The 57671-nt window shown below is 57.9% G+C and carries 54 protein-coding genes and 1 pseudogene (2 of these 55 cut by a window edge); 40 read left to right on the top strand and 15 right to left on the bottom strand.

What is annotated here, in order from left to right; translation table 11 throughout:
• The 10 genes from AACY25_RS18715 to AACY25_RS18670 all read left to right on the top strand — a co-directional run.
• Window positions 1-175, top strand: the 3' end of a protein-coding gene (locus AACY25_RS18715) for an aldehyde dehydrogenase family protein (RefSeq protein ID WP_339526640.1). Its footprint begins 1214 nt before the window's first position; only the last 175 of its 1389 coding nucleotides appear in the window; its start codon lies off the left edge, out of view; its stop codon occupies window positions 173-175.
• A 7-nt stretch (window positions 176-182) separates the two neighbouring features.
• The gene (locus AACY25_RS18710; RefSeq protein WP_339526639.1) at window positions 183-1352 is read left to right on the top strand and encodes an iron-containing alcohol dehydrogenase; all 1170 of its coding nucleotides are present in this window, start codon (window positions 183-185) and stop codon (window positions 1350-1352) included.
• Window positions 1353-1744: 392 nt separating this feature from the next.
• Window positions 1745-2668 (top strand): ABC transporter ATP-binding protein, encoded by a 924-nt coding sequence (locus AACY25_RS18705; RefSeq protein WP_339526638.1) that lies wholly within the window; start codon window positions 1745-1747, stop codon window positions 2666-2668.
• Complete coding sequence (locus AACY25_RS18700; protein WP_339526636.1) at window positions 2665-3399, top strand: ABC transporter permease subunit; 735 nt, start codon at window positions 2665-2667, stop codon at window positions 3397-3399. Before AACY25_RS18705 ends, AACY25_RS18700 begins: the two co-directional genes overlap by 4 nt.
• Before the next feature lie 8 nt (window positions 3400-3407).
• Complete coding sequence (locus AACY25_RS18695) at window positions 3408-5243, top strand: GldG family protein (protein ID WP_339526635.1); 1836 nt, start codon at window positions 3408-3410, stop codon at window positions 5241-5243.
• A gap of 147 nt (window positions 5244-5390) precedes the next feature.
• Entirely contained in the window at window positions 5391-5579 is a 189-nt protein-coding gene (locus tag AACY25_RS18690) for a 4-oxalocrotonate tautomerase (RefSeq protein WP_339526633.1), read from the top strand.
• Window positions 5580-5869: 290 nt separating this feature from the next.
• Window positions 5870-6079, top strand: coding sequence for a cold-shock protein (locus AACY25_RS18685; protein WP_090251540.1), 210 nt, complete (start codon window positions 5870-5872; stop codon window positions 6077-6079).
• A 135-nt stretch (window positions 6080-6214) separates the two neighbouring features.
• Window positions 6215-10297: an ATP-dependent RNA helicase HrpA gene (gene hrpA, locus AACY25_RS18680; RefSeq protein WP_339526737.1), complete on the top strand. Its 4083-nt coding sequence runs from the start codon at window positions 6215-6217 to the stop codon at window positions 10295-10297.
• An 83-nt stretch (window positions 10298-10380) separates the two neighbouring features.
• Window positions 10381-11187, top strand: coding sequence for a substrate-binding periplasmic protein (locus AACY25_RS18675; RefSeq protein WP_339526631.1), 807 nt, complete (start codon window positions 10381-10383; stop codon window positions 11185-11187).
• A gap of 255 nt (window positions 11188-11442) precedes the next feature.
• Window positions 11443-12411, top strand: a complete 969-nt coding sequence (locus AACY25_RS18670; protein WP_339526629.1) for a hypothetical protein — start codon at window positions 11443-11445, stop codon at window positions 12409-12411.
• A 154-nt stretch (window positions 12412-12565) separates the two neighbouring features.
• On the opposite strand, the gene AACY25_RS18665 is transcribed toward AACY25_RS18670, so the two are convergent.
• A complete protein-coding gene (locus AACY25_RS18665) occupies window positions 12566-13771 on the bottom strand; it encodes an NAD(P)/FAD-dependent oxidoreductase (protein WP_339526627.1) in 1206 nt (401 codons plus the stop codon).
• A gap of 123 nt (window positions 13772-13894) precedes the next feature.
• Between AACY25_RS18665 and pdxR the strand changes: the two genes are divergently transcribed.
• On the top strand, window positions 13895-15394 hold the full coding sequence (gene pdxR, locus AACY25_RS18660) for a MocR-like pyridoxine biosynthesis transcription factor PdxR (protein ID WP_339526626.1): 1500 nt from the start codon (window positions 13895-13897) through the stop codon (window positions 15392-15394).
• Window positions 15395-15499: 105 nt separating this feature from the next.
• On the opposite strand, the gene AACY25_RS18655 is transcribed toward pdxR, so the two are convergent.
• Window positions 15500-15826 carry a hypothetical protein gene (locus tag AACY25_RS18655; protein ID WP_339526625.1) on the bottom strand — a complete coding sequence of 109 codons (327 nt, stop codon included), beginning with the start codon at window positions 15824-15826 and terminating at the stop codon, window positions 15500-15502.
• A 399-nt stretch (window positions 15827-16225) separates the two neighbouring features.
• On the opposite strand from AACY25_RS18655, the gene AACY25_RS18650 reads away from it, so the two are divergent.
• The 3 genes from AACY25_RS18650 (at window position 16226) to AACY25_RS18640 (ending at window position 19874) form a co-directional block, all read left to right on the top strand.
• Window positions 16226-18331: a GNAT family N-acetyltransferase gene (locus AACY25_RS18650; RefSeq protein WP_339526624.1), complete on the top strand. Its 2106-nt coding sequence runs from the start codon at window positions 16226-16228 to the stop codon at window positions 18329-18331.
• Complete coding sequence (locus tag AACY25_RS18645; protein WP_339526623.1) at window positions 18324-18749, top strand: ASCH domain-containing protein; 426 nt, start codon at window positions 18324-18326, stop codon at window positions 18747-18749. Before AACY25_RS18650 ends, AACY25_RS18645 begins: the two co-directional genes overlap by 8 nt.
• Before the next feature lie 429 nt (window positions 18750-19178).
• Window positions 19179-19874, top strand: coding sequence for a tRNA (adenine(22)-N(1))-methyltransferase (locus AACY25_RS18640; protein WP_339526622.1), 696 nt, complete (start codon window positions 19179-19181; stop codon window positions 19872-19874).
• Between the two features lie 28 nt (window positions 19875-19902).
• Here the strand turns inward: AACY25_RS18640 and AACY25_RS18635 are convergent, their stop codons facing one another.
• Both AACY25_RS18635 and AACY25_RS18630 read right to left on the bottom strand, forming a co-directional pair.
• Window positions 19903-20676 carry an SDR family oxidoreductase gene (locus AACY25_RS18635; RefSeq protein ID WP_339526621.1) on the bottom strand — a complete coding sequence of 258 codons (774 nt, stop codon included), beginning with the start codon at window positions 20674-20676 and terminating at the stop codon, window positions 19903-19905.
• A complete protein-coding gene (locus AACY25_RS18630; protein ID WP_339526619.1) occupies window positions 20673-21002 on the bottom strand; it encodes a nuclear transport factor 2 family protein in 330 nt (109 codons plus the stop codon). Before AACY25_RS18630 ends, AACY25_RS18635 begins: the two co-directional genes overlap by 4 nt.
• A 117-nt stretch (window positions 21003-21119) precedes the next feature.
• Here AACY25_RS18630 and AACY25_RS18625 point away from each other — a divergent pair, with 117 nt between their 5' ends.
• Entirely contained in the window at window positions 21120-22037 is a 918-nt protein-coding gene (locus AACY25_RS18625) for a LysR family transcriptional regulator (RefSeq protein WP_339526618.1), read from the top strand.
• 29 nt (window positions 22038-22066) lie between these two features.
• Here the strand turns inward: AACY25_RS18625 and AACY25_RS18620 are convergent, their stop codons facing one another.
• Window positions 22067-23506 (bottom strand): HD domain-containing phosphohydrolase, encoded by a 1440-nt coding sequence (locus tag AACY25_RS18620; protein ID WP_339526616.1) that lies wholly within the window; start codon window positions 23504-23506, stop codon window positions 22067-22069.
• A gap of 89 nt (window positions 23507-23595) precedes the next feature.
• On the opposite strand from AACY25_RS18620, the gene AACY25_RS18615 reads away from it, so the two are divergent.
• From AACY25_RS18615 to AACY25_RS18590, 6 genes are all read left to right on the top strand, one after another.
• A complete protein-coding gene (locus AACY25_RS18615; RefSeq protein ID WP_311090921.1) occupies window positions 23596-24369 on the top strand; it encodes an alpha/beta hydrolase in 774 nt (257 codons plus the stop codon).
• Between the two features lie 191 nt (window positions 24370-24560).
• Window positions 24561-25457: a LysR family transcriptional regulator gene (locus AACY25_RS18610; RefSeq protein ID WP_311090922.1), complete on the top strand. Its 897-nt coding sequence runs from the start codon at window positions 24561-24563 to the stop codon at window positions 25455-25457.
• Between the two features lie 3 nt (window positions 25458-25460).
• Entirely contained in the window at window positions 25461-26363 is a 903-nt protein-coding gene (locus tag AACY25_RS18605) for a LysR family transcriptional regulator (RefSeq protein WP_339526613.1), read from the top strand.
• Between the two features lie 178 nt (window positions 26364-26541).
• Window positions 26542-27171 (top strand): glutathione S-transferase family protein, encoded by a 630-nt coding sequence (locus tag AACY25_RS18600; RefSeq protein ID WP_339526611.1) that lies wholly within the window; start codon window positions 26542-26544, stop codon window positions 27169-27171.
• 51 nt (window positions 27172-27222) lie between these two features.
• Complete coding sequence (locus AACY25_RS18595; protein WP_339526609.1) at window positions 27223-29280, top strand: pyridoxamine 5'-phosphate oxidase family protein; 2058 nt, start codon at window positions 27223-27225, stop codon at window positions 29278-29280.
• 245 nt (window positions 29281-29525) lie between these two features.
• Window positions 29526-30002, top strand: coding sequence for a nuclear transport factor 2 family protein (locus AACY25_RS18590; RefSeq protein WP_339526607.1), 477 nt, complete (start codon window positions 29526-29528; stop codon window positions 30000-30002).
• 485 nt (window positions 30003-30487) lie between these two features.
• Here the strand turns inward: AACY25_RS18590 and AACY25_RS18585 are convergent, their stop codons facing one another.
• Window positions 30488-30961: an AtaL-like protein gene (locus AACY25_RS18585; protein ID WP_339526605.1), complete on the bottom strand. Its 474-nt coding sequence runs from the start codon at window positions 30959-30961 to the stop codon at window positions 30488-30490.
• A 35-nt stretch (window positions 30962-30996) separates the two neighbouring features.
• A complete protein-coding gene (locus tag AACY25_RS18580; protein WP_339526603.1) occupies window positions 30997-31866 on the bottom strand; it encodes an SDR family oxidoreductase in 870 nt (289 codons plus the stop codon).
• A gap of 123 nt (window positions 31867-31989) precedes the next feature.
• Here AACY25_RS18580 and AACY25_RS18575 point away from each other — a divergent pair, with 123 nt between their 5' ends.
• Window positions 31990-32874, top strand: a complete 885-nt coding sequence (locus AACY25_RS18575; protein WP_339526601.1) for a LysR family transcriptional regulator — start codon at window positions 31990-31992, stop codon at window positions 32872-32874.
• Window positions 32875-33034: 160 nt separating this feature from the next.
• On the opposite strand, the gene AACY25_RS18570 is transcribed toward AACY25_RS18575, so the two are convergent.
• Window positions 33035-33370 carry a carboxymuconolactone decarboxylase family protein gene (locus tag AACY25_RS18570; RefSeq protein WP_339526599.1) on the bottom strand — a complete coding sequence of 112 codons (336 nt, stop codon included), beginning with the start codon at window positions 33368-33370 and terminating at the stop codon, window positions 33035-33037.
• Between the two features lie 13 nt (window positions 33371-33383).
• Window positions 33384-34157, bottom strand: a complete 774-nt coding sequence (locus AACY25_RS18565; protein ID WP_339526598.1) for an SDR family NAD(P)-dependent oxidoreductase — start codon at window positions 34155-34157, stop codon at window positions 33384-33386.
• A gap of 177 nt (window positions 34158-34334) precedes the next feature.
• On the opposite strand from AACY25_RS18565, the gene gcvA reads away from it, so the two are divergent.
• Window positions 34335-35264, top strand: coding sequence for a transcriptional regulator GcvA (gene gcvA, locus AACY25_RS18560; RefSeq protein WP_339526597.1), 930 nt, complete (start codon window positions 34335-34337; stop codon window positions 35262-35264).
• Between the two features lie 119 nt (window positions 35265-35383).
• On the opposite strand, the gene AACY25_RS18555 is transcribed toward gcvA, so the two are convergent.
• Genes AACY25_RS18555 through AACY25_RS18545 form a run of 3 tightly spaced genes read right to left on the bottom strand, consistent with a single transcriptional unit; the run spans window position 35384 to window position 38149 of the window.
• Window positions 35384-36745 (bottom strand): sensor histidine kinase, encoded by a 1362-nt coding sequence (locus tag AACY25_RS18555; protein WP_339526596.1) that lies wholly within the window; start codon window positions 36743-36745, stop codon window positions 35384-35386.
• A complete protein-coding gene (locus AACY25_RS18550; protein WP_339526594.1) occupies window positions 36714-37400 on the bottom strand; it encodes a response regulator transcription factor in 687 nt (228 codons plus the stop codon). Before AACY25_RS18550 ends, AACY25_RS18555 begins: the two co-directional genes overlap by 32 nt.
• The gene (locus AACY25_RS18545; RefSeq protein ID WP_445262168.1) at window positions 37400-38149 is read right to left on the bottom strand and encodes a MipA/OmpV family protein; all 750 of its coding nucleotides are present in this window, start codon (window positions 38147-38149) and stop codon (window positions 37400-37402) included. Before AACY25_RS18545 ends, AACY25_RS18550 begins: the two co-directional genes overlap by 1 nt.
• Before the next feature lie 283 nt (window positions 38150-38432).
• Here AACY25_RS18545 and AACY25_RS18540 point away from each other — a divergent pair, with 283 nt between their 5' ends.
• From AACY25_RS18540 to AACY25_RS18515, 6 genes are all read left to right on the top strand, one after another.
• Window positions 38433-39857: an efflux transporter outer membrane subunit gene (locus AACY25_RS18540; protein WP_339526590.1), complete on the top strand. Its 1425-nt coding sequence runs from the start codon at window positions 38433-38435 to the stop codon at window positions 39855-39857.
• A gap of 68 nt (window positions 39858-39925) precedes the next feature.
• Entirely contained in the window at window positions 39926-41119 is a 1194-nt protein-coding gene (locus AACY25_RS18535; protein WP_339526589.1) for an efflux RND transporter periplasmic adaptor subunit, read from the top strand.
• The gene (locus AACY25_RS18530; RefSeq protein WP_339526587.1) at window positions 41116-44232 is read left to right on the top strand and encodes an efflux RND transporter permease subunit; all 3117 of its coding nucleotides are present in this window, start codon (window positions 41116-41118) and stop codon (window positions 44230-44232) included. The genes AACY25_RS18535 and AACY25_RS18530 overlap by 4 nt, the downstream gene beginning before the upstream one ends.
• 439 nt (window positions 44233-44671) lie before the next feature.
• Window positions 44672-45268 carry a hypothetical protein gene (locus AACY25_RS18525; protein WP_339526586.1) on the top strand — a complete coding sequence of 199 codons (597 nt, stop codon included), beginning with the start codon at window positions 44672-44674 and terminating at the stop codon, window positions 45266-45268.
• Between the two features lie 81 nt (window positions 45269-45349).
• Complete coding sequence (locus AACY25_RS18520) at window positions 45350-46006, top strand: hypothetical protein (protein WP_339526585.1); 657 nt, start codon at window positions 45350-45352, stop codon at window positions 46004-46006.
• Between the two features lie 876 nt (window positions 46007-46882).
• The gene (locus tag AACY25_RS18515; protein ID WP_339526583.1) at window positions 46883-47308 is read left to right on the top strand and encodes a hypothetical protein; all 426 of its coding nucleotides are present in this window, start codon (window positions 46883-46885) and stop codon (window positions 47306-47308) included.
• Between the two features lie 138 nt (window positions 47309-47446).
• Here the strand turns inward: AACY25_RS18515 and AACY25_RS18510 are convergent, their stop codons facing one another.
• Window positions 47447-48022, bottom strand: coding sequence for a hypothetical protein (locus tag AACY25_RS18510; protein WP_339409633.1), 576 nt, complete (start codon window positions 48020-48022; stop codon window positions 47447-47449).
• Window positions 48023-48167: 145 nt separating this feature from the next.
• Here AACY25_RS18510 and AACY25_RS18505 point away from each other — a divergent pair, with 145 nt between their 5' ends.
• The 9 genes from AACY25_RS18505 (at window position 48168) to AACY25_RS18465 (ending at window position 54501) form a co-directional block, all read left to right on the top strand.
• Entirely contained in the window at window positions 48168-48809 is a 642-nt protein-coding gene (locus tag AACY25_RS18505; RefSeq protein WP_339526581.1) for a DUF4272 domain-containing protein, read from the top strand.
• A gap of 503 nt (window positions 48810-49312) precedes the next feature.
• Window positions 49313-49897, top strand: coding sequence for a DUF6151 family protein (locus AACY25_RS18500; protein WP_339526579.1), 585 nt, complete (start codon window positions 49313-49315; stop codon window positions 49895-49897).
• A 374-nt stretch (window positions 49898-50271) separates the two neighbouring features.
• Entirely contained in the window at window positions 50272-50835 is a 564-nt protein-coding gene (locus AACY25_RS18495; protein WP_339526578.1) for an AbiU2 domain-containing protein, read from the top strand.
• A 77-nt stretch (window positions 50836-50912) separates the two neighbouring features.
• Window positions 50913-51548: a hypothetical protein gene (locus AACY25_RS18490; RefSeq protein ID WP_339526576.1), complete on the top strand. Its 636-nt coding sequence runs from the start codon at window positions 50913-50915 to the stop codon at window positions 51546-51548.
• 79 nt (window positions 51549-51627) lie between these two features.
• Window positions 51628-52314 carry a hypothetical protein gene (locus AACY25_RS18485; RefSeq protein WP_339526575.1) on the top strand — a complete coding sequence of 229 codons (687 nt, stop codon included), beginning with the start codon at window positions 51628-51630 and terminating at the stop codon, window positions 52312-52314.
• A gap of 29 nt (window positions 52315-52343) precedes the next feature.
• The gene (locus AACY25_RS18480) at window positions 52344-52856 is read left to right on the top strand and encodes a hypothetical protein (RefSeq protein WP_339526573.1); all 513 of its coding nucleotides are present in this window, start codon (window positions 52344-52346) and stop codon (window positions 52854-52856) included.
• 90 nt (window positions 52857-52946) lie between these two features.
• Window positions 52947-53513 carry a hypothetical protein gene (locus AACY25_RS18475; RefSeq protein ID WP_339526571.1) on the top strand — a complete coding sequence of 189 codons (567 nt, stop codon included), beginning with the start codon at window positions 52947-52949 and terminating at the stop codon, window positions 53511-53513.
• A gap of 78 nt (window positions 53514-53591) precedes the next feature.
• Window positions 53592-53948 (top strand): hypothetical protein, encoded by a 357-nt coding sequence (locus tag AACY25_RS18470; RefSeq protein ID WP_339526569.1) that lies wholly within the window; start codon window positions 53592-53594, stop codon window positions 53946-53948.
• A 94-nt stretch (window positions 53949-54042) separates the two neighbouring features.
• A complete protein-coding gene (locus AACY25_RS18465; RefSeq protein WP_339526567.1) occupies window positions 54043-54501 on the top strand; it encodes a hypothetical protein in 459 nt (152 codons plus the stop codon).
• 304 nt (window positions 54502-54805) lie between these two features.
• On the opposite strand, the pseudogene AACY25_RS18460 reads toward AACY25_RS18465, so the two are convergent.
• Window positions 54806-55044: pseudogene (locus AACY25_RS18460) on the bottom strand (amidase); the annotation flags it as partial.
• 116 nt (window positions 55045-55160) lie between these two features.
• Here AACY25_RS18460 and AACY25_RS18455 point away from each other — a divergent pair.
• Entirely contained in the window at window positions 55161-55997 is an 837-nt protein-coding gene (locus AACY25_RS18455) for an AraC family transcriptional regulator (RefSeq protein WP_339526566.1), read from the top strand.
• Window positions 55998-56107: 110 nt separating this feature from the next.
• On the top strand, window positions 56108-56704 hold the full coding sequence (locus tag AACY25_RS18450) for a LysE family translocator (RefSeq protein ID WP_339526564.1): 597 nt from the start codon (window positions 56108-56110) through the stop codon (window positions 56702-56704).
• Between the two features lie 75 nt (window positions 56705-56779).
• Here the strand turns inward: AACY25_RS18450 and AACY25_RS18445 are convergent, their stop codons facing one another.
• Window positions 56780-57671 carry the 3' portion of an amidase gene (locus AACY25_RS18445; protein WP_339526562.1) on the bottom strand. Its footprint extends 818 nt past the window's final position, so only the last 892 of its 1710 coding nucleotides appear in the window; its start codon lies off the right edge, out of view; it ends in the stop codon at window positions 56780-56782.

The following is a 57671-nucleotide window of genomic DNA, read 5'->3' as shown; positions in this document are numbered from 1 at the left end:
GGCCCTGGCCGAGCGGGTGGAGGCGGGCACGGTGTTTCTCAACCGCTGTGACTACCTCGACCCGGCGCTGGCCTGGACCGGGGTGAAGAACTCCGGGCGCGGTTGCACCCTGTCCAGCGTCGGATTCGAGCACGTCACTCGGCCGAAATCCTTTCACTTCAAGACTCAGTTATGAGGCGCCCATGGACCTGAATCACTACCGCATGAACTGGAATTACCCGACCTCGGTGCGTGTCGGCGTTGGCCGTGTCAGCGAATTGCCTGCGGCCTGCCGGCAATTGGGCATGAGTGCACCGCTGCTGGTCACCGACCCTGGCCTGGCGGCTTTGCCAATGATTGACCGCGCGTTGCTGCATTGTCGCGATGATGGCCTCAAGGCTGGGTTGTTCCATGGCATCAAGGGCAATCCCACCGGGCAGAACGTGATGGACGGGGTTGCCGCATTCAAGGCCGGCAAACATGATGGGGTGATCGCCTTTGGCGGCGGCTCGGCGTTGGATGCCGGCAAGGCGATTGCCCTAATGGTCGGCCAGGACCGGCCATTGTGGGATTTCGAGGACATCGGCGATAACTGCAACCGTGTCAACGTCGCCGGCATGGCCCCGGTGGTGGCGGTGCCGACTACGGCCGGCACCGGATCGGAAGTTGGCCGCGCCTCGGTGATCACCGATGATGAAGTGCATATCAAGCGCATCATCTTCCATGCGCGCATGCTGCCGGCGCTGGTGATCCTCGACCCTGAACTGACCCTCGGCCTGCCGGCCAAGATCACCGCAGCGACCGGTATGGATGCACTGTCGCACAACCTGGAGGCGTTCTGTTCGCCGCTGTTTCACCCTATGGCCGAGGGCATTGCCCTGGAAGGCATGCGCCTGGTGCAGCAGTATCTGCCGCGCGCAGTGGCGCAGGGCGCGGATGTTGAAGCGCGGTTGCAGATGCTGGTGGCGTCGAGCATGGGCGCGACCGCATTCCAGCGCGGCCTCGGTGCCATGCATGCCCTGGCCCATCCGCTGGGCGCGCTGTACGACGCTCACCACGGCCTGCTCAATGCGGTGCTGATGCCCTATGTGCTCGTGGCCAACCGCGAGCGCATCGAACCGCAAATGGAGAAAATGGCGCGTTACCTGAACCTGGCCAAACCCGGTTTTAGCGGCGTACTGGAGTGGGTGATGGCGCTGCGTGAACAGGTCGGCATCCCGCACAGCCTGGGCGAGATCGGCATCGATGACACCCGCATCGAACAGGTCGGACAGATGGCCGAGGTCGATCCCTCTGCCGGCACCAACCCGATTGCCTTTACCGCTGCGCAGTACAGTCAGCTGTTCGAGAAGGCCCTGCGCGGCACTCTGTAGAGCCAGCCCAAGATCTGCTGCGCGTCGGCCCTGCTGCGTTGAAAACAGGCTCGGCAGGCCGCGCGCGGCTAACGCGCTTCAGCGCGACCCGAAGGGCGAGTGAAACGAGTAATGCTCATGTACAACAGTACACTCCGCTTCCTCGCCTGTTTGACCAGCCGAAGGCTGTTACTAACGTAGCGCCTTGCATGGCTCTAGCTCGCGAGATCTTGAGCAGACTCTAAATCTCTCTATTAATTGTTCTGTTGCGCTGTAGCGAACAGATACATGACTCGCCGGTTCTTCGCTTGCGCTGGCCGCGCGTGACTCCTTATAGTCCGCCGGCACATAAGCGCCCGGCTTGCGTCATTACCGGCTGCAAGCAGGGCCTGTTACCGCAATGGTGAGAGGCCATGATCGAAATAAAAAACCTAACCAAGCGTTTTGCGCAGCACACTGCGGTGGACAACCTGTCCTTCAGCGTTCAGCCCGGTGAAGTGCTGGGCTTTCTCGGCCCTAATGGCGCCGGCAAATCCACCACCATGAAGATGCTCACTGGTTTTCTTGCGCCGACGTCGGGCAGTGCCAGCATCCTCGGGTTTGATATCCAGAAAGACACCCTTAAGGCCCAGCGGCAGATCGGTTATCTGCCCGAAGGCGCGCCGTGCTACGGCGATATGACGGTGCGCAGCTTCCTCGAGTTTATTGCCGAGGTGCGTGGCTTCAAGGGTGCCGAGAAGCGCGAGCGGGTGGCCAAGGCGGTGGCTCAGGTGGAGCTGCAGGCTGTACTTGAGCAGTCGATCGAGACCCTCTCGAAAGGCTTTAAGCGCCGCGTTGGCCTTGCCCAGGCGATACTGCATGATCCCAAGGTGCTGATCCTCGACGAGCCAACCGACGGCCTCGATCCGAATCAGAAGCACCAGGTGCGCAAGCTGATCCAGAGCCTGGCCCACGACAAGATCGTGATTATTTCCACCCACATCCTCGAAGAAGTCTCAGCGGTGTGCACCCGCGCCGTGGTGATCGCCGACGGCAAACTGCTAGCCGATGGCACGCCCTTGGAGCTGGAAAGCCGCTCGCGTTACCACCAGGCCGTCACCCTGGTTGCCGCCGAGCCGCTGGATCAGGCCGCGCTGGCTGCCTTGCCGGGCGTTGCCGAGGTGGAAGAAAACGCTCTGGAACACGGGCTGAGCATCCTCGCCAAACCGGGTGAGGTGATCTTTCCGCAGGTCAATGCGCTGATCGCCGAGCGTGGTTGGCAGGTCAAGGAGTTGAATGTCGAACGCGGGCGGTTGGACGAAGTGTTCCGCAGCCTGACCCGGGGGGAGAGCGTATGACCAAGCTGTCGGTGATTTTCAAACGCGAGCTGGCGAGCTATTTCGCGACGCCGTTGGCGTACGTATTTATCCTGATCTTTCTGGTGTTGTCCGGAGTGTTCACCTTCTACCTCGGCGGCTTCTTCGAGAGCGCCCAGGCCAACCTCGCGCCGTTCTTCAACTTCCATCCCTGGCTGTATCTGTTTCTGGTGCCGGCGATTGCCATGCGCCTGTGGGCCGAGGAGCGCAAGAGCGGCACCATCGAACTACTGATGACCCTGCCGATCACCCGTTTTGATGCGGTTACCGGCAAGTTTCTCGCCGCCTGGGTGTTTGCCGGTTTGGCGCTGCTGCTGACCTTCCCGATGATCATCACCGTCAACTACCTCGGTGAGCCTGATAACGGCGCGATCATCACTGGCTATATCGGCAGTTGGCTGCTGGCGGGGGCTTATCTAGCGATTGGTTCGTGCATGTCGGCCTTGGCGAAGAACCAGGTGATCGCCTTCATTCTGTCGGTCAGCGTGTGCTTCTTGTTTATCGTCAGCGGCTTCCCCATGGTGCTCGACGGTTTTAGCGCCTGGGCACCGCAGTGGGTGATTGATGCAGTGGCGTCCTTGAGCTTCCTGACCCGTTTCGATGCGATCAGCAAGGGCGTGATCGATCTGCGCGACCTGCTGTATTTCCTCACCCTGATCGCCGCCTGGTTGGCTGCGACGGCGGTGGTTATCGACCTGAAGAAAGCTGACTGAGGCCGCCCATGAAAAAGCTGATGGTTTCCAGCGCCGGGCTTGCACTCATTGCCCTGGCGTTTCTCGCCTTCAACCTGTTCTCCAGCGTCAGCCTTAGTGGCGTGCGGCTGGATCTGACCGAGCAGAAGCTCTACACCCTCTCAAGCGGCACCGAGCAGATTCTTGCCGAGCTGGATGAGCCGGTGGAGCTGAACTTTTTCTACTCCGATACCGCGACCAAGGACCTGCCGGCGCTGCGTACCTACGCCAAGCGCGTTGAGGAAATGCTCAAGGCCTACCAGCGTGAGGCTGATGGCAAACTCAAGCTGACGATCATCGACCCGGCGCCGTTCTCCGAGGACGAAGACAAGGCCGCCGAATTCGGCCTGCAGGGCATTCCGCTGCAGCAGGGTGGCGACTCGATCTACTTCGGCCTGGCCGGCAAGAATGCCGAAGGCCAGACCCAGGTGATTCCGTTCTTCGCCCTGGATCAGGAAGAGTTTCTTGAATACGAGCTCAGCCGTCTGGTGCAGAGCCTGGCCAAGCCCGAGCGGCCGGTGGTCGGCGTGCTCGCCGGCTTGCAGGTCAATGGCGGCTTCGACATGGCGGCGCGTCAGCCGACACCTGCCTGGATGTTGATCGAGGAAATTCGCCAGCTGTTCCAGATCGAAAGCCTCAAGCGCGATGTCGATCTGATTCCCGAGAACGTCTCGGTACTGCTGCTGATTCACCCCAAGCAGCTGCCCGAGCAGACGCTGTATGCGATTGACCAATTCGTCCTGCGCGGCGGCAAGTTGCTGACCTTTGTCGACCCGTTCAGCGAGGCCGATACCCAGGCCGAAATGCCTGGCGAAATGGTGGTCGACAAAGCCTCCGACCTGCCGGAGCTGTTCAAGGCCTGGGGCCTGCGTATGGTGCCGGACCAGGTGCTCGGCGACGGCTCCTACGCTATGTCGGTCAGCATGGGCGAGGGCCAGCGCCCGGTACGCCATGCCGCCTGGTTAAGCCTGCCGAAAAACGCCCTGGATAAGGACGACATCAGTACCGCCTCGCTGGAGAACATGACGGTCGCCACCGCCGGTATGCTGGAACAGCTGGAAGGCGCGAAAACCCAGTTCACTCCGCTGATTCGCAGCTCGCAGTACGCCATGCCGTATGATGCAAAACGCTTCGGCATGCTGGCCAACCCGGAAGAGCTGATCCGCGAGCTGGAACCCACTGGCGAGCGCTATACCCTGGCGGCGCGTATCAGTGGCCCGGCGCAAACGGCCTTCCCGGACGGCATCGAAGGGCAGAAGGATGGCCTCAAGCAGGCGGATAATATCAACGTGATCGTCGTGGCCGACACCGACATGCTTACCGACCGCATGTGGGTGCAGGTGCAGGACTTCTTCGGCCAGCGTATTCCGCAGCCGTGGGCAGACAACGCCGGTTTCGCGATCAACGCCCTGGACAACCTGGCCGGTTCCGAAGCGCTGATCAGCGTGCGTTCGCGCGGTCGCTTTACCCGTCCGTTCGAGGTGGTGGACGCCATCCAGCGTGAGGCCGAGGTCAAGTTCCGCGAGAAGGAGCAGGCTCTGCAAACCCAGCTGGCCGATACCGAGCAGAAGCTTGCGGCCCTGCAGCGCAGTGATGATCCGAGCAAGGCCCTGGAGCTGACGCCGGAGCAACAGGCCGCAGTGCAGCAGTTTGTGCAGCAGAAACTGGCGATCCGCAAGGAACTGCGCGACGTGCGCTATCAGCTGAATGCCGATATCGAGGCCCTGGGCAGTAAGCTTAAGTTCCTCAATATCGCCCTGGTGCCGTTGCTGCTGACCCTCGGCGTGCTGGCGCTGTGGTTGTGGCGCAGGCGCCGTCACGGCTGATCCCGTCTGCACCTGCAAAGGGCCGCTTTATGCGGCCCTTTGTTTTTCTGTCGTCCCGGTCAGATAATGCCCCCGCGCAGATGCGCCAAGCGGATCGCCGTGACCGATCTAACCAGTCCTGTTTCACCTGTTATGAGGATTAATTAGATGCCCACCCTCTTGGTCAAAATATTCGAAGGCCGCTCCGATGAGATCAAACGCGAGTACGCCAAAGCCCTGACCGACGCCTCGACCACCGTGCTCGGCTGCGACGCCAGCGCGGTTGATGTGATCTTCGAGGAAGTGAAAAAGGGCGACTGGGCCACCGGTGGCGTGATGTGGTCTGAGCGCGATTAAACAAGCTGTCGCCATCGACGTAGGATGGGTTGAGCTTTGCGATACCCATGCTGTTCTGGCTTTTGCGATGGGGTACGCCGCTGCGCGGCTAACCCATCCTACGTCTGCAATCTTGCACAATCCCAGCCCGTAAATATCGCTGCATAGCTTGTCCTGTATGGCCTGCAGCCTGCCGGCAAAAAGTCCTTTTCAGCCATAAACGCTGTTTTATACTCGGCCTTCGGTGATGGCCGGGCACTCGCCTGCAGGCTGCGCCAAACAATAAAAACTGCATGCTGGAGACACAGATAATGGCTGAGCGCGAGACAGGCACCGTCAAGTGGTTCAATGATTCCAAGGGCTATGGCTTTATTCAGCGCGAGAGCGGCGCGGATGTATTCGTACACTTCCGCGCCATCCGTGGCGAAGGCCATCGGACCCTGCTCGAAGGGCAGAAGGTCGAGTTCGCCGTGACCCAGGGGCAGAAGGGCTTGCAGGCTGACGACGTGTCCGCCGTTTAAGCCCATTCCCTCAGTAGAAAAGCCCATCGCCGATGGGCTTTTTGCTTTCTGTCCTTTGGTCGTTTTCCCCCAGGCAAAAATGCGACAATCGCCGCCTTCCTGCTCTTACCCTTGACCCCACCCCGCGATTACCCGATGACCGAAGCCACGCCCGCCGTTGACCAACTGCTGAAAAACCTCGACCAGACCCTGCTGGGCGACCGCCATCGCCTGCGCCGCCAGTTGCATGAGTTGCGCAAGCAGACGCCGGTAGACGAAGCCAAACTGGCGCAGTGGCTGCAGCGTTTTGAGGCCTCTCGCGCCAAGGTCGAGGCGCGCCGCCTCAGTGTGCCGGCGATGCGATACGACGATGCGCTGCCGATTGCCGCCAAGCGCGACGAGATCAAGGCCGCCATCGCGGCGCATCAGGTGGTGGTGATCGCCGGGGAAACCGGTTCGGGCAAGACCACGCAGCTGCCGAAGATCTGCCTGGAGCTGGGCCGCGGTGTGCATGGTTTGATCGGCCACACCCAGCCACGGCGCCTGGCGGCGCGCAGCGTGGCCACCCGAGTAGCGGAAGAGATCGGCACGCCGCTGGGCGAGCTGGTCGGCTATCAGGTGCGCTTCGAGGACCAGAGCAACGAGCGCAGCCTGATCAAATTAATGACAGATGGCATCCTGCTGGCCGAAACCCAGCACGACCGCTACCTGGAAAAGTACGACACGATCATCGTCGACGAAGCCCACGAGCGCAGCCTGAATATCGACTTTCTGCTGGGCTTTCTGAAGACCCTGCTGGTGCGCCGCCCTGATCTCAAGCTGATCATCACCTCGGCGACCATCGACCTGCAGCGCTTCTCCGCGCATTTCGGCGGTGCACCTATTGTCGAAGTGTCCGGGCGCACCTTCCCGGTGGACACCTGGTACCGGCCGCTGACCGCCGAGCAGGACGAGGACGGCAACCGCGTCGAGGAAGACCTCTCCGTCGACCAGGCGCTTCTCGCCACCCTGGATGAAATCAGCGCCTTCGAGAAGGCCGAGGGCAAGCGCCCCGGCGATGTGTTGGTATTCCTGCCCGGTGAGCGCGAGATTCGCGACGCCGCTGAGGTGCTGCGCAAGGCCAACCTGCGTATGACCGAGGTGCTGCCGCTGTATGCACGGCTGACGCCGGCCGAGCAGCAGAAGATTTTCGCGCCCATGGGCGCACGCAAGATCGTGCTGGCCACCAACGTCGCCGAGACCTCGCTGACGGTGCCAGGTATTCGCTATGTGATTGATAGCGGTACGGCACGTATCAGCCGCTACAGCTACCGCGCCAAGGTACAGCGCCTGCCCATCGAGGCCATTAGCCAGGCCAGCGCCAACCAGCGCAAAGGCCGTTGCGGGCGGGTTGAGCCGGGCATCTGTATTCGTCTGTACAGCGAGGAGGACTTCCTCGGCCGACCGGCCTTTACCGATCCGGAAATTCTGCGCACCAACCTGGCGGCGGTGATTTTGCAGATGCTCCATCTGCGCCTTGGTGAGATCGACGCCTTTCCCTTTATCGAGCCGCCAGACGGCAAAGCCATCAGTGACGGCTTCAACCTGCTGCAGGAGCTCTCGGCGGTTAATCGCGAAGGGCAACTGACGCCGCTGGGCCGCCAGTTGGCGCGCCTGCCGGTGGATCCGCGCCTAGGCCGCATGGTGCTGGAAGGGGCCAAGCAGGGCAGTCTGGAAGAAATCCTGATCATCGCCAGTGCGCTGTCGGTGCAGGATGTGCGCGAGCGCCCGTCCGACCGTCAGCAGGCTGCCGACCAGGCCCATGCGCAATGGAAGGATGTGGATTCCGACTTCGCCGCACTGATCAACCTGTGGCGCGGCTTTGAAGAACAGCGCCAGGCCCTGGGTTCAAGCGCGCTGCGCAGCTGGTGCCGAAAGAATTTTCTGAACTACCTGCGCCTGCGCGAATGGCGCGATGCGCACCGTCAGTTGGTGCTGATTACCCGTGATTTGCAGCTCGGCGCTGGCAAGAAGGTGGATGGCTCCGGCCATCCACCCTACGGCGCTGATCGTAGGGTGGACAACGCCGCAGGCTTGTCCACCACGGCTAATCCCCAGGACCGCCGGAATGCCGGAGCACAGCTCTCAGCCGTGCAGAAAGAAAAGGAACTGGCGGAGAAAGAACAGGCCGCTCAGCGCAGCAAGGGTTATGCCGCGGTACACAAAGCGATTCTTGCCGGCCTGCTCAGTCAGATTGGCCAGAAAACCGAAGACGGTGACTATCTCGGTGCGCGTCAGCGGCGCTTCTGGGTGCACCCGTCCTCGGTGATCGGTCGCAAGAAACCCAGCTGGCTGATGGCCGCCGAGCTGGTGGAAACCACCAAGCTGTTTGCGCGCATGGTGGCCAAGATCGAGCCGGACTGGATCGAGCCGCTGGCCAGCCACCTGATCAAGAAAAACCACCTCGAACCGCACTGGGAGAAGAAGCGCGGCCAAGTGGTGGCCTATGAGCAAATCAGCCTGTACGGTCTGATCGTAGTCGGTCGCCGTGCCGTGCATTTCGGCCCGATTGAACCGGTGATTTCGCGCGAGCTGTTTATTCGCGAAGGGCTGGTGGGCGGTGAAATGCACAGCCGCGCCAAGTGCCTGACCGCTAACCGCCAGCTATTGGAAAAGCTCGACGAGCTGGAGGCCAAGGCGCGTCGGCGCGACATTCTGGCCGACGAAGAAACCTTGTACGCCTACTACGAGGCGCGCCTGCCGGCGAACATCTACCAGAGCGCCACCTTCGACAGTTGGTACAAAACTGAAAGCGCGAAGAACCCGCAGCTGCTGATCATGCGTGAAGAGGACGTGCTCGCCCGCGACGCCAAGGAGATCACCGCCGCACAGTACCCGGACACCCTGCGTCTGGGCGAGCTGACCCTGCCGCTGAGTTATCACTTCGAACCCAACCATCCGCGTGACGGGGTAACCCTGCGCGTGCCTGCGCCGCTGTTGCCGCAGCTGCCGCCTGAGCGCCTGGAGTGGCTGGTGCCGGGCCTGCTGGAAGCCAAGTGCATGGCCCTGGTTCGCGGCTTGCCCAAGGCGCTGCGCAAGAACTTTGTGCCTGTCCCGGATTTCGTCGGCGCGGCGCTGAGTAAAGTGCAATTTGCCGAGGGCAGTTTGCCGTTGTCGCTCGGGCGCGAACTGACGCGCATGACCGGTGCGCGGGTTAGCGACGAGGCGTGGGCTGAGTCCGAGGCGCAGTTGGACGGCCATCTGCGGATGAATATCGAGGTGGTCGACAATCAAGGCAAATTGCTCGGTGAAGGCCGCGACCTGGCCGAGCTGACGGCGCGCTTCAGTGAAGCAACCCAGGCCGGCCTGGCTCTGCCGAAAACCGCCAAGAGCCAGCAGCCGGTGGAGGCCAAGGCCTTTAGTGAAGTGGCGGCAAAGACCCAGCAACAGGTCGCTGGCCTGTCCATGACCGTCTACCCGGCGCTGGTGGAGGAGGCTGGCGTGGTCAAGGAAGGGCGCTTCCCGACTCTTGCCGAAGCCGAGTTCCAGCATCGTCGCGCCTTGCAGCGCTTGCTCTTGCAGCAGTTGAGTGAGCAAGCCAAGTTTCTGCGCGGCAAGCTGCCGGGGCTGACCGAGTTGGCGCTGCTCTACCGCGATATGGGTCGTGTTGATGCGCTGGTGGAAGATATTCTGCTGGCCAGCCTCGACAGCTGCATTCTTGAAGGCAGCGAGCCTTTGCCGCGCGATGGTGCAGGCTTAGCCGCGCTGGCCGAGCGCAAGCGCGGCGACTGGACCGGTGAAGCAGAGCGCCAGGCCAAGCTGATCCTGGAAATTCTCAAGCTCTGGCACGGTCTGCAGAAGCGTTTCAAAGGCAAAATCGACCTGGCCCAGGCCATGGCGCTGAATGACATCAAGCTGCAGCTGAGCAATCTGGTGTATCCCGGCTTTGTCCGCGAAACCCCGGCGCAGTGGCTCAAGGAACTACCGCGCTACCTCAAGGCCATCGAGCAGCGGCTGGACAAGATCGCCGGCCAGGTACAACGCGACCGCGTCTGGAGTGGCGAGCTGGCCGGTTATTGGGAGCAGTACCAGGCACGCTTGGGTAAGCACCGCCAGGAAGGCAAACGCGATGCGCAGTTGCTGATGTATCGCTGGCTGCTGGAGGAATATCGCGTGTCGCTGTTCGCCCAACAGCTCGGCACCAGACTGCCGGTCTCGGACAAGCGCCTGAGCAAGCAGTGGAGCAGTGTCGAGGCCTGAATCTCTTTGAGTGGTTTGCGGGCGTTGAGTGAGAGAAAGGGCTGCTAGACTCCACTCAACATCCCATCGAGCCCGCGTGAGTGATGATCTTGATTGCAGTCGATATACGCCGCTCGCTTTTACCGCGTCACTGTTTATTGCTTGCCTTGTTGCTGCTGGCCTGCGTCCCTGGCCTGGTGTTGGCTGCATGCGAGAAAACCCTGCGTTGGGATGATGATCCGCCGTTCAGCATGCAAACGGCGGATGGTGCGGTGGTCGGTATTTCGATCGAGGTCAATCGCGCGGCGTTAGCGCGCCTGGGGTGTCAGACCAAACTGCGCAAGTTGCCTTGGGCGCGGGCACTCAAAGAGCTGGAGCTGGGCCGCCTGGATATTTTGCCAGGCGCATTCCCCCGGCCGGAGCGCGAGGCGTATGCGCGCTTTTCCGGCCCGGTGCTGCCGCCCTCGCGCAATATCCTGTTTATGCATACCCAGGCATTGCAACGCTGGCCCGTCACGCGGCTGCTAGCGCTGCAGCACAGCGAGTTCCGCCTGGGCGCGCAGGTCAACGTCGCCTATGGCGCGGACTACGAGCAACTGATGAACGATCCGGCGTTTGCCGCACGGGTGGTGATGGTGGTCAATCGCGGCAACCTCTGGCGCATGCTCGGCAAGGGCCGAATCGATGGGGTAATTGCTGACGAGCACAGTGGGGCCTATGAGATTCAGCAGCTTGGCCTGGGTGAGCAGATCAAAGCCACGGCGGTGGTGGTGTCCAGCGAGTCGGCGGAAGTTGCGATCAGCAAGCGCTCGACTCAGGCCGATTTTGTTCAGGCCTATTCCGATGCGCTGCGCGAGTTGGTGGTGGATGGCAGTTATGAGCGGATTGTGCAGCGCTATATAGCGCCCTAAGCCCAGCCGTTGTCCCTCATAAGTGCGGCGATGGCCGCGCTACGGATCTGTTACATATGCCGCTGATTGGGTTGGCCGGCGCAATGCCCGGCTTATCCGCACCGCTGTGATAGTGCGCCGGACCGCGATGTAACGGCGATGTGCTAGCAAAATGCCTATGCGCGTTAGCGCACTGACACTCTGGTTTGCCAATGAGATGGTCTTGATACCGGCTCGCTGCAATCTCGCGCGACGTTGGATTCAATCGAGATCGCCATGAATACAACAAGTGAACAGAACGCGGTATTCGGGTCCGTGAGAACGGCCCTCGACAGTCCTCAGTTATGCGCCAGTGCGGTTTCTTGGGGCGCTATCTTGGCCGGTGCAGCCGCCGCGGCAGCACTCTCCCTGATTCTGCTGATATTGGGCACAGGCTTAGGTCTGTCGTCGGTATCGCCGTGGGTCAATGATGGCATTAGCGCCACAACCTTCGGTGTCAGCACGATTCTCTGGGTCACCTTTACCCAACTGGCTGCTGCGGGTATGGGCGGCTACCTGGCTGGCCGTCTCAGAACCAAATGGCTTGACGTGCACACCGATGAGGTGTTCTTCCGCGACACCGCGCATGGCTTTCTGGCCTGGGCTATCGCAACGCTGGCAACGGCTGCCTTGCTCACCTCGGTGACGGCTTCCATCGTTAATGGCGGTGTTCAGGCCGGCGCTTCTATGGCCGGTGGGGTTGCCACGACCGCCGTGGCGGCGACTGCCGGTGGCGCCGCCGCAGGTTCGGACATGCCGTCTGAGGATGCTGACAGCGGCGCCGTTGGCTATTTCCTCGATAGCCTGTTTCGTCGTGATCTCAATCGGGGCGTCAATGTGCCAGGCAGTACGCCCCGCGCACTGACGCCGCAGCAAGAAACTGCGGTTTCCATGGCCGAGGTTACGCGCATCTATATGAACGCGATCCGCACGGGTGCTTTGCCCGCAGACGACGCGAGCTATGTCGGCCAGGTTGTCGCGCAACGTACGGGGTTGACTCAGCAGGAGGCTGAGCAGCGTGTGAACGATACGTTTAGTCGGCTACAAACCTCGCTTAACGAGGCAGAAACCGCCACGCGTGAGGCGGCCGATAGCGCACGTAAGGCATCTGCTTATACGGCGCTCTGGTTGTTTATCTCGTTGCTGATCGGTGCCTTCGTTGCCAGCTTTGCCGCGCCTTATGGCGGCCGCCAGCGCGATGCCTGATACACCTTCCACCTATTAACCGGAGGCTGCTATGCGCTCAATATTGCTGTTCTTTCTCGGGGTTCCGATCCCTGTAATCATTCTCTTGGCCATCTTCGTGTTCTAGAGGCCTGACGATCGGACTGCCTCTCGCGAGGCAGTCTTCATTTGAGCTCTACGCCACCACCGGGATCAACGGATCGGCCGCCGCGAGGGCGATAGCCCGATCCGCTGCCGGCGGGTAAATCCACTGGGTGTTGATCTGGGTTTTCAGCGCCTTGCCTTCCTGGCCGGTCAGCAGCACCTTACGTTCCCAGCCCTCGGTAAATACCGCGCCCCAGGCGCCCAGGTCCAGGCAGGTGACGTACTTGTGCTGGCTATAGGCAATCGGCGCGACACCGAGCAGGTCCGCGGCGGCGTTGTTGCCGGCCGAGCGGCCCAGAGCAATCGCATGTTGGCAGGTCATCAGGGCGTGATTGCCCTGTTCATCCACGGCGGCGTAGGCGGTGTCGCCAGTGGCGTAGATGGCATCCTGGCCAAGTACCTTGAGGTTGCGATCTACGTGCAGACGGCCATGCGCATCGCGCTCGCCGTTGATCTGTTGGGTCAGCGGCGAGGCTTTCACACCTACGGCAAAGATCACCGTGCTGGCGGCAATGCGTTCACCGTTACCCAGTTGTACGCCGTGCTCAGTGACCTTGGACACCGGGCTGCCAAGCCGCCAGGTCACGCCCAGGCTGTCGCTGGCTTCGGCGACGATCCCGGCAATTGCTTCGCCCATGGCCGCGCCAACTTGCTTGGCCATATCCACCACAATCACGCGGATGTCGGTCTGCTCACCAAGGATGGCGCGAAGGCGTGCCGGCATTTCGGTGGCAGTTTCGATCCCGGTGAAGCCGCCGCCGACCACCACCACGGTGTTGCGAGCGGCGCTCTCTGGCTGCTGCGCCAGGCTTTGCAGGTGAGCTTCGAGTTTCTGCGCCGACTCCAGGCTGTCGACATCGAAGGTAAAGCGCTCGATACCTTCCAGCGGCGGGCGCGCCACCTGGCTGCCGGACGCGAGGATCAGACGGTCATAGTTCAACTCGGCCTCGGCACCCGAGGCATCGCGGTAGCTGACGCGCTTGCTCGCGGCATCAATTTGCGTGGCACTGCCCTGGACGAAGCGCACACCCACGGCCTCGAACAGCGGGCCGAGCGGGGCGACGGTGCTGGCCAGGTCGGGCTCATAAAAACGTGGACGCACGCGCAGTTCCGCCTGGGGCGCAAGCAGGGTGACATCGATGTCCAGGCGCTGCTGTTGATCGAGCAGGCGCATGGCGCTGAGTGCACTCCACATGCCGGCAAAGCCGGCACCGATGATCAGGATTTGCTGTTTCATGGTGTGAGTTCCCGTGGTGAAGAGAAAGGCTGTTGGCTGACGACGGGAGCGATTCTGCCTCTAGCTTGGATCAGTGTATTGATCCATTCTTGGCTGAACTCATTGATCCACTTTGGAGCGGCCATGCCCGCCGAAAAATCGCCCCCGCAGGTGGTCTTCCTGCCATTGGGCACGCCCGAGCCGGGCGTTAGCCTGCAGCGCTGGTTGTATGAGGCGCTGCGCGGCGCCATTCTCGGTGGTCGCCTGCCGGCGGGCAGCAAGCTGCCCAGCACGCGCGCGCTGGCCGAGCACTACCAGCTGGCGCGGGGCACCGCGCAGGCGGCCTATCAGCAGTTGTTGTCCGAGGGCTATCTGGAGGCGCAGACCGGCAGCGGCACGCGGGTTTGCCAGGTGCTGCCGGACGCCACGCTGAACGCCGGCTACGTGCGGCGCAAGGTCGTGGCCACGCAAGAGGCGCCGCGCACGCCGCCAGCCACGCCGTGGGTCGAACGCCTTGAAGCGATCACCCCAATATTTGCGCGGCGCTCGGTGACGCCGGGGTTGCGGCCGTTCTTCCCGCATCGGGGCGATGTTCAGGCGTTCCCCGTCGACCTGTGGCGCAAGCTGCATATCCAGCAGCTGCGCGCCTCGCGGCTGTCCATCCTGCTCGATTCGGACCCCGGCGGCTTGCCGGCGCTGCGTGAAGCCATCGCCGGCTACCTGGCCATCGCCCGTGGTGTGCAGGTGCCGGCCGAACGCATCCTGGTGCTCAACAGCGTGCAGCAGGGGCTCGACCTGTGCCTGCGCCTGTTGGCACCGGGCAACTCCAAGGTATGGATGGAAGACCCCGGCTACCCCGGCGCACGTCAGCTGATCGATGTATCGGGCGTGCAGCGCGTGGATGTGCCGGTCGACGCCTTCGGCATGCAAGTGGAGGAGGGCGTGCGTCTGGCCGCCGATGCCCGGCTGGCTTATGTCACGCCGTCACGGCAGGCGCCGCTGGGCAGTGAGTTGTCCCCAGCGCGGCGTCTGGCCCTGTTGCAGTGGGCGGCGCAGCACGGCAGCTACATCTTCGAGGACGACTACGACAGCGAATACCGCTTTATCGCCAAACCGATTCCCGCGCTGCGCTCGATGCCGGCGGCAGAGCAGTCGGTGATCCTCGCTGGCACCTTCAGCAAGCTGCTGTTTCCCTCCATCCGTCTGGCCTACCTGGTGTTGCCGGCGCACCTGCTGGAGAGTTTCACCCGCGCCGCCGCGCTGATGTCCCGCCACGCCAACAGCCTGTCGCAAGCGGTACTGGCCGACTTTATCCATGAAGGGCATTTCGACCGCCATGTACGGCGCATGCGCAAAATCTACGCCGCACGCGCCGAGGCCTTCGCCGAGTCGGCGCAGCGGCATTGGCAGGGGTTGATTGATGTGCCGGAGATTCGTGCGGGGCTGGATATCACCTGCAACCTGCAGGTGAACGACGAACAGGCGGCCTTCGCCCGCCTGCAGGCCGCCGGTATCGACACCATGCCGCTGGCGCGCTACTGCGTGCAGCCCCGAGAACCGGGGCTGGTGCTGGGTTTTGCGCCCTACGATGAGCGCGCGATTGAGGATGCAGCCAAGGCGGTTGCTGTGGCCTTGGTGCAATAGCGTCGTGCGACTCTGACGCCAACTGGGCTTCAACCGACCTGGCGGGCGCTACTGGTTGCTGGTGAGGCAGCGCGACCGTTGGCGATCGCTCGAGGTTTGTCGCGTTTAAACAAATACCTGCCGAGCCATCCCGCGCGGGATGCGGTTTCTACCCGGCAATTGCTCAAGGCGTTGCTGCCATTCGGCGCGAGGTTTCAGGGTAGCGCTTGGTTTTACCGGCTCAGCCGCTGCGGCAGCAGCCTTCGCCGCTTTTGCGGCAGCTCTAAGTTCAGCAAGACTTGGGGTTTTACGGACAGGTTCGGCAGTGCCCTTTTCTACGCTGCGCAGGCACAGCTTGCATGAAACCTGAGTGACATCCTGGGTGCTGCTCAGGTTCGAGCCGGTGCGTCCACATGCGACATTTTCAGCGGACGCGGTGTAGTGAATAGCCAACGTGTTGTCTCCTGCATTTTTGGGGCGCGGGATTCTACACGCTTCGCTTAGCACGCCAACTGCTTATCGTTGTGTCGAGGCAGAATTGTGGGGGGAGGGCCGAATGGTGACGCTATGCCTAAGCCTGCGCAGTTGCGCGTGACAACCCTTTTGTCCTGGGTTTCAGCTGTACTGTGACAGTTTTAGGGCGGAAGGGAGAGCGGCGGGATGAAGCTATCACACCGATTCGGTTCAGCATCCGAGTGGGGCTATCTAATTGTCGTCGACGGTATGAGGCGACGGCCCTAGGTAAATATTAATACACGCAAGGAAAAAACATGGTTTTTGATATGCGTGTTCTGCCAAAATCCACGCAAATTCTAGCTTTGCAAAGAAAAATAAATATCGGTTGAGGTAGTAATGGAATACACCATTCTTAAAAAATTTGACGAGGTTTCAAGTTATGTTAGTCAAATCTCGGCTATTGCAGATAAGCACAAAAATTCTTTCGGGTTTTTATCATCGACAGCCTATGAGCAAATGGCATCAAAAGGTCAGTTGTGGGTTGCCATTAATGACGCTAAAGAACTTAAAGGGTACTTGATGTTTGGTGGGACGATGCCAACTCTGAAAGTTTTCCAGGTATATGCCTGTAAGTCTGCAAGGGGGCATGGTGTTGGGCGGAGATTGATTTGCTCATTAAAAGATTATGCGCGGGATAAGTATTATCATTCTATAGTTGCAAAAGTTGCGTCGGACTTGCCGGCTAATAGTTTTTGGGAGAATGTTGGGTTTTCAATATATAGGCAGGTCAAGGGGGGTGAGACAACAAAGCGAACAATAAATATAAGGGGTTATTCATTAGGTGATAATGATCTTTTGGGGTGTTTGGTTAAAGACTCAGCTGGCATTCAACCAATAGGGCCGGTGCTAGATCGTCCAATTTATGCCTTGGATTTAAATTTATTGCTTGATGTGTTTAAGGCTAGGGCTGGTTATAAGAAAGTCATAAAGATTATGCAAGTTGGCTTTCAGGGAGGGTTTTCAATTTGCGTAACCCCTGAGTTTAAGAAAGAGCTTGAGCGTCAATCGGAAAATTATTCTGATGACCCGGTTTTGAGACTCGCAGAAGTTTTTCCTGAGCTGAAATCAGGTGGCGATATTTCTTCTATTGCTGAGTCGTTAAGAGGAATTGTTTTTCCAGCAAGAGGGATGGTTAGAAAATCAGCGCAAAATGATGAGTCTGATCTCATGCACTTGGCTTACTGTATATCTGCGGGTATAGGCGGATTTATTACCCGGGAAAAAGCTTTGTTAAGAGCATGCGGTGAAATTAAAGATAAGCATAATGTGGTAATACTTTCTCCAGACGAGTTGGTTTTAGAAGATGGTGAATTGTCGGATGTCTCAACTCCACTGAATGCAGATTTTTCATTTTCTGCGTCGGTTGTAACTAGTGAAATTAAAGAATTTCTGGATAGTTTTTCTGTGTCAGATGTTGTTGAAAGCATGTTGGTTGATGCATCTCCAATTAAAGATGCGGCAAGTGTTTATGAGGCAAGGTTAGATGGTCGATTATTCGGTGTTTATTTTTCACAAAAGCCAGTAAGGGCGACGAATAGTGCTTTGGCTGCCTTGTATATAGACGAAACTTGTCCCAAGTCGATTGCTGCAATAGATCATTTTCTAGAGACTGCTTTGAGGTCTAGAAGTGGGTTTTCTTATAGGTTGGATCTATATATAGGGAAGGGGCAGGATTTAACAGGAGATACGCTTCTTAAAAAAGGTTTCTTTAAATCGGCGGATCACTTTGTAAAAATAATTAGTGCGCAGTTCTTGGACTCAAAGAGCTGGGCTCGCTTTGCAAGAGATGTAAAGTCTTTCTGTGGGTTTTCCATTCCGGAGAAGCTTCCGTCAAATAAAGAGTTGCAAAATACAGGAGTTTGCTTCACTGATTCCAGTGGTAGGGTTGAGGCATTTTCTTGGTTTGATTTTGAAACAGTTATTGGTCCAAGGTTTATATTGAATCCGGATAGGGATTGTATTTTGGTTCCTATTAAGGAGAATTTTGCTAATGGTTTGATCGGTAATGTGAAAAACCAGCTTTCTCTTTTGTCTAGTCACGAAAAAACTCTTTTGCTTGAAAAAGCATATTTTCGTTCGCCGGCGAAAGCATCACTGTTTAAGAAAGGTGGGATTATTGCGTTTTACGTTTCTGGAAGTAAGAGTATTCAGCAAATTATCGGTTTTGCACGAATTACATATTCTGGTGTTGTTGACGTTGATGAGGCGGCCGTTAAGGTTGATAGGCAAGGAGTTTTGTCTAGAAGTGAGTTGATCGAGATTTCTGGCGTTTCGGAGAAAATCCATGTTTTCACATTTGATAATTTTCTTGAATTTGATCTGAGGGTTTCTTTCTTCAGGGCAAAAAAACTTGGGCTGATTAGTAACGCTAATCTCGTTGCCCCAGAAAGAATAGGGTTTGAGAAGTTAAAGGTTTTGGTTGGGGAGGCTTTCAATGGTTGATGCGATAATATCCATTAAGCCAAGGCATGTTGATAATATTCTTGCTGGGAAAAAGACAGTAGAACTTAGGGTTAGGAAAATTAACTTGCCCATAGGTTCTCGTTTATGGATTTATACAACGCTTCCTATTGGTAAGGTAAGGTTGTCGGCTGAAGTTGCTTTTATCGAGTCTTTGTCGCCGAAGGATATGTGGATAAAGTATGGTAAGGATATATGTATACCGAAAGATGAGTTTGACGAGTATACGAGGTTGCGTGATGTTGTAGTTGCAGTCGGTTTACAGAATGTGAGGGCTTTAGATAAGGAGGTTTGTTTGGAAACAATGCGGAGGCATGAGTCGGGCTTTCAGCCGCCTCAGTTTTTTTTAAAGCTTAATCCTGATAGGGCGTTGTATTCGGTTTTCTATAAGAATTTTTAAATTTTAGTGGTGTTTGTGTTCAGTGCTCTTGTTGGAAGTAAGTTAAAGGTTTTTTATAATTCAGGACTGGCCTAGCTTTCGGCCTTGTTGGCAGGTCGTTTCCTTAAATATGTGTGGATGAAAATATCTGGTCGACCCTGTTTTCTACTTCGCTCATAAAACAGATCCATCTTGGCTTTGACTTAGCAATGCTAAGGTTGAACGGTTTTTCAGTTGCTATAGCTGCTTTTCCTAGAGACAACAGTTTTTAGTGGCTTCGACCGAAGTTGTCCCTCCCACTATTTTTTTGCTGTCTGTACTTCCTCGTCCTAGGCTCGGGTCGAGCAAATATCGCTGGTCACCACGATTTGCCATACACGGCGTGGCCCGACAGAATCGCGCCCCGATTCGGCCCTTTGGCCGGATGCCGAGGCGGAGAAGGGGCGGGAGTTGAACGAGCAGACATTGTCTATGCGCCTGGAGCGTGTGGCGGCGCATGTGCCGGCAGGGGCGCGGCTGGCGGATATTGGCTCGGATCACGCCTATCTGCCGGTGGCGTTGATGCGCCGTGGGGTCATCGAGGCCGCAGTGGCGGGGGAGGTGGCGTTGACGCCGTTCCACGCGGCTGAACGTAGCGTGCGTGAAAACGACCTGAACCAACGCATCAGTGTGCGTCTGGCAGATGGTTTGGCGGCGATTGAGGCGGGCGATGCCATCACTGCGATCAGCATCTGCGGCATGGGCGGCGAGCGGATTCGCGACATCCTCGACAGCGGTAAGGCGCGCCTGAGTGGTCAGGAGCGCTTGATCCTGCAACCCAACGGCGGCGAGCAGCCACTGCGCCAATGGCTGATGGACAATGGCTACCGCATCCTCTGTGAGGAGGTGCTGCGAGAAAATCGCTTTGCCTACGAAATCATCGTGGCCGAGCGCTCTGGCCCGGTGACTTACAGCGCCGAGGAACTGTACTTTGGCCCGCTGCAAATGCAGGCGCGCAGCCCGGCGTTCCTGGCCAAGTGGCAGCGCCTACTGCGCCTGAAGCAGCAGACCCTGGCCAACTTCGCGCAGGCGCGGCAAGCGGTGCCGGAAGAGAAGGTGCAGAAAGTCGCCCAACAGACGCAGTGGATTACTGAGCTGCTGGCGTAAGCCGGGCTCCGGCGATCAGCATGCAGTGCTAGGCGGTTGGCACGGTTCCGCCATCAATCACAAACTCGCTTCCGGTGATCGATGCCGCACGAGGCGAGGCCAGAAAGGCAATCAGCTCCGCAACCTCTGCCGGTTTGGCCGGGCGGCCCAGCGGAATCCCGCCGAGGGCATCCATGATGATGCGTTTGCCGCTGGCATAGTCGGTGCCGGCTTCCTGCGCCAGTCGCTCGGCCAAGGCCACCGACGCTTCGGTCTCGATCCAGCCCGGCGACACCCGCACTACCCGCACGCCTTGCGGCGAGACTTCTTTCGACAGGCTTTTGCTGTAGGTCGACAGCGCCGCCTTGGCGGCTGCGTAAGCTGTGGTGGCTTCGGGCAACGGCAAGCGGTTCTGAATCGAGGTCACATGGATGATCACGCCGCTCTTGCGCTGCAGCATCGCCGGGAGCAGGGCGCGATCCAGGCGCACGGCCGGTAGCAGGTTCAGGTCGAGTTCGCGTTGCCACTGCGCGTCGTCCAATACCGCAAAGCCGCCGCTGGGGGCCGACGAGCCGCCCAGGACGTGGACGATGATGTCCACATCCCCTAGCCGTTGCTGGGCTGCGGCTACCAGTGTTGCGCAGCCTTCCGGGGTCGCGAGGTCAGCCTGTACGAACAGCTCAGCCGGCAGATCGCTGCTGGCCTGCCGGGCGGAAGTCAGCACCTTGGCGCCCTCGGTAAGGAACAGCTCGACCACCGCGCGGCCGACGCCTTTGGTGCCGCCGGTGACCAGTACTCGCTTACCCCTCAGATCGAGGTTCATGGCGCGATCTCCAGCGAGCGAATCTGGCCGTCCTGCAGCAGGAACAGATGATTCAGCTGCAGCGGGCTGCCCGGGAAGTTACCGACCAGCCGCGCCGTGACGTTCAGCGAGTCACCTTGTTGCGTCACCGCCAGCGGCTCGACGCTGTAGGTGAATGCCCGGCGGGCTTCCTGTTGCCAGGCTGCGATGGCGGCAATGCCCTGGTGCGTGCGGTTTTCGTCGGTCACGCTGGCGTGCGCGCAGAAACAGGCGGCAAGGCGCGAGATGTCGCCGCCATTGCTGACAGCAAAGTAGGTCTGTACGGCGTCAGGTAGGTGCAGGTTCATGGCCTGATCTCCTCTCACAGTGGGGTGGGGTTTACGACTGTGATCTTGCCGCTCGCTTGATAGTTTGCTCAACTGGGATAGATGTTAACGACCTATCCCGAATATCAGGACAATTGCATGGCAGATTCGCGCCTTGGTCTCAATGAGCTTGAAGCTGTGCTGGCCGTGGCACGCCGGGCGTCGTTTCGCCAGGCAGCCATTGATCTGGATGTTTCGACCACGGCATTGAGCAACACCATTGCCAAGCTGGAGGCGAGTCTCGAAACGCGTCTGTTCAATCGCACCACCCGCAGCGTGTCGCTGACCGAGGCGGGGGCGATGTACCTGGAGCAAGTCGGCCCGGCTCTGCAGGAAGTGCGTGCGGCGCTGGAAGCGGTGCGTTCGCACAATGCCGGGCCGTCAGGCGTGTTGCGCATCAATGCCTTCGCCAGTGCTGCCCGCGCCGCGTTGCTGCCGCTGGTGTTGGCGTTTCTGCAGCGTTACCCGAAGGTGCATATCGACCTGGTGACCGAAGGCCGCCTGGTGGATATCGTCGCGGACGGTTTCGATCTCGGCGTGCGTTCTGCGAATCTTGTGCCCAGCGATATGATCGTGATTCCGCTCGGCCAGCCGCAGCGTTATGCCGTAGTCGGCTCGCCCGCCTACTTCGCCCAGTACGGTCGGCCGCGTAGCCCAGCGGACTTGCTCACGCATCAGTGCATCCGCATCCGTCTACCCAATGGGGCGATCTACCCCTGGCATTTTGAGCGCGCGGGGGAGGTGAGCCGGCTTGATGTGACTGGCCAACTCACCCTGGACGAGCCGAGTGTCGCCAAGGCGGTGGTGCAGGAAGGCGTGGGGCTGGGCTTTTTTATGCAGCAGGACGTGCAGGCTGAACTCGACGCCGGACAGTTCGAGCGGGTGCTGGAAGAGTGGACGCCGCCCCGTGACAACCTGTGCCTGTACTACCCGAGCCGGCGTAACCCCTCCGCCGCGCTCAAGGCATTCACTGCGTTGGCGCGCGCCAGTCTGCCGAGCAAAGGCCTGCCGGGGTAATTCCCTCGGCTGTCCCCAAGCGCCTGCTATCAGGCAATCAAACCCAGGGTCAGCCCCTTCAAGGTGGCGGCCGCGCGGGTGGAGCAATCCAGCTTGCGGAAAATGCTTTCCATGTGGGTACGCACGGTGCTTGGGCTGATCTCCAGCCGCCGCGCCACTTCCTTGTTGCTGGCGCCGCGGCTGATTTCCAGCAGGATGGAGCATTCGCGGGTAGTGAGTAGCGCGCTTTTCGGCTGAGGCAGTCGGCGTTCGCCACGTGCGGCTGCGATCACCGCTGCGCAGATGTCAGCGTCAAACAGACCACGGCTGGCGTCCTGTTTGAGTAACCGCGCCGCCTCCGATTCGCTATGGGCGGGCCGCCAGGGTCTGGCGCTCCTTAACGCGACCCAGGCGACTGCGCTGGCGAGTAAGCGATACGCGGCGCATTGGGCATCGGCCGGCGCGCCGCGAAAGTAGCCGCTGCCGTCGAGCCGTTCGTAGGCATGGGCGGCAATCTCGCCAGGGATGGTCAGCTCAGTGATCTGCCGTGATGCCTTGTGCGTCCAGTAAGGAACGAGGTGGATACGTTCTGTGGCGCCGTAGGGTAGCGGCCCGGCGGTATTCCACAGCTGATTGGAGACGGCTGCGCGGCCTAGACCATGGATCAGCGCCGCTTTGCCAATCGCCGTCTGGTCGGGCTCTGGCAGCCCCCACAAGCGGGCGGCCTCAACGGCAATCAGCGCCACCTGCCGGGAATAACCTGCCAACCAGGGCAGCTTCAGATCGATCACATCACCCACCAGCGTCAGTGACACGGGGCGTTCGAGTCGGGCGTCGTTCTGCGCGTCGGGCGTTTTTTCCAGCTCCGCCAACCACCCCTTGGCATTGCACACCAGCGTTGAGGCATGAGCAGCAGGATAGCGGCGGTCGGCCTGTTCGCTGATCCAGCTCAGCGCCGCGTCCAGGCCATGAGCGCGGCTGAGGATATCCAGGTCTCCGGCCAGTACCACTTGATACGCCACGTCCGGGATGTGCTCGTGGCTCACGCCTAAAGGGCGGCCGGTTCCGTTATAGGTTTCAAATATCCGGCACAAACCGGCTTCGACCGCTGCGCCGAGTTCGAGGGTTTTCGCGATCTGGCCAGACACCTCGCAATGCACCACGGCGAGCGGAGCCGCCTGGTGCACGGCGTTCATCTGCTCGGCGCCGAGAGTCTGGTCGAGCATCGCGCGGCGGCCATCGACATCATTGCCCAGCAGATGGGCGAAGCCATCGGCATTGGCGGTGCAGCCAGACCAGCGCAGCAAGGCGACCTGCTGCGCCGTCATCAGGTGCTCGCCTTCGCCGTGCATGGCGCGGGCCAGCATCTGCGCCAGGCGGGCAACACGTTGGGAGTGACCGAGGGGCTGGCCCATGCTGAGATCGCCGACCTGGGAGATAGCCTCCAGTGCGCCGTTCAATGAGATGTCGAATCGCAATGCGCTATCCATGAAAAAAGCCCCAGGGTCGGATAAATGACCGATACCCGCTAAGCAGGCCCGTCAGCAGAATTTGAACTCCCAACACAGGAGTTCACCCCATGAAAACATTCAAGTCGCAACTCGTCACCGCCGCCTTCGCCCTGACCAGCACCCTTATGGTCAGTGTCAGCCAGGCTGCCGAGGCAACGCCTTCGGTGGTCATCGTACACGGCGCCTTCGCCGACGGCTCGGATTGGGCCAAGGTAGTGCCGTATCTGCAGGCTGAAGGGGTGGCCGTGACGGTGGTGCAAAACCCACTGACCTCGCTGGCCGACGACGTTGCTGCCACCCAACGCGTGCTGAACAACCAGCCAGGCAACGTGGTGCTGGTCGGCCACTCCTGGGGCGGCACGGTGATCAGTGAGGCCGGTGCCCATGAGAAGGTCAGCGCCCTGGTGTACGTCGCGGCCTTCGCCCCCGATGCCGGGCAGATCAGTGGTGAACAGGGCAAGGGCGCGCCTACGCCGCCTGGCATCAGCCAGATCAAGGCTGACAGCAACGGCTTCCTCTACCTGACGCCAGAAGGCATGGCCAAGGACTTCGCCCAGGATCTGCCGGCGGCACAGACCGCGGTGATGAGCGCAACGCAAGGCCCGATCAAGGCATCGGCCTTCGATGATCGCACCACGGTCGCTGCCTGGAAGACCAAGCCGTCCTGGTACCTGCTCGCCTCTGAGGACCGCATGATTCACCCCGACGTTCAGCGCTCCAGTGCCAAGCGTATCGGCGCCACCCTGACCGAACTGGGCACCAGCCATGTGCCGCAGCAGTCACAGCCTGGCGAAGTGGCCAAGGTGATTCTCGAAGCGGTGCGCAGTGTCGATGCGCAGTGAGCGGGAATGCAGTTTCATGCTCATGGCCTATGACCTGAAAAATTAAGGGCTTAACCTCTCCCGAATGTGCTCGCAGCCACTGCAAGGATTTTCAGCAGTAGGCTGCGCGCAAACACTACGCTAGGGTCTGTTAGGCCATTCTTTTAGGTCAGTCTCGACGTTGGGCGGTGAGTGTGGACAGGTTTCAGGAGATGAAGGTACTGCTGGCTGTTGCGGAAGCAGAAAGCTTTGCCGGCGGTGCCAGACTGGTGGGGATGTCGCCACCCAGCGTGACCCGGGTGATTGCCGGTTTGGAAAAGCGCTTGGGCACGCTGTTGCTGGCGCGCAGCACGCGAAGCCTGCGCCTGACCGAAGCGGGGCGGCGTTATGTGGAGGACTGCAAGCGCATCCTGCTGGAGCTGGAGGAGGCCGAAGAGTTGGCCACTGGCAGCAGCATTCGTGCACGGGGCAACCTGACCGTGACGGCGCCGGTGATGTTCGGTGAGCTGTACCTGATTCCGCTGATTACCGAGTACCTGTCGGCGCATCCACAGGTGACGATCAATGCGCTGCTGGTGGATCGTCTGGTGAATATGGTGGAGGAGGGCGTGGACGTCGCCATCCGCATCGGCCAGTTACCGGAAACTGGCTTGCAGGCCATCAAGGTTGGGCATATTCGCCCGGTCATCTGCGCCGCTCCGGCTTTTCTCGAACGCTTTGGCCGGCCACAAGAACCCAAGGAGGTTATGGCCGCGCCCATCGTGATGTCCTCGGCCAGCAGCCTGCTCACCGACTGGCAGTTCAACCTGGGCACCAGCGCTCTTACCCTGCATCCCAAACCGCGCCTGCTGGTGAGTTCCAACCAGGCGGCGATCAATGCGGCACGGCTGGGTTGGGGCCTGACGCGGGTGTTGTCGTATCAGGTGGCCGAGCTGGTCGCAAAGGGTGAACTGGAGATCATTCTGGAGTCCTTTGAGGCTTCGGCACTGCCGGTGCATGTGCTTTATCAAGGCGGCGGACGAGTACCCGCCAAGGTGCGCACCTTTGTCGATTTCTGTGCCAGCCGCTTCCTGCAAGACCCAGCGCTGCAAAGGGGCGAAGGTGCTTAAGCCGTGAGCCGCTATCGGCAGATGCAGGTATTCGCCGCCGTGGTGCAAGCCGGCAGCCTGGCGGCGGCCGCGCGCCAGCTTGGGCAGTCGCCTGCGACCATCATGCGCAGCATCGCCGCCCTGGAAGCACGGCTGAACAACAGGCTGTTACTACGTGGGCCGCGAGGCGTCGAGCTAAGCCCGGCAGGCGAGCAGTTTGCCGTCAGCTGTCGGCTGATCCTCGAACACACCGCAGTTGCAGAGCGCTCCGCTGCCGGCTTGCATGCGCGCCCTGCGGGTCGGTTGATCCTGTCGTTACCGCTGCTGATGGATCAGCAGATATTTATGCCAATCGCCCTCGATTATTTAACGGCTTTCCCTGAGGTGCAGCTGGTCACCCAGGCCAGCGAAGGTGTGCCCAAGCTGCTCGAGGAAAATATTGATGTTGCCCTGGTGGTGGGCCATCTGCCGAACTCTTCTGAGTTCGCCGTGCCGGTGGGCAGGGTGCGGCCGATTGTTTGCGCTTCTCCCGCCTACCTAGCCAGGTGGGGACACCCGCAAACGCCCGAGGACCTCAAAGCGCACCGCACGGTGCTGACCACGGCCAGCGGTCAGCAAAGCGAGTGGCGTTTTCATGGCGAGCGCTCCACACGCCTGGTGAGGCCCGTGCCGGTACTGACCTGCACCACTCAGCGCGCCGCCATCTATGCCGCGACCCTGGGGTTGGGGCTGATTCGCTGCATGAGCTATGAGGCGCACTATGAATTGCAGAGCGGCTTGCTTGAACCGGTACTGAAAGGCTTTGCCAGTCAGGCTTTGCCCGCACAGTTGATCTACCGCGATGGCCGCCGAGCCGAGGCGCGGGTGCGCACTTTTATCGACTTCGCCACGCCAAGGCTGCGTGCTCATCCAGCATTTCTTGACTGACAGGGCCGCCGGTACCGTGCCCCTGTGCGGTCGCATTATTTTAGAAAACGAAATTATGCATTGCTCTGCATGGTGATTCTGCTTAAGCGCTGGTGGGTGCAGCATGAACCTACCAGCGCAAAAGCCGCCAACCCGGTTTGACGTCGCTGACTACCCTGACCCCATACGGAGCCGCACCATGTCTCAGCCAGCCATCAAACTTTATCGCGTCCCTCTTTCAGGCCACGCTCATCGCGTCGAGCTGATGCTTTCGCTGTTAAAACTGCCCACCGAGCTGGTGTTTGTCGACCTGGCCAATGGGGCGCACAAGACACCTGAATTTCTCGCCATTAACCCGTTCGGGCAAGTGCCGGTCATTGATGACAACGGCACCGTTCTCAGCGACTCGAATGCCATTCTGGTCTATCTGGCGAAGAAGTATGGCAATGGCGCCTGGCTGCCTGAAGAGCCGCTCGCAGCGGCGCGCATTCAGCGCTGGCTCTCGGTGGCCGCTGGCCAACTGGCTTACGGCCCTGCATCTGCCCGGTTGATCACGGTGTTTGGTGCACCCTTGAATGCCGAGGAGGTTATCGCGCGATCTCATGCCTTGCTCAAGGTGATGGACGGCGAACTGGCCAACACTCCTTTCCTGGCGGGCGCTACCGCCACCCTCGCTGATGTCGCCAACTACAGCTATATCGCCCATGCGCCGGAAGGCAATGTGTCGCTGCAGGCCTACCCGAACGTGCGTGCCTGGCTGGAGCGGGTTGAAGCACTGCCAGGCTTCGTGCCCATGCAGCGCACTGCTGCAGGTCTGCAGGCCAACTGAGTCCGTCATAGGCTGCCGGGGTGCCGGCAGCTTTCTTGAGGAGCGCATAGCATGGATCATCTGCCCAAACACCGCCGTTCACCTTGGCATGCCGGGGAAAAAACGCTCCAGGAAACCTACGGCGTCTCCGAACGCATGGAGGTGATCGGGCAGAAGGTCATTCGCGATTACATGCCCGACCAGCACCGCGAGTTCTACCAGCAACTACCTTTTATGATCGTTGGAGCGGTCGATGCAGAGCAGCGGCCCTGGGCCACTCTGCTTGAGGGGGCAGAAGGTTTCGTCACCTCAGCTGATCCGCAGCAGTTATTACTAGCTGTTCAGCCCGACGCGCAGGACCCGGCCGCCAGCGGCCTGCAACCCGGCCACGCCATTGGCCTGCTTGGCATCGAGCTGCATACACGCAGGCGTAATCGCATCAACGGGGCGATCCAGCAGGTTTCTGCCGATGGCCTGGCCGTGGCGGTCGAACACTCCTATGGCAACTGCCCCAAGTACATCCAGGCACGCACCTATACGCGCACATCGGAGCTACTTGAGAATCGCCGTGCGCGCGAAGATTTCACGGAGCTGAATGCCCGCACCACCGAGATGATTCGTGCGGCCGACACCTTCTTTATCGCCAGCTATTTTGACCATGATGCCCATAGCCGTTCGGTTGATGTGTCCCATCGCGGCGGCCGCGCCGGCTTTGTCAAAGTCGAAGGCAACCGGCTGACCATCCCCGATTACGCCGGCAACCTGTTCTTCAATACCCTGGGTAATCTGCAGGCCAATCCGGTCGCAGGGCTGTTGTTTGTTGACTTTGTTTCCGGCGACATCCTGCAACTTACCGGCCGCACCGAGCTGATTCTCGACAGCCCGATGATCAACGCGTTTGAAAGTGCCGAGCGGCTGTGGACCTTTGACGTTGAGCAGGCGGTGCTGCGTCCGGCGGCTACCTCGCTGCGCTGGGCGTTTCACGACTACGCGCCGACCAGCCTGGCCACCGGTAATTGGGCCGACGCGGACGAGAAGCTGCGCCAGAACGAACAGCGCCGGCAGTGGCAACAGTGGCGCGTGACCCAGGTGCAGCAGGAGAGCCAGGACATCCGCTCGTTTTATATCCAGCCGCTGGATAAAGCGGCGGTGGCGTTTACCCCTGGGCAGCATATGCCGCTACGCCTGCAAACACCTGACGCTGACGCGCCGCTGATCCGTACGTACAGCGTCTCCAGCGCGCCGTCCGACGGGCATATCCGCATCAGCGTCAAGGCTCAGGGCCCGGCCTCGCATCACCTGCATAAACACGTACAGGTGGGCGATGTGCTGGAGGTTCGCCCGCCCATGGGCAGCTTCGCGCTGACCGAGGAAACCGAGCGCCCCGTGGTGTTGATCGCCGCCGGGGTCGGCATCACGCCTTTGCTGTCGATGTTCAGAGAGCTGGCTGCGCAGAATCAGCAGCAGCGGCAACGTCATGTGCATCTGTTCCAGAGTGCTCGAGCCCTGGAGGACTTGCCGTTCCAGGCCGAACTCAAGGCGCTGCAGCAGCGCGACACCGAGTACCTGCATATCCACCGCGCATTAAGCAGTCCAGATGCTGAGGCGATTGTTGGCCGCGACTATGAAATCACTGGCCGTCTCGACTTTTCCCAGGTCAAGGCGCGGCTGCCGCTGGATGACTACGACTTTTACCTGTGCGGCCCCGGCGGTTTTCTGCAGGCCATGTACGACGGATTGCGTGGATTGAATATTGTCGATGAGCGCATCCATGCCGAGGCGTTCGGTCCCTCGACGCTGCAACGCTTAGCGGTTGAGCAGTCTGCTGCGCCGGTTCAGCTACCCGCCGCCAGCGCTCCAGTACCGGTCTATTTCTCCTCATCAGCGAAAGAGGCGCGCTGGACGCCGGGCGGCGGCAGCCTGCTGGAACTGGCGGAAAGCCGTGGTCTTAATCCCGACTTCAGCTGCCGTGGCGGTTCTTGCGGGACCTGCAAAACGCGCCTGGTCAGCGGCAACGTGCATTACCCCAACCCACCGGCGCAACTACCGGAGAGTGACAGCGTGTTGATCTGCTGCGCAGTACCGGCGGAACTGGACGGCGCTATCCAACCCCTGGTGCTCGATCTCTAGCGAGGGCTGCAACATGAACCGCGAAATAGTTGACCGTTACGACGCGCTCGACGCCTCGAGTGAAACGCCAGGACACTGGGAAGTGAATTATCTACTCCCGCAGTTACTGCCTGGTCCTGAGCACCCAGGCCACGACGTAAATGCTGCGCTGATGCGTGTATTGAAGCGACTGTTTGCCACCATACGGGCACCCCGTGTCGTCCCGTCTGTCACGCCATCCCTCACCACGTGCAGGAGCCACCGCCATGTCTACCGTTGAAATTCGCCAACCGATTCCACCCTTTACCCGCGAGTCCGCGCTGTTAAAAGTCCGCCTCGCAGAGGATGGCTGGAATAGCCGCGATGCGGCCAAGGTGGCCTTGGCCTACACCCCGGATACGAAGTGGCGCAATCGCGCGGAATTCGTCACCAGCCGTGCCGAGGCGCAGGCGTTTTTGGAGCGTAAGTGGCGCAAGGAACTGGAGTACCGGTTGATCAAGGAACTATGGGCATTTACCGATAACCGCATCGCCGTGCGCTATGCCTACGAATGGCATGACGATTCGGGCAACTGGTTTCGCTCCTACGGCAACGAGAACTGGGAATTCGCCGAAAACGGCCTGATGGCCTACCGCTTTGCCTGCATCAACGACCTGCCCATTCAGGAGTCCGAACGCAAATTCCGCTGGGCCTTAGGCCGTCGTCCTGATGACCATCCGGGGCTTTCGCAATTGGGGCTATAGGTTCGGTCGGCTTAAGTTGGTTGGCGTAGCGCGGTATGGGTGGTAGTCAGCTCTCGGCTAACAAATTCCGGTCATGATCGTTCGCGTTCAGCTTCTGGCAGACTGCACTCTAAGTGGGTTCGGGGACCCAGACCCAAGCCGTTCGCTACGCCTTTAATGTGGTCATGGCGAACTCCGTAAGCATGCTTTTATGTCGTTGTGACCTGCGCCAACGGCGGCATGCGCGTCGGTGGAGAGGGCGGGCGTCGCAAGAAAGCCCTGCCCATCACCGGAAGGCTGTGTGCACTCGGTGATGGGCAGGCCCATGCTGGGCGTAACAGATCGACGCCAGACCATCAGGGGTGCCGTCCGGCTTCGCCCGCCTGCGGGTCATCGAAGCAATAGCAAACCGATGGGAAGTCGCAGGTGCCCACCATTAGCAGATGCCCAGATATTCGGCAGTTTCCCTCAACGATGGGTTTGTAAAAATGGAGCAGGCTGGCGCATCAGAGATTGCCTTCTGCGAGCAATTCGCGGGTGCGTTTCAGCGTCGACTGCAGCGCGGCCTTGTAGCCGGTGTCGCTGTCGAACTGGGCCTGTTCGGCCTGCTCCTCCGCGCCGCCCGGCTCTTTGTCGCGCAGGCCGAGGTAGCAGTAAAAGCGAAGCTGGAGCGCCCCGGTCTCGTCCTCGAAGAGCTCATTGACAATGGCGCCCTCGCGGGGGCCTGTGGCCTGGAAAAAGGTGACCCTGTTGCGGGGCTCCAGGGTCATGATTTCGCGCAGATCCGTGCCGCCAATGGTGACTTCGCGTACAAAATGCGTCGCGCTTTCCTCCACGATCTCGCAGCGGCTGCACAAGCCTTCTGGCAGGAACAAACGAGCGTCGCGAGCCTTGAGCACTAGCCCTTGCCACGCCTGCTCACGGGTCAGCGCTGTTTCACCCTCCGGGTTCACGGCGACCCTAGCGGTCGAACTGATCATGCTGAGTTTCCTTGTATGAGTGGGGTGCGCCGGCGTCAGACCGAGGCCGCGACTCGATTGGCGAATTCGCGGTAGGAGTGAAGGGGGCGACCCAGAAGGGTGCTCAGGCGGTCGACGTCGCCGGTATCGGGAATCATCCCGTCGGTGTTGAAACGCTCACTCATCAAGCGCATGTCATAAGCCATCCAGCCCGGCATGTGCTGCGCCAGGTTCTGCTCGAACGCGGCGGTGTCCTCACCCGGATAGCCGATGGGACGGCCTAATGCGTCAGTCCAAATGGCGGCGATGTCCTGGCCGGTTAGCGTGTCGGGGCCAACGACGTTGATTCTCTCGAGCGGGAGCGGCACATTCGACTGCTCGCGGCGCAAGAGCTCGATGGCTGCGACCTCTCCGATGTCGCGTGTGTCGACCATCGCAAGCCCCTTGCTGCCGATCGGCATGGGGTAAATGCCGTACCCGGTCACCACGTCCTTGATGGTCAGGTCGTTATCGATGAAGTAGGCAGGACGCAAGATCGTGGCGTTCAGCCCCATCTGTTCGATCATGCGCTCAACACCATACTTGCCCGCGAAATGCGGCACGTTTACGTAGCGCTCGCTGTGGATCACCGAGAGGTAAACGATTCGCTCGATCCCGGCCTCACGGGCGAGGTTGAGCGCAACCAGTGCCTGGGTGTACTCGTCAGCCACCACGGCGTTGAGCAGAAACAGCGTCGAAATGCCCCGGTAGGCGCTACGCAGCGAGCCAACATCGAGCAGATCACCCTGGACGACATTGACGCGGGCCGGGAAAGCCGCCTTCGATGGATCGCGAACGAGAGCGCGTACATCGGCACCGCGCTGGACGAGTTGTTGCACGACTTGGCTGCCAACAGTTCCTGTTGCGCCAATAATGAGAATGGTCATGGTGACTCCTGGGTTGTGGTTGTTGGTTTCAACTGCGATTGCGTACGGCCTGCACCATAGGGTGTTTCAATATCTAAACAAAGATCATAAGATCGAGACACATCGACCCAAATGTGAGACGGTATGGATTACAACGCTTTACAGGATTTTCAGCTGGTGGCCGTTCACGGCGGGCTTGGACGAGCAAGTCGTGCCAGCGGGAGGGCCAAGGCGACCCTGTCACGCCGGGTCGCAGATCTGGAAGAAGGGCTGGGCGTCCGGCTCTTCGAGCGAAGTGACCGCAGTCTCGAACTGACCGAGGCTGGCGAATTGCTACTCGCTCGAATCGAAGGACCGATGCGTGAGGTCGCCGAAGCGGTAGCCGCAGCGCGAGATGGCCTCACGACCCCGCGCGGCCGGCTGCGAATAGCGGCGCCACTGCTGTTTTCGCAGGTGGCGCTGGGGCGGCTGGCTGCCGCGTTTCAGGCGATCCATCCAGAAGTGGAGATAGAAGCGGTAGCCGAGGACCGTCTCGTCAACCTCGTGGAGGAGCATTTCGATGTCGCCATTCGCATCAATCCGCCCAAGAACAGCGTGCTGGTAGGCAGGTGCTTCGCCAGGGACACGCTTGTCCTGGTGGCTGCTCCCTCGGTGTCAATACTAACGCGCTGCGGGAATGAGCCGCTCCGTGTTCCGGCGATCGTCATGCCGACGTATCGAGAAGGTGATGTCTGGTCAGTCTGCGATGACGAACTGTCCATCGAACCTCAGCCTGTCTTGCGGCTGTCCTCGCTCCTGGCGGTTCGAGATGCCGCTGTGGCGGGCGCAGGGGTCGCGATGTTGCCGCAATCTCTCATAGGGAGCCTGCTAGACAGCGGTGAACTCGTGTCGTGGGGCATCGCGGGCAATGAAGTCGAGCTTTGGATTCTGCATACGTCCAGACGCCTGCAGAGCCCCAAGGTCCGTGCCTTTGTGGAATTTCTGTGCAGCCAATACCCCGACGGATCGTTCGTCATTCCGATCGGGTGACAGGTTCAACCGAACGAAAATCCACTACGTTCGCATCAAGTCGATACCAGCCTGGTGTAGGCAGTGAACACCGGCAAGGCCGCCTGAAGACAGCCATCTCCTGCTTGCGCATGTACGGCTCCAGCAAACGAAACGGACGCCCAGGGGCGTCCGCCGATCATCACGATTTGTCGAAAGCTGCCACGGCATCGAATACCCTGGCGCTGTAGGTCAGCGCCGCTCCGGCGTTCAGGGCGATAGCCACACTCAGGGCCTCGGCAATTTCCTCCCTGGTCGCACCATGCTTCAGCGCGGCCTGAGTATGCACTGCGATGCAACCATCGCAACGGGTCGTCACGGCCACAGACAGGGCGATTAGCTCATGAACCTTCGGCTCCAGGTGCTTCGCCGGTACGTTGCCGAGAGCGTTCAACCCACGCACAGCCCCTGGAGCCAACTTGCCGAATTCCCCGATACGATTGATGAGGTTGGCGAAATAGTCCTCCCAGTTTTTCATCTGGATCGCACCTTCAGTTCCGGCCAGCGGTGACGCCGCCGTCTACTGGCAACACGGTACCGGTGATCCAGGAAGCTTGTTCCGACGCCAGAAACAAGATGGCAGAAGCAACATCGGCGGGTTGTCCGTTGCGCCCCAACGGATGGAAGGCGTTGAACGTCGGCAGCACTTCCTTGACCTGTTCTGCAGTCATGAAGGTGCCGTATACCGGTGTTTCAACCACCGCTGGGGCTACGGTGTTGATGCGGATGTTCGATCCAGCCAGCTCGATGGCCAAGTTGCGAGTCAGCGCATGCACGCCGGCATTGGCAGCGGAGTATGCGGCCGAAGGGGTGGCGCCGATAGCTTGGATAGCCCACAGCGAACCGGTTTGTACGATGGCGCCACCACCGCGCTGCTGCATCGCTTGGGCAGCCGCCTGGGCCATGAAGAACTTGCCCTTGAGGATGGTGTCGAGGAACCAGTCGTACTCGGCAGGACTTACCTCCAGGAACGGCTTCGGATTGAAGACGCCTGCGTTGTTGATCAGGATGTCCAGCCCACCGTATTCGCTCACAGCCAAGTCGACCAGAGCCTGGGCAGTTGAAGGTTGAGCGATGTCACCAGCCAGGGTACGGACATGGCTACCACTGGCATCGATATCATGGGCAGCTTGCGCCAGTTTGGCAGCGTCTCGACCGCCGATGACTACCGACGCGCCAGCTTCCACCAGGCGCTTGGCCACTTCTTTGCCGATGCCCGAACCGCCGCCGGTAATGATCGCAACCTTGTTAGAAAAACTTTTCATGTTCTGATCTCTTCAGTGGTGCTGAGCGCAAGGGATGGATAATCCTGAAGGTCTTGAGGAAGCGCCGTAATCTGCTATCTTCGCGGCGTATGGCTCCCGACCTGGTGTGCATTGTTGACTCACCAGATACCGCCAACAACGTATAAGTTTTTGTCTGTTGAGATAGATTTTCTTCCAATGACAGCACCTGCCTACCTCAATGCTTTGCGTGCTTTCGAGGCCGCCGCTCGCCACCAAAGCTTCTCTGCCGCCGCCGCCGAGCTGAACGTCACCCCGGCCGCCGTGGGGCAACAGGTACGCAATCTGGAGGCGTGGCTCGGTATCGCGCTGTTCTCGCGCGCGACTAGCGGCTCGGCGCGACTGTTGCTGACTGATGCGGCGCGGGTCGCCCTGCCAGACATCCGTGAAGGCTTCGAGCGATTGAGCGTGGGGTTGGCGCGATTGAAAGACGCAGGGGTGAGCGCAGAGCTGACTGTCACCGTGAGCCCAGCGTTTGCCTCGAAGTGGCTACTGCCGCGTATCGAGCGTTTCCAGCAGGCCTATCCGGATCTGGATGTGCTGCTGGATACCAATTCGAGGTCGGTGGATTTTCAGGCTGAGCGAATCGATGTCGGCGTGCGTTACGGCGCCGGCAACTGGCCCGGCCTTAGCGCCGTTCGCCTGATGGATGAAGTCATTTTTCCGGTATGTGCACCGGACTATCCGCTGCTGGAAAGGGGTTGCCTACAGCCTGAGGTGGTACCTCGCTGTACGCTGATCCATGACCTTTCGATGGCCAATTACGCCGACTATCCCACCTGGAGAATGTGGCTGGACGCAGCGGGGCATGGCCACGTGAAAACCGAACACGGATTGCGCATCAACAACTCTGCTGCCGTGCTGCAAGCAGCGGTAGATGGGCAAGGGTTGGCGCTGGCACGCAGCGTAATGGTCAAAGATGACCTGGAGGCGGGTCGGTTGATTCGCCCCTTTGCCGACGAAGGCCTGGATTGCTCGCTGACACAGGCTTATTACGTAGTCTATCGCCCGGAGGTCGGTGAGCTACCGAAGGTACAGGCTTTCCGCGACTGGCTGCTCAGCGAGGTGGGCAAATCATCAGAAATCTAAATAGACCATTGACCGGCAGCTTTTGGCCGACAGCTGCCGGTCATGAAGGTCAGAAATTGGCCGCGAACGCCTGCTTTGGGGGATTACAAAGCTGAGGACGATTCAAGCGCCGGGCAACCTTACGGGCGAGACAACCGAAATATCAGGCCGGGCTCGGCCCGCTGCACAGCCAGAGTCCAGTTGTGAGCCGTCGCAATTTCCTGGCAGATGGCCAAGCCTAGTCCGGCGCCATGGTCACGTCTGTGGGCACCACGCCAGAAACGTACGAACAACTGAGCCAGTTGTTCCGCCTCCACTCCAGGGCCCCAGTCGCGTAGCGTCAGGGTATTGCTGCGTACCTCAAGATGAATCTCGCTACCGCCAGGTGCATGCTGAATGGCGTTCTCCAGCAGATTTTTCAACAGGGTGAAGAGGGCGCCGCGATCCGCCAGCCACTGCGGCTCGCTGTCCCCAGACATCACCAGCCGCACATCCGCAGCATCTGCCATGCGCTGGAGATAATTCACCGCTTCCGCCGCCACATTGCGAATACTCACCGTAGCGAACCGGTAACTCTGGATCTCGCTCGCCTCGGCCAGGTGCAGCAATTGATGGACCTGGCGGGTCATGTGCTCGACATCGTTGAGCAGTGATCTGCGCTCATGGCCCTGATCGATCAGCTCGATCTGCGCGCGAATCAACGCTAGCGGCGTTTTCAACTCATGTGCCGCGGTTGCGAGAAATTCCTGCTGGACGCGGTAGCCGTGTTCCAGCCGTTCCAGCACCTTGTTGAAGCTGTCTACCAGGGGGGCAATTTCAGTCGGGATCGCATCGGTTTGCAGGCGCGCGTTAAGCGAACGGGGAGAGATGCCGGCCGCGGCATTCGATATCTCGCGCAGCGGTTTGAAGCTGTACTTCAGGGTCACATAAACGCATGCGCCGAAAACGAAGAGCAGCACCAGGCTGAACAGGATGATGCCCAGGCCAGTATATGGCATGGCAAACGCCCGGTAGACCAAGTGAAAAAACCGCGTACTGGCGGTGAACTGCAGATACCAGGTCCGTCCGTCGTGCTCGACTGCTTCGGTGGCGCCGTGCATCGTCACGCCCCTCTGCTCGAACGTGAAGCTGCCAGGCTGGGGCTGGCCGGCGGCGCTTTCAGGCCAGATGACCTCGCTGGTAGGCGCGGACAGCACAACCTTCCCTGAGCTATCCAGCACGCGGTAAGCGGTCTCCTGTTTCAGGCTGTCGAATACCCACTCGGTGTCGAAGTCGTCAATGCCGAGCCCAACGGGTATGCCATTGCTGTCGAACAGCAGGTCATCGGCCAACTCTTTCGTGGTATCGGCCACCTCAGCGTCAGAGAGTAAGGCGCTTTGCGAGGTCGTGATGGAAAAGACGGCCAGCACTACCAGAGTGGTGGTCAGTGCCGCGCCCGCAATGTAGGCAAATAGCACTTTTGCCGCTAGGCTATTGAGCCCCAGTGTGCTCGCGAAGCGCATAACCATGTCCTCTGACGTTGACAATTTTGTAGCGCGAACCAACGGCGATCAGCTTGCGGCGAATACGATGCAGGGCGACGTCCAGGGCGTTGGGGGTAACCGCTTCGCTCAGCCCCCAGGCCGCTGCCTCCAGTGCACTACGGCGTACGACATCCTCCTGATTGCGCAAAAACAGCAGCATGATCTGCATCTCCGCTGGCGACAGGGCAACGCTTTTATCGGCTTGCCACAGAACCCCGGTGTCGGTCCGCAGGGTCAGATCGCCATAGCTGGGATAGAGGGCGCTGAGTACCACCGGGCGACGCAGCAGCGCTTTCACGCGGGCGACCATCTCATCCATGGCGAAGGGTTTGGCCAGGTAGTCGTCGGCCCCGGCATCCAGGCCCTCGACGCGATCATGTAATGCGTCGCGGGCTGTCAACACCAGGCATGGCAAACCCCGGCCGGCCTTGCGCAATTTCTGTAGCAGGCTAAGCCCGTCACCATCCGGCAAGCCGCGATCGAGGATCATCGCCTGGTAGGAAAGCTGCTGGATCGCCGCCCAGGCGGCATCGACGCGGCTGACCACATCGACGGCAATGCCGGCGCCCGCCAGGCCCTTGCAGATCAGCTGCGCCAGCCGGTCGTGATCCTCGATCAGGAGAATGCGGCTCATCAGAAGCGGTACAGGTAGCCGAAGCGCACGCTGTTTTCGCTGGAGCTGTCCACCAGCGGACTGTCCTCGATCTCGCTGCCTAGGCGTACGGCTTCCAGGTCGAGAAATACCGAGTGCTGCTGATCGAACAGGTAGGTACCGCGCACGCCAAATTCAGTGTTGATAGTGGATTTCCCTTTATAGGCTGCACGGTCGAAACGGACTTCGTCGCTGCGAACACCGAAATAGTAGTCGACGTACTCCTGGTCCTGCCAGATGGCGGCCAGTCGCGGGGTGAGCATCATGTGCTCGCCGAACGTCCAGGTTCTTTCCAGCCCCAGAGTAAACCGCTGACCGTCGCTGTCGCCCGATACATCGGCAAGCCACTCGGCGTTAACGTTGACCAGCTCGTTCTGCCACTCCACTTTCGCCCCGGCCCAGAAGCCGCCGTCGCGATCGTCCATGCCATCAAGAATACGCGCGTCGCCTTCTTCATAGCCGCTGGAGTCGTACTCGGCCACGATGTTGAAGTTGAGTTGTTGAGTGTCGCTTATACGCAGGCTGGGCAGCTTGAACTCAGCGCTGGGGCCAAATACGCGGACATAGTCGTTCTCGAAATAGATCAGCGGTATCGCTTCGTTATCACGGTCGATATCGGTGTAGGGCTGCTGGCTGCTGGCGACGCCAAGTCCCAGGCCCCAGGACGAAGTCCCGTCGGCGGTTTCCTGTTCGGCCGAGTGGGCCGTGAATGACCAACTCAAACCAGCCACCATGGCTGAAATGGCCAGGGTGCGTACGAGCGCACTCGATAGGTTTTGAGCAGGTAAGCGAAAGCGATGCATTGGGCTCTCCAGAGTAAGGATGAAGACGGTCCAATGATTGGCAGCTCCGACTTACTGAACACTTACTGGCCGCGCTTTATTTGTTTCGACTGCTGGTAAGGATCTGGAAAGGTTGGCCCCCCGATAGTGACTCCCGAAAACAGCTAACCGACGGCCAGTGGCGTCGCGTTGAACACGTGCGGCTTTGCTCACGTAAGAAGGGAGAACTTTTTTGAATTCACTAATGAGCCTGCCATGGATCATGTTGGCAGCAGCCATGCTCGCCGGCTGCGGCTCCATCGCGCCGGCACCTACTCCAGGCAGCGCAGAAGCGCCCGTTGCTATGCGGTGGCATGCGCCGCTTGCCCATGAGGGCACACTTGATGAGCTGACACGCTGGTGGGCGCAATTCGACGACCCGCTGATGCTGGACCTGATTGCCGATGGGCAGTACGCCAGTGCAACCCTGGCCCAGGCGTTTGGGCGCATTGCCGACGCACAGGCGGCACGCGTTGGCGGCATCGCAGCCTTGCTGCCCTCGCTGGATGGCGTCGTTGATGCCAGCCGTGGTCGATCCGAACTGGGCGCCCCGGTAAGCTCGCTGTCTTTGGCCAGCCTGCAGGCCAGCTGGGAGCTGGACCTGTTCGGCGCCAACCGTGCTGGCGCCAGCGCCGCGCAGGCACAGCTGGAAGCGCGCATGGCGGGCTGGCATGACGCGCGCGTTTCACTTGCCGCCGAGGTCGCGACGACTTACATCGAGCTACGGGCGTGCGAAGCGCAGGTCGCGCAAGCCGAACACGACGCCGAGTCACGCAGGGAAACAGCGCGCTTGACCGAGTTGATGGCGGGCAGCGGCTTCCAGGCCCCCGCTGAGGCCGACCTGGCTCGCGCCAGCGCTGCGCAAGGGCAGGTGACCCTGGCTGAGCAGCGCGCCCAATGCGAATACCTGGTCAAGTCACTGGTTGCCCTGACGGCGCGCGCCGAACCGGCGCTGCGCGAGCAACTGGCCGACGCCACTGCGCACCTGCCGCAGCCGGCCGAATTTCGCGTGGCCAGCGTGCCCGCCCAGGTACTCGCGCAGCGCCCCGATCTCTACGCGGCGGCGCGTGATGTCGTCGCCGCCAGCGCCGAGTCGGTACAGGCGCAGGCGTTGCGCTGGCCGCGCGTCACCTTGAGCGGAAACATCGGCAGCACGCGCATAGCCGAGGAGGGTGGTGTCAGCAGCAACGGCACGGTGTGGAGAGTCGGTCCGGTTGCGGTGACGCTGCCGCTGTTCGACGGCGGTACGCGGCGGGCGAATGCCGAGGCGGCGAAGGTGCGCTACGAAGTGGCGACGGTGGTCTACGCCGAGCGCTTGCGCAACGCCATCCGTGAGGTGGAAACCGCACTCGTCACGCTGCAGAGCACGACAGTCCGCAGCGACGACGCCCGCCGTGCGGTCGAGGGTTTCGAGCGTTCGTACCGCGCCGTCGAGTCCCGTTACCGGGTTGGCAATGCCAGTTTGTTCGAACTCGAGGATGCGCGGCGCAGCCGGGTGGCCGCTCAGGTCACCCTGATCGACCTGCAGCGCGAGCGCGTCGCCAGCTGGATCACCTTGTACCGCGCGGTCGGCGGCGGCTGGTCCGCTGCCGAACTAAACGAAATCGGCGGCGTGTGACGCCCCCATAAGCCATTCGCACGCCTGCCCACCGCGCGCATCTCACCCTGCCCAGGATGACTACAACCATGAACAGAACAACCCGCCACACTGCCTTTATCGTCATGACGATGGTCGCGGCGTTTACCCTGGTGATCGCGGCGCTGATCGTATGGCTCCCTGGCCCAGCGCCGGCTAACGATAAGGCGCTCGCGACGGCGAAGCCTGCGCTCACCGTTGCTGTTACCAGCCTCCAACCCGCGACTCTGCCCATTCGCGTACAGGCGAACGGCAATGTCATGCCCTGGCAGGAAGCCAGCGTTGGAACCGAGGCAGACGGCCTACGCCTCACCGAGGTCAGGGTCAATGTTGGCGACCTGGTTCGGCGTGATCAGGTGCTCGCCACCTTTGCAGCCGACACGGTGAGTGCCGAACTTGCGCAACGTCGTGCTGCGACCGCAGAGGCCGAAGCCGCGCTTGCAGAGGCCGAGGCCAATGCCCAACGGGCACGGCAACTGCAAAGCAGTGGTGCGTTATCGGCACAGCAGATCAACCAGTACATTACGGCGCAACGTACAGCGCAGGCACGGCTGGAGGCCGCTAGAGCGACCGAGCAAACCCAGCGTCTTCGTCTGATCCAGACCCGCGTGCTGGCGCCTGACGATGGCGTGATTTCATCCCGAAGCGCCACGGTGGGCGCTGTGCTGCCGGCGGGGCAGGAATTGTTTCGCCTGATTCGCGGCCGACGTCTCGAATGGCGCGCCGAGGTGGCTGCAGCGGACCTTGCCCGGTTGCAGCCCGGCCAGGTCGCGCAGGTGCGGCTGGCCGATAACCAAATGGTGGAAGGCCGGCTGCGGATGATCGCGCCGATGGTCGATACGCAAACCCGCAATGGCCTGGTGTATGTCGACTTGCCTACGGACAGTCCGGCGCATGCCGGCATGTTCGCCCGTGGCGAGTTCGAGATCAGTAGCGACCAGGCGATGACCTTGCCGCAAAGCGCGGTGTTACTGCGCGACGGCTTCAGCTACGTGCTGCGTGTCGGGGCGGACTCCAGGGTCGTGCAGGCCAAGGTGACGGTTGGGCGGCGGCTAGGGCAGCGCATCGAGATTACCGACGGCATCGATGCAGCCGGCCAGGTGGTTGTGGCCGGTGGTGGATTTCTTGGCGACGGCGATGTTGTTCGCGTCGTCGAGGAGCCACCGGCCTTACGTGATGATCCGGTGACCTCGGCTGCAGATGCCGCGCCCGTCAGCCTGAATGTGGGCGGGGGTGAGCAATGAACCTGAACGTCTCGTCCTGGTCGATCCGCAATCCAACCACGGCCATTCTGCTGTTCATCCTGCTGACGTTCGCCGGCCTGATGGGTTTCAGCATGATGAAGGTCCAGGAGTTTCCCGACATCGACCTGCCGGTGATCACCATCACGGCCGAATTGCCGGGTGCCTCGCCTGCGCAGCTGGAAAACGATGTCGCGCGCAAGATCGAGGATTCGCTGGCGACGGTGCAAGGCGTTAAACATATCCAGAGCACCCTGGCCGACGGCACCGCGGATATCGCAGTCGAGTTTCGCCTCGAGAAGTCGACCCAGGAAGCATTGGACGATGTGCGTGACGCGGTGGCTCGAGTGCGTGCCGATCTGCCGGCCGACCTGCGCGACCCGGTAATCAGAAAGATGGTAGTCGCCGGTTCGCCGATCCTGACGTACACGGTCGCGTCGACGCGCATGGACGATGAGGCCCTGTCCTGGTTCGTCGACCACGACATCAGCAAGGCATTGCTCGCCGTTCCCGGCGTCGGTGCAGTCACCCGGGTTGGCGGCGTCACCCGCGAGGTGCGCATTGCGCTGGACCCGGCGCAGCTGCTCGCGCTGAACACCACGGCCCTGGATATCTCGCGCCAGCTGCGCCAGGTGCAGCAGGAAGCCTCTGGCGGCCGGGCCTACCTGGGCGGCGGCGAGCAGACGGTGCGCACCCTCGCCACCGTGCAGTCGGCTGAGGAGATCGCCACCCTGGAAATCACGCTGAACGACGGCCGTCGTGTCAGGCTCGACCAGGTTGCCAGCGTCTCCGACACGGTCGCCGAACCGCGTTCGGCCGCGCTGCTGAATGGCAAGCCGGTGGTGGGTTTCGAGATTGACCGCGCCCGTGGCGCCGGTGAGGTGGATGTTGGCGACGGCGTGCGTGCCGCGCTTGATGAGCTCAAGGCCAAACACCCGGAAATGACCGTCACCGAGGCATTCAACTCCGTCGACATGGTAGTGGAGAACTACGACGGCTCGATGTGGCTGCTCTATGAAGGGGCAGCGCTTGCCGTGCTGGTGGTGTTTCTCTTCCTGCGCGACTGGCGGGCGACTTTTGTCGTCGCCGTGGCGCTGCCGCTGTCGGCGATCCCGACCTTCGCGGTGATGTACTGGCTGGGGTTCACACTCAATACTGTAACGCTGCTGTCCTTGTCCCTGGTGATCGGCATTCTGGTGGACGATGCGATTGTCGAGATCGAAAACATCGCGCGGCATATGCGCCTGGGCAAGACGCCTTACCAGGCCGCGATAGAGGCAGCCGACGAGATCGGCCTGGCGGTGGTGGCGACCACCTTCACGCTGATTGCGGTGTTTCTGCCCACCGCATTTATGAGCGGCACCGTCGGCAAGTTCTTCGTCCAGTTCGGTTGGACGGCGGCGATCGCGGTGTTCTTTTCCCTGCTCGTGGCGCGAATGCTTACGCCGATGATGGCGGCTTACCTGCTGCGGGTACCGAAGCAGCAGGCGGAAAAGGCCTCGCGCTGGATGACTCTCTACTTATCTTGGGCGAGGTGGTGTTTGCGCCACCGCGTCCTGACGGTTGCGGCAGCGGCGGCATTTTTCATCGGTGGGCTGCTGCTCGCGGCGTCGTTGCCCGGCACCTTCATTCCGCCCGATGACGATTGGCAGACCCAGGTCACCTTGACGCTCGCACCCGGCAGCACGCTGAACGACAGCCTCGTACTTGCCGAGCGCGCGCGCAGGATCGTCGCGCACAATCAGCACGTGAAGATGGTGTACACCGGCATCGGCGCGAGCGCGGCCAGTGGCGACCCCGTCGAAGCGCCCGGAAGCTCCGCTGGAAATGTGCGTACCGCAGTTCTGACGCTGAACATGACGCACCGCGATGAGCGCCCCGGGCTGACCAAGCAGCAGATCGAACGCCAGCTGCGCGACGCGTTGGCCGTATTGCCCGGCGTGCGCGTCAAGGTGGGCATGGGCGGTTCGGAAAACTATGTGCTGGTGCTGGCGGGTGAGGACGGTGGTGTACTGACCCGCCACGCGCAGCAGGTGGAACGCGAGCTGCGCACGATCCCTGGTGTGGGCGCCGTCATATCGACTGCCAGCCTGGTTCGCCCTGAGCTGATCGTGCGGCCAGATTTTGCCCGTGCGGCGGATTTGGGGGTTACCTCGGCAGACATCGCCGACACCCTGCGCGTCGCCACGACCGGCGATTACGATCAGGAGCTGGCCAAGCTGAGCTTCAGCGAACGGCAGGTGCCTGTGGTCGTACGGCTTAACGATGCCGCCCGCGGCGACTTCGAGCTGCTCAAGCGCCTCCCGGTCCCCGGCGCGCGCGGCCCGGTGCCGCTGGAGAACGTCGCAACCCTTGATATCGGCAGCGGCCCTTCGGAAATCACCCGCTATGACCGCATGCGCAACATCAACTTCGAGATCGAGCTAAACGGCGAAGCGCTGGGCGATATCGAGCAGGCGGTGCTGGCGCTGCCCAGCCTGCAAAGCCTGCCGGCGGGCGTGCTGCACACCTCCAGTGGCGATGCCGAGGCGATGGGCGAACTTGCTATGGGTTTCGGGTTGGCCATGCTGACGGGCGTGGTGTGCATCTACATGGTGATGGTGCTGCTGCTGAAGGACTTCATGCAGCCGCTGACCATTCTGGCCGCACCTATTTTGTCGATTCCTGGCGCGTTTGTGGCCCTGTTCCTCAACGGAACCGCGATGTCGATGCCATCGATGATTGGCCTAATCATGCTGATGGGTATCGCCACCAAGAACTCGATTCTGCTGATCGACTACATCATCCTCGCGCGCCGCGACTACGGCCTGGCGCGGTGGGACGCGATCATCGACGCCTGCAGCAAGCGCGCCCGGCCCATCACCATGACGACCATCGCCATGGGCGCGGGGATGCTACCGGTTGCCCTCGGCCTGGGCGCTGATCCAAGTTTTCGCTCACCCATGGCCATCGTCGTGATCGGCGGGCTGATAACCTCGACCCTATTGAGCCTGCTGGTGATTCCGGTGGTCTTTACCTACCTGGATGACGTCGTCCAGTGGCTGCGGCAACTCACACGCAGCTCACAGGAACACGTGTCATTGAGTCGGGTGAGCGAGCCTGACAAACCGATGTGACGATTACAGATGCACAGCCTCACCGTGAGAGGCCAGTTATGGCCGGTGGCTGCCTGTTACAAAGGGTTGCTGTCGGCCAAAAGCAGTCACTGGGAATGGACTTGCTCAGCGCGTATCAAGTAGTGTCTGAAGCGAATTCGTTCGCGCACCCGCACGAGCTAACGTGGCTATCCATCCATGATGCATAACTCTTTATACGATCATCCGACCGCTGCAACACCCGGACTAGAAAGGGAAGCAAAGATGGCAAGGAATGTTATCCACCAAACCCGTGAACGCGTTACCACACCATTTGGTGTCTATTTATAGTTAGCTTACTTAAGGAAGAGTAATGTATCCGCCAGCATATCCACACGATCAAATACAGAATTTATACCCTGGCGTATTTATGCTGCATGGCAGTATTAAGATGGGGCCCGGAATGAGAATGAACAGAAACATGGTCATTCTACAAAGCGGCCAAGAGCTAACATTAATTAATCCAGTTCGCATGAACGAGGAAGGCCTTGCGGCTCTGGAACTACTTGGCAAGGTGAGCAAAATAATCAGACTTGGTGACTTTCACGGTCTTGACGATGAATTCTACCTAAACAGATATAAATGCGAGTTCTGGGCTCAGCAAGGTCAGGAAACATACAAATCACCAAACCCAACAAAAATTATCAATTCAAGCACTCCTGGCCCTATCAGCAATTCCGAATTTTTCATTTTTGAATCTTCCATTTTTCCAGAAGCGGCGCTTCTCATTAAAGAGCACAAATTATTAATAACCACCGACAGCATTCAGTTTCATTCTGATTGGAGCTATTTCTCGTGGTTTACAAAATTCGCCTTTAAGTTGCTAGGTTTCAAAAATGGTCTAAACATTGGGGGGCCTTGGCTGAAGCGCGTAACACCAAAAGGAGAAACGCTCAAAAAAGATTTTGAGGCTCTTTTAACCCTCGATTTTGAGGCTATTATTGCCGCACATGGCGCACTCGCTAAAAATGCTGCCAAAGAACTACTCAAGGCCGAAATGAGTAACGTGTTCACGTAAGCTAACAACTGGTTCAAACCGTTCGCTTCGCTCACTGGGACGGGCTAAAGCCCGCCCCTTAACCAAACGTTAGGTTACACAATGAACACTCTTAAAATTATCACCATCTTATTGATGTGCCTTCCTTTTATGGCCGTAGCGATTGAAAAAAACCTTCCATTATCGGAAGCAAAGAAAGTCGCAGCAGAATCTGTCCTGAATCAAACAGCTAAGGTGCTTGAAATTTCAGGGTCACAGGTGAATATTGACTTGCCATTTTCCAAGCAAATTTCACCTGCTGACAATCTGGATTTTATTGAAGTCATCATGGCAGTTGAAAGCGAACTTGATGTTTCCATTAATGATTCAGAACTAAAAAGAATTTCTGGCACCACCGACGAAAACGAAATCATAAATTTTCTATCTATTCGGAAGCTTCAAGAATTCGTTGGAACACTCCCCTTGCCAAGCTCCCCAAAGAAACCTACGCCTCCTTCAGTCAAAGGCCCAAACGTTCCCTTAGCATTGGGGGACTCTGGCGCTTACGGCGAGCTAGCAATTAGACCCAATCCAGATGGGCTCACAATTGTGACCATTCCAGATATAAATGATTTGATTGCATCAATTGAACAGCAATCAGGGCGCCAGCTAGCCGCTGAGGAAATCAAAGAATTTCAAGCCATAGCTCCATCACTAGTTATGAGTCCTAAGGACGCAGAAGAACTCAAAAAGCTAAGAGCAAGTAGAAGCCCGCGCTAGTGCAACCTAACAAGTGGTTCAAACCGTTCGCTGCGCTCACTGGGACGGGCTAAAGCCCGCCCCTTAACCAAACGTTAGCGGTAATGTCATGGCCACATTAGCTGAGCACGAAAAAGAGCTTCGAAGTGGCACCGTTTCTGAGGGTGGTTTCGCAGCCCTGATTGATGCAGAAATTTACGGAAACGTTAGCTCAATTGGTGCGTTAGAGAAGCACCTAAGAATATTGCAATCCACTCTTGTGTCCGGAACCCCAATTGAGGTCAATCAACCTCGAAAAGGAAAATACAGAATAAAGAACACAAAAGAATTTCAGTTATGGTGCCAAGAGTTCTTCCCAAGCGCATCAATATAGTGGTGCACATCACCGCTAACAACTGGTTCAAGCCGTTCGCTTCGCTCACTCGGGACCGGCTAAAGCCGGCCCCTTAACCAAACGTTATGCACAAGCGCTCAAGGCAACTACATGGCAAATAGTTGGAACATCCCAAGTTGGCTCGAAAAGGAAGTCCGCGAAAGGGACAAAAAATGCGTTTATTGCAGCGTAGAGTTCACAACCGCCAAAGTCTCAAAGAAAACGTGCGCCAGCTGGGAGCACATAATCAATGACGCAAAGATAATTACCCGAGAAAATATCTCGCTTTGCTGCTGCTCATGCAATGCAAGCAAAGGGCAAAAGCAATTATCAAACTGGCTTGAGTCAAAGTACTGCATTGATCGCGGAATCAACAAAGAATCCGTAGCACCTATAATTCAAAAAGCTATTGCAAATGGGTTGTAGCATGCGCATAACAATTGGTTCAAACCGTTCGCTGCGCTCACTGGGACCGGCTAAAGCCGGCCCCTTAACCAAACGTTAGGCCCCAGAGGGATAACCTAGTGATTCCACAATCCTGCCTTCTCATTGAGACTAAAAAATTCCCGACTCTCGACGGAGAAGATAAGGAAATCACTAACGAGCGCATGTATGGAAAGGCACTCTGCCAATACCTGGAAACTGAGCTTCCTAAAGCAGGAATTAACGTGCCTTTCTTTTGCAACGAAGATTGGGGTTGGTGGCTTGAAGTTGTTCGCAACGACTTCAAAATGGCGCTGTGCATTTATTCAGACCCAGACGCACATGAAAACCCCGAGAGGTATGCACTAATGCCTTCTATACAAAAAGCTAAAAAGTGGTCTTGGTCAAAATTCCGAAATATTGATTCAACCAAGGATGTATTGGAAATAATTAATATCGTTGAGCACGTCCTCAAAAGCGACGGGGATATTCCCGTTGTAACTAGGCACGATGAATATCCGTTATAGCGCCTATTCTTGAGGCCTAACAAATGGTTCAAACCGTTCGCTTCGCTCACTGGGACGGGCTAAAGCCCGCCCCTTAACCAAACGTTAGGCATCCAATCGAGCTTCCACCGCTTTCTCCTATCTACTGAGGAGTTACGTCTATTCTGATTCGAATGAATCACACCCTTCCCATAACTTGATCTTCTTGAGACTTGATAGCACTGCTGAGTCAGCATCTGAAATTTTGATGTCATCAATAAGTCTATCAGGCAATCGTTGCCCAGGAGTTTCGATCATTCGCCCTCTATCAAAAATATAAATCATCTGAGGGACAACACCGGCTTCCGCAGCTCCTTGACATATAGATTTGCTACCTCCATTTATAGCAAATAAATAGTAGTCATTTTTAAATCCTGAGTAAGGTACGAATATGCCACCAACGCTATGAGGATTTGCTGCAAAACTTCCTATTCCGCCCGTATAGTAAACCCCTCTCTCATTTTCCCAGGTCGATCTGTATACGCCGCTGTTTAGCCCCCATTTTTTCGTAGTGCCGAACTCAAATGGATAAACGTAATCGCGAACAAGGTTGAACTCCTTCAATTCTCGAGCAGGAGGTAGGTTGCTTGGATTTATCGAGCACGACGATGTGAAAATTACCGCGAGAAGCAACAGAATAGTAAGTCGCACCCTTATGTTTAAGATTTTTCGTTCAATAGGGAATGCCAGCTGCATGAAAAATCTCCTTGTTACGTATTGTATTCTTCATCGGAAGTCTGCATCTTACCATCTAATCACGCCTAACAACTGGTTCAAACCGTTCGCTGCGCTCACTGGGACGGGCTAAAGCCCGCCCCTTAACCAAACGTTAGGTGCAACCTTGCTAGACCTTTCACTAGTCAAGATAGAGTCTGAAACTTATGTATTGTCGCAAGGCGGAAAAACTTGCGACTGGCTCCCCTCATTAGGCCTTGAAGATATTTCGCTGCGCGACTCAGCAAAAGTTGCGGCCCGAGCGTTGGTTCTTAATATTTTTGTAAATATTGCGTTCAGTGCTCCGATAGCGATTGCACGTAAATGGCTGATCGAAAACGATCTTATGGATTCACTAACCCTAGAAGAAAGAAAAATTATTGAGGGTGAGGCCGAACCAAACGAAGAAACTAAGAACCAACTCAAGTGGCAAATTGAATGCCTGTGGGCAGCAGCTTGGGCTGGTGGTTTGGCCAGTGACTTATTGCCAGTTCAAGAAATATCAAACTCACTTGCCTCATGGCTCCCCAGTCTTCGGAACAATGAAAGCGCAAGTGAGTTCTATGGAAAATTCCAACTACGAAGTCACGACGAAATCTATAAAAAACTAGATTTATTTTATCGCTCTCACTGGCACGCACGTAGTAGCCAGCTGGAAGGCAACGATCCTGCTCCGTTCCACCCCGGAGTAGTTCAACAACGGCGTCATTTTTTAGAATGGGTATTACATCGTGAAGTATCCTGGGATGATGTCGACTTAAGCACCTAACAACTGGTTCAAATCGTTCGCTTCGCTCACTGGGACGGGCTAAAGCCCGCCCCTTAACCAAACGTTAGGTGCACTCATGGAAGAACCTGCGAAACCTAGCCAGGCAAACACCAGTAGTAACTTGATCACATATGGCATTTCCATTTGTGGCCTAGGTGGCATCTTATGGCTATTTCACATGACCTATACAGCCATCAACATGGTTATCGCTGGGAAAGGGCTAGAAACTTATCGAACTTTCTGGCTTGTACAGTTTAACTGGTATGGCTTTCTTGCTTTCATAATGGCTTGCGCCATCGCTATTGCCATTTGCCTCTGGTTACGGTGGCACGAACACATGCAATGGAAAAGTCTGCAGAAAAAATATGGTCGGCGTAAACGCACACCTAACTAGTGGTTCAAACCGTTCGCTCCGCTCACTGGGACGGGCTAAAGCCCGCCCCTTAACCAAACGTTATACAGCACAGCGCTTATCGTAACCTGGCCAAGGAATGGTGATATCTATGCATCCAATTCAATGTAAGTGTGGTGCCGTTAAAGGCAAACTCGAAAGCATTGGAACCAGTAATCGTCTCATATGCTATTGCACGGATTGTCGAGCGTTCGCACATTTTCTTGGTAAAGCTACTTTTGTGCTAGACGAACAAGGCGGAACCGAGATCGTCCAAGTAGCTCAACAGCGCGTGAGTTTCTGCCAAGGAGAAGATCTCCTATCGGCAGTACGCCTCAGCGAAAACGGTATGATCCGCTGGTATGCAGCATGTTGCGGAACGCCTATTGGCAATACTATGGCCAGCAGAAAAGCGGCATTCATTGGGCTTATTCACAGCTGCCTTGACCGCCAGCAAATGGATAAAGACTTTGGAGCAGACGTTGCAGTTTTAAATACTGACACCGCCTTAGGCCAAGCGAAGCCAAAGCAACGTGGGCTTCTGGGGGTTTTAGTTCGCTTCATATGGATCGTGGTCACGAACCGCGTCACCGGACGGTACAGAAAATCTCCTCTTTTTAACTCTTCAGGTTTACCTCGAGTAACCCCAAAAATACTGAGGGCTGACGAATTGGATAAGTTGAAGAGTGCCGTATAACAACTGGTTCAAACCGTTCGCTGCGCTCACTGGGACGGGCTAAAGCCCGCCCCTTAGCTTAATCGTTATGTGCTTTTTCTCCAGATTCACTTTTTTAATGTGGCGCTTGTTTTCGAGTCTTGCGCACAATCCATCCGTGTTGGGCTTCGAGTTAATAAAAGTCTGTAGTTTTTTCAGTTGCTCCGGCTACCGCTTCGCCACTATTCAGGGTTAATCTTGGCCGCGGTTTTGCTCTTTCAGAATCCCGGCACATTGAAGGTCAAAGAATTTAAGAGGTGCGGCTGTTCCCGTAGCTGGCCGCACATAACAAGTCATTCAAGGCGCGACGGCTTACAGCCGCGGCCTTAATTCCAACGTTATGCGAAAGGTGGTTTATGCCACAGATTCTGAAAATGGTATCAGTTATCGCGAAGCTTCAAACTACCCTTGATGTTTACGAGGGGCTATTTGCAGAAAAAAATAATGCAGAAATCACAATTAATAATTTCCACGAGATCGGCAACTCAATAAAAAACGCCTTACGCACCCATATTATAATCGGGTGCGCCGCACTATTTTCAGACCCAAGCAGAACCTGCGGCAACGAGAACATGTCGCTTAAAAACCTGATTGAAAAAAATGAAAGCAAGCTTAGCGCCAGCGCAATCGCTCTCAAAAATGAGATATTCAATCTCGTAGAAAATATGAATTTAAAAAAATTCAGAAACAAACACGTCGGTCACTTTGGTCTTGAAGAAATGCTTGGATTCCAGGCAACAGAAGCAGAGATTACCGTTTCAAATGTCAGGCTGCTTCTAGAAAAATCGCAAAAATTTATCAACATCCTAATTCACGACGCTCAAATAATGCCTCAAAACGAGTCACTTGGGTTTTACTCAAAAATTCCTAATCATCGCTCCACCGATAAATTTTTAGCGCGCCTCAAAGGACACGCATAACAACTGGTTCAAACCGTTCGCTGCGCTCACTGGGACGGGCTAAAGCCCGCCCCTTAACCAAACGTTAGGTTACTGCCATGAAGCTCATCTGCGCAGCATCAATATTCATATTAACTGTGATGTGCAATTTTACGCTTGCAAGCTCTAAAAATTATAAAAACGCAGAAGAGTTTATAAAGTCCATTCCTCATGCGAGCGCCCATTACTTAGTCGCAGAAGGCGACTTAAATGGAGACAATCTTAAAGACTTAGCAATAGTGGTTAAAACAAAACCGCGCGAATTTGAAAGGTACAATCAATTACATGTTCTAATTCTAGAAAAGCCAGGAAAATATTCTCTCGCAGTCTCATCAAGAGAATCACCTATAGCAGGTATGGGATGCTGCTGGCTGGAAAATATGGAGATAAAGAACGGCAGTATTTTTATTCAAAACAATGCGAAAACTGCTTGCGACATTGAAGCCGCAACGCATCAATTCAAGCTTTACAAAAAAACCTGGCGCCTTATTGGTCTTAAAATATTTAACTATCAGCACTGTGAAGACCCGCAACTCAGCGAAGTAAGAGACTTTAACATTCTCACAGGCAAAATAATAAAATCGAAACAGCTAGATGATAATCCAAAGAAGTACGAATATATGGAGTTTACGCCAAATAAATTCCTACTTAAGGACTATGACTTTTTCAATGGCTTCGGCGCACCAGAAACCTAACTAGTGGTTCAAATCGCTCGCTTCGCTCACTGGGACGGGCTAAAGCCCGCCCCTTAACCAAACGTTAGAGGAATTACGCGTGACGATGAAACAAGGCATCGATGACCTTGCTGCTCTTGAGGAAGCTTTCGGCCTTCCTAAAGGATTCATCGACAGCCTTATCAATGAAGATGATTGGTCTCTCATCATCAAGTCGCACGCATTATTGGAATCCGCGTGTGCAGATATGCTTTGCCATTACTTTGGTAAGTACGAACTCGGCGACATATTTGCGCATCTCGATATGAGCAATAAAAAATGTGGAAAAGCTGCCTTTATCTCGGCCCTCAAACTGCTAAGTAAAGCAGAAAGGCGATTTATATCCGAGCTCTCGGAGCTCAGGAATATGCTTGTGCACAACGCGTCGAATGTAACATTTTCTCTGGAAAAATATTTCTCAAGCCTAACCAAAGAAAAACAGAAAAGCCTCCATTCTGCCTTAAACCTCCGTCTAGAAAGAATTTCATCAAATAACGAAATTATTGAAGGCGTTAACCTTCTAATAAAAACACCTAAAGCTGTAATCTGGAGTTCATTAACCCAGTGTTTAAGCAGCATTTACATTCAAGATGTTTTTGCCATAAAAAGAAATGAACTACTGAATGACGCGCTAGAAAAAATCAAAATTGCAGGGCCAATCGAAATTAGGCAAGAGGATATTCCTCTAACAATTGGTTCAAAGCCGTTCGCTGCGCTCACTCGGGACGGGCTAAAGCCCGCCCCTTAACCAAACGTTAGGCGTCAGGAGGCACAAACTTGAGCTTCTCGCACAAAGCTTTCATTTTTGATTGGTTAAAATTTCAGCACGAGCTGCTGCCAACGTTACGTCTTGCTCTTCAACGAAATGAAACTGAACCTCTAGTGGCATTTATTGAAATACATCTTGGGGCAATTAAAGATCCTTATGAGGGAGAGCCACTTCCTCAAAATTGGCGTTCTCAGATATCCGTCGGCGATGTTCAGGAGCTTGGCGACTTTGCGTTAACCCGCTATTACCAACCAACTGAAGATTTTGGGCTGTCTGAGGAGTGGGGGGCTCTCTCAGAGAGCTTATCTGCCTTAGAGAAGGCTGCCCTGCTAGGAACCTCATTGGCTGAGGCTGGGACAGCTTTTGATCCAGGCAGAATGGGCGCCTATTTTCAGCGCCCAGAAGAAGTTTGCCTGTCGCTGCAGATACTGCAACAAGTTGGGCATCAAAGTCTGGAGCCATTTATAGCAGGCCTTTTGCAGGCTGCTGCCTTAAATAAAGGGCTTTATGTCACCTTCTAATCTGCCGCCTAACAAGTGGTTCAAATCGTTCGCTTCGCTCACTGGGACGGGCTAAAGCCCGCCCCTTAACCAAACGTTATGCACAACACCATGAACCCTATAGACGAATACATTGAGATAATTGATAGGCTTTTCGGCGTTTACTTTGATGCCACTTATGGCTTCCACTTAGGCGTATCAGAAATTCAACGACAGAATGAAGAAGCGCTTGAGGGCTTGGAAGGTAATCTTGACAAAGCAAGGTATGAACTTGACTTAAAACAACTTACTTATTCCATTGGTGAACCGTCAGAAATTGCTCACTCTATTACCGTCCGCGACTATAAATACAGAAATTGGCCAGGTGGCCATAATGAGCAATGGGCGGCACGAATGGCATTGGTCACAATTTATAGTTTCTGGGAACATCGCTACCGAAGTCTAATTGCTAAACACCTAGACAAAAAACCTGACGACCTTAAAGTCGATGAACTTGGTGACCTACGTCATTATCGCCACGCAATAATCCATTACCTAGGTCGTGGCTATGAAGACTTTAATAAATTAAAGGTATTCAAATGGTTCGGGCACGGTGAGGAAATCCGACTTGATGTGCAGAAAATGAGGACCATAACTGAGTCCCTTAAAGCGGCAATCACCAAGTTGAGTTGCGCATAACAATGCGCTCAAATCGTTCGCTTCGCTCACTGGGACCGGCTAAAGCCGGCCCCTTAGCTTAATCGTTAGGGCTCACACATGAGCAAGCGTCAGTCCAAACAGAAGCAAAGGCAAGTAGGCCACATATCTCTGGAAGAGGCTGCTTACTCTGAAACCAAGGCTATTGCGGCTAGACCGTTCGTGCTTGCTGTCGAAAGTCATTTTGCTGGGTACTTTAACGAACTAGGATTAACCATTAAAGTAAATGACACTGCGCCAAGCAGTGACATAATTAAGCTCAGAAACGAGCTGCAAGAAAAATTAGAGGAATTGCTTCCCTCTGGTACTGCACCATTTAGCTGGCAAGTCATATTCATACGCACCAACAAAATAATTGAAACTCTCTTCCCAGGCGATGCACCTAGAGAAGAGACAGATGAGCTAAAAGCGGTTTAGTGTGCAATGCTGAACCCTAACTACTGGTTCAAACCGTTCGCTTCGCTCACTGGGACGGGCTAAAGCCCGCCCCTTAACCAAACGTTAGGGCTATATGAATATTTGGATTGCCGCACTAGTTGCAGTGTTAGTTCAGCCGCTTGTACTTATTGCGCGTTTAGCGCCAGATTTAGTCTCCTCGTCTGGCCCGCTCCATGGCATCGGCTTTATGTTCTTAGCAGTTGTAGTGGTGGCGGCTGCAGCTGTGCTTCTTCTAGGAATTCCTACCTTCCTAATTCTTCAGCGCTTCAACCATTTGACATGGGTTTCAACTTCACTCTCCGGCGCTTTTCTGGGGGCCTTGCCGGCCGCATTCTCTTGGCCGCAACAGCTTGAAGGCTATTCAGCCGGGCAGAACTGGCATGGCACATACGTCGAAACATATCTCAACGGTGCTCCAACAATTTATGCTTGGCTGACTTATGGCGAGAGCGTGTTATTTTTTGCGCTGCACGGCCTAATCGGAGCACTAGTGTTTTACGCCGTGTGGCTCAAATTCGACCGCCCTAACTAGTGGTTCAAATCGTTCGCTTCGCTCACTGGGACGGGCTAAAGCCCGCCCCTTAACCAAACGTTGGACAATGACCGCTTTGGATCAATTTCCGCTCTTCATGACCGGCAGCTGTTGGCCGTTTTTTCAGCCAGTGACAATCTATTTCTTCGATTTCAAATCTCTAAACAGCGCGCCAGCTGATAGCGCGCCGGCTATCGTTTCACTCAGTTTGCGTGGCCTAAGCCATCTCGGTTCGCACAGCGAGCCGTTGACCTGAGTGCACACAATAAAGCCGCTCACATGAGAGGCTTTATTGTGTGCGGCGTTAACCGCGCGAAAGCGGCGGGGTGGGTGGCGGCGTCAGGCGTTTCGAGTCTGTCGACTCGAAGGCGGCGGCAAAGCGCAGCAGGGCGGAATCATCGTAGGCGCGGCCGGCGAAGGTCAGGCTACGGGCACGCCGAGGTGGCGGATGACCAGGTTACCGTTTGATATCCATACGCCGTTGCTCCAGGCGATATCCGCAGACACAGGATTCACGTCCGCATCCGCCGGGCCAACGTTGGCTTAAGCCACCAATGGAAGCCGCGGGGCCTGCACAAATCTTCTAAACGTGGGTTCGCATAACGCAGTAATTTAGTCGCGTGTGAGATCAGCCTGAATTGCTACCTCTGGAGTCATTCGTGGAAACACGCAACTGGATTGAACTGTCCCAGGATGCCGATACCGGGATTGAATCCATTCGTGCCCATTTTCAGGGCCATGCCTACGATCCGCATTGGCATGACAGTTTTCTGGTCGGGGTTACGGAGCATGGCGTGCAGCAATTCAATTGCCGGCGTGTGCGCCATCTCAGTACGCCGGGCAAGGTGTTTATGCTGGAGCCAGGGGAGATCCACGATGGGCATGCGCCCACCGAAGAGGGTTTTACCTACGCCATGCTGTACCTCGAACCGCGCTGGGTGGAAAGGGAACTGCACGGGCTGTTTGAGCACGCGCCGGCCAATAGCCAGCTGGGCTTTGCCGCCACCCTGAGCCAAGATGCGCGGCTGTCCACGGCCATCAATCAAGCTTTCCGGGCATTTCATGAAGGGGATTTGCGGATCGTGCGCCAGAGTGCCCTCGACACCTTGCTCGACTCGCTTACTGACCACCTCGATTGGCGCAAACGCCACGCCCGTGATCCGCGTCTGCCGTTGGTGGCCCAGGTTGCGCGTGATTACCTGCATGCACATGTCTACGAGGACGTGGGACTGGATGATCTAGCACACGTCTGTGCGGTTGACCGCTTTCGTTTGACCCGCGCGTTCAAGGGGGCCTTTGGCCTGGCCCCTCACGCTTATCTGATCCAGCTGCGTCTGGCCAAGGCGCGTCAGTTGTTGGCCCAGGGCGAGTTGCCGGCTGTGGTGGCCAGTGCGCTTGGATTCGCTGATCAAAGCCATCTGGGTCGCTGGTTTCGCCGCGCCTATCAACTCACGCCAGCGGATTACCGCAAGCGTTGCTCAAACCTTCCAGACTGACTCCTGCCGACTTGCAACCATGGACCTTCTTTTGACACTCAGGAGTCCATGCCATGCCTTTATCACCGCTCGCTTTCCCTGTCTCGTTGCGCCTCGTGGGGGGCTGAGCCATGGAATCGTTGCTGCCCTTTATGCTCTTTGCCTTTATGGCCTCGATTACCCCGGGACCGACCAATATTCTGGTGTTGAGCTACTGCTCGCGTCATGGGCTGGGTGCCACGCTGCCGATCATTCTGGGCGCCTGTGTTGCGGCGGCTTCTATCGTGCTGGCCGTCGGCCTTGGTGTGGGTGAAACGCTGCTTCAATTGGCGTGGGTGCAGCAGGCCATGACGTGGCTCGGCGTGCTATGGCTGAGTTGGCTGGCCTGGCAGATTTACGACAGCACGCCGCCATCTCCTGACGCGGCAGTACCCCGCGAACAGCGCATAAGTGTGGCCAGTGCTGCCGCCCTGCAGGCGGTTAACCCCAAGGTCTGGATGATGGCGGTGGCAGTGGTCAGCGTTTTTGTTGGCGAGGGCGATAAGCGTCTGCAGGTTGCACTTCTCTCGCTGGTGTTCCTGCTGGTTTCCGTGCCGTGCATGACACTGTGGGCGTTGCTCGGTGTGGGCAGTGCGCGGGCGCTGGGTTCGCCCCAAGCGCTTAGGCGTCTGAACCAGATACTGGCATGTGGGCTGCTACTTTCTGCCTGGTTGGCTGTGCTGCTTTGATTCCGCACAACGGGTGCACATTAACAGAGATACAGCGACGGGATTGACGCCTTGCGCGCCAATCCCGTTTTGCTTTCACCCGCGCGACAGTGGCGGCGTACGTGGCGGTACTAAGCGCTTCGAGCCGGTTGACTCGAAGGCGGCGGCAAAGCGCAGCAGGGCGGAGTCGTCGTAGGCGCGGCCGGCGAAGGTCAGGCCGATGGGCATGCCGATATCGGCCATCACGCCCATCGGCACGGTGACGGTGGGCACGCCCAGGTGGCGGATGGCGAGGTTGCCGTTGGCCACCCAGACGCCGTTGCTCCAGGCGATATCCGCAGACGCTGGATTGACGTCGGCATCCGCCGGGCCGACGTCGGCGACGGTGGGGAACAGTACGGCGTCGAGGCCGAGGTTATCCATCCAGTCTTCCAGGTCGAGCTTGCGGGTGTGTTCCAGGCCGCGCAGGCCGTCGGGCAGGGTTTCGATCTGCTCCCAGTTCTTCAGGCCGCGCTTGGCCATGTTGACGTATTCATCCATGCCTGCGGCCAGGTCGCCTTCGCGGTTGGGCAGGGTACCGGGGTCGTGGGGGAATATCTGCGGGCCGTCGACGTCGGCCAGCTTGTTCAGCTTTGGGTCGCCATTGGCGCGCAGAAAGTCGTCAAAGGCCCAGCCGCTCAGCTCCCACAGCTCGTCATGCAAAAACTCTGGCGTGACAATGCCACGGTTGTAAACGGTCGGCGCGCCGGGACGGTCGCCTTCGCAGTTGGAGACCAGCGGGAAGTCCACTTCGATCACTTCGGCGCCGGCGGCTTCCAGCGCCTTACGTGCGGCTTCCCACAGAACGATTACCGAAGGCCGGGTCTTGATGCGTTGGCCAGTCGGGCCGCCAATGCCTGGGTTTTCGCTGGTGCCGGCGGCGTCATCCTTGTTGATAAACATACGCGGTACACCAAAGCGTTTGCCGGCCAGGGCATCGGCCGTGGCG

The sequence above is a fragment of the Pseudomonas sp. EA_35y_Pfl2_R111 genome, from assembly GCF_963970955.1.
Classification (GTDB): domain Bacteria; phylum Pseudomonadota; class Gammaproteobacteria; order Pseudomonadales; family Pseudomonadaceae; genus Aquipseudomonas.
Note: the sequence above shows the minus strand (reverse complement) of the source record. Positions and strands in the feature narration are given on the sequence as shown.

Coding starts and splice junctions, on each gene's coding strand:
- AACY25_RS18710 (WP_339526639.1), top strand. CDS start 183: ATGGACCTGAATCACTACCGCATGAACTGGAATTACCCGACCTCGGTG.
- AACY25_RS18705 (WP_339526638.1), top strand. CDS start 1,745: ATGATCGAAATAAAAAACCTAACCAAGCGTTTTGCGCAGCACACTGCG.
- AACY25_RS18700 (WP_339526636.1), top strand. CDS start 2,665: ATGACCAAGCTGTCGGTGATTTTCAAACGCGAGCTGGCGAGCTATTTC.
- AACY25_RS18695 (WP_339526635.1), top strand. CDS start 3,408: ATGAAAAAGCTGATGGTTTCCAGCGCCGGGCTTGCACTCATTGCCCTG.
- AACY25_RS18690 (WP_339526633.1), top strand. CDS start 5,391: ATGCCCACCCTCTTGGTCAAAATATTCGAAGGCCGCTCCGATGAGATC.
- AACY25_RS18685 (WP_090251540.1), top strand. CDS start 5,870: ATGGCTGAGCGCGAGACAGGCACCGTCAAGTGGTTCAATGATTCCAAG.
- hrpA (WP_339526737.1), top strand. CDS start 6,215: ATGACCGAAGCCACGCCCGCCGTTGACCAACTGCTGAAAAACCTCGAC.
- AACY25_RS18675 (WP_339526631.1), top strand. CDS start 10,381: ATGATCTTGATTGCAGTCGATATACGCCGCTCGCTTTTACCGCGTCAC.
- AACY25_RS18670 (WP_339526629.1), top strand. CDS start 11,443: ATGAATACAACAAGTGAACAGAACGCGGTATTCGGGTCCGTGAGAACG.
- AACY25_RS18665 (WP_339526627.1), bottom strand. CDS start 13,771: ATGAAACAGCAAATCCTGATCATCGGTGCCGGCTTTGCCGGCATGTGG.
- pdxR (WP_339526626.1), top strand. CDS start 13,895: ATGCCCGCCGAAAAATCGCCCCCGCAGGTGGTCTTCCTGCCATTGGGC.
- AACY25_RS18650 (WP_339526624.1), top strand. CDS start 16,226: ATGGAATACACCATTCTTAAAAAATTTGACGAGGTTTCAAGTTATGTT.
- AACY25_RS18645 (WP_339526623.1), top strand. CDS start 18,324: ATGGTTGATGCGATAATATCCATTAAGCCAAGGCATGTTGATAATATT.
- AACY25_RS18635 (WP_339526621.1), bottom strand. CDS start 20,676: ATGAACCTCGATCTGAGGGGTAAGCGAGTACTGGTCACCGGCGGCACC.
- AACY25_RS18630 (WP_339526619.1), bottom strand. CDS start 21,002: ATGAACCTGCACCTACCTGACGCCGTACAGACCTACTTTGCTGTCAGC.
- AACY25_RS18625 (WP_339526618.1), top strand. CDS start 21,120: ATGGCAGATTCGCGCCTTGGTCTCAATGAGCTTGAAGCTGTGCTGGCC.
- AACY25_RS18620 (WP_339526616.1), bottom strand. CDS start 23,506: ATGGATAGCGCATTGCGATTCGACATCTCATTGAACGGCGCACTGGAG.
- AACY25_RS18615 (WP_311090921.1), top strand. CDS start 23,596: ATGAAAACATTCAAGTCGCAACTCGTCACCGCCGCCTTCGCCCTGACC.
- AACY25_RS18610 (WP_311090922.1), top strand. CDS start 24,561: ATGAAGGTACTGCTGGCTGTTGCGGAAGCAGAAAGCTTTGCCGGCGGT.
- AACY25_RS18600 (WP_339526611.1), top strand. CDS start 26,542: ATGTCTCAGCCAGCCATCAAACTTTATCGCGTCCCTCTTTCAGGCCAC.
- AACY25_RS18595 (WP_339526609.1), top strand. CDS start 27,223: ATGGATCATCTGCCCAAACACCGCCGTTCACCTTGGCATGCCGGGGAA.
- AACY25_RS18590 (WP_339526607.1), top strand. CDS start 29,526: ATGTCTACCGTTGAAATTCGCCAACCGATTCCACCCTTTACCCGCGAG.
- AACY25_RS18585 (WP_339526605.1), bottom strand. CDS start 30,961: ATGATCAGTTCGACCGCTAGGGTCGCCGTGAACCCGGAGGGTGAAACA.
- AACY25_RS18580 (WP_339526603.1), bottom strand. CDS start 31,866: ATGACCATTCTCATTATTGGCGCAACAGGAACTGTTGGCAGCCAAGTC.
- AACY25_RS18575 (WP_339526601.1), top strand. CDS start 31,990: ATGGATTACAACGCTTTACAGGATTTTCAGCTGGTGGCCGTTCACGGC.
- AACY25_RS18570 (WP_339526599.1), bottom strand. CDS start 33,370: ATGAAAAACTGGGAGGACTATTTCGCCAACCTCATCAATCGTATCGGG.
- AACY25_RS18565 (WP_339526598.1), bottom strand. CDS start 34,157: ATGAAAAGTTTTTCTAACAAGGTTGCGATCATTACCGGCGGCGGTTCG.
- gcvA (WP_339526597.1), top strand. CDS start 34,335: ATGACAGCACCTGCCTACCTCAATGCTTTGCGTGCTTTCGAGGCCGCC.
- AACY25_RS18555 (WP_339526596.1), bottom strand. CDS start 36,745: ATGCGCTTCGCGAGCACACTGGGGCTCAATAGCCTAGCGGCAAAAGTG.
- AACY25_RS18550 (WP_339526594.1), bottom strand. CDS start 37,400: ATGAGCCGCATTCTCCTGATCGAGGATCACGACCGGCTGGCGCAGCTG.
- AACY25_RS18535 (WP_339526589.1), top strand. CDS start 39,926: ATGAACAGAACAACCCGCCACACTGCCTTTATCGTCATGACGATGGTC.
- AACY25_RS18530 (WP_339526587.1), top strand. CDS start 41,116: ATGAACCTGAACGTCTCGTCCTGGTCGATCCGCAATCCAACCACGGCC.
- AACY25_RS18525 (WP_339526586.1), top strand. CDS start 44,672: ATGGTCATTCTACAAAGCGGCCAAGAGCTAACATTAATTAATCCAGTT.
- AACY25_RS18520 (WP_339526585.1), top strand. CDS start 45,350: ATGAACACTCTTAAAATTATCACCATCTTATTGATGTGCCTTCCTTTT.
- AACY25_RS18510 (WP_339409633.1), bottom strand. CDS start 48,022: ATGCAGCTGGCATTCCCTATTGAACGAAAAATCTTAAACATAAGGGTG.
- AACY25_RS18500 (WP_339526579.1), top strand. CDS start 49,313: ATGCATCCAATTCAATGTAAGTGTGGTGCCGTTAAAGGCAAACTCGAA.
- AACY25_RS18495 (WP_339526578.1), top strand. CDS start 50,272: ATGCCACAGATTCTGAAAATGGTATCAGTTATCGCGAAGCTTCAAACT.
- AACY25_RS18490 (WP_339526576.1), top strand. CDS start 50,913: ATGAAGCTCATCTGCGCAGCATCAATATTCATATTAACTGTGATGTGC.
- AACY25_RS18475 (WP_339526571.1), top strand. CDS start 52,947: ATGAACCCTATAGACGAATACATTGAGATAATTGATAGGCTTTTCGGC.
- AACY25_RS18470 (WP_339526569.1), top strand. CDS start 53,592: ATGAGCAAGCGTCAGTCCAAACAGAAGCAAAGGCAAGTAGGCCACATA.
- AACY25_RS18465 (WP_339526567.1), top strand. CDS start 54,043: ATGAATATTTGGATTGCCGCACTAGTTGCAGTGTTAGTTCAGCCGCTT.
- AACY25_RS18450 (WP_339526564.1), top strand. CDS start 56,108: ATGGAATCGTTGCTGCCCTTTATGCTCTTTGCCTTTATGGCCTCGATT.